Source organism: Micromonospora sp. C97, from assembly GCF_018070385.1.
Lineage (GTDB): Bacteria > Actinomycetota > Actinomycetes > Mycobacteriales > Micromonosporaceae > Micromonospora > Micromonospora parva.
This window is the reverse complement of record NZ_JAGPXU010000012.1, coordinates 109998-167668: the sequence shown is the minus strand read 5'-3', so window position 1 is coordinate 167668 and position 57671 is coordinate 109998. Positions and strand designations below refer to the sequence as shown.

Annotated in this window: 53 protein-coding genes and 2 pseudogenes (2 of these 55 cut by a window edge); 18 read left to right on the top strand and 37 right to left on the bottom strand. The window is 72.1% G+C overall.

What is annotated here, in order from left to right; translation table 11 throughout:
- The 3 genes and pseudogenes from KBX26_RS18355 to KBX26_RS18345 form a co-directional block, all read left to right on the top strand.
- Positions 1-325, top strand: the final stretch of a protein-coding gene (locus KBX26_RS18355; protein WP_210865965.1) for an aminoglycoside phosphotransferase family protein. Its footprint begins 599 nt before the window's first position; only the last 325 of its 924 coding nucleotides appear in the window; its start codon lies beyond the left edge, outside the window; the stop codon is at positions 323-325.
- Between the two features lie 17 nt (positions 326-342).
- Positions 343-741 (top strand): MmcQ/YjbR family DNA-binding protein, encoded by a 399-nt coding sequence (locus KBX26_RS18350; protein WP_210865964.1) that lies wholly within the window; start codon positions 343-345, stop codon positions 739-741.
- Positions 742-819: 78 nt separating this feature from the next.
- Positions 820-978 (top strand): annotated as a pseudogene (locus KBX26_RS18345) (SGNH/GDSL hydrolase family protein); the annotation flags it as partial.
- 390 nt (positions 979-1368) lie between these two features.
- On the opposite strand, the gene KBX26_RS18340 reads toward KBX26_RS18345, so the two are convergent.
- Positions 1369-1875 (bottom strand): hypothetical protein, encoded by a 507-nt coding sequence (locus KBX26_RS18340; RefSeq protein ID WP_030333015.1) that lies wholly within the window; start codon positions 1873-1875, stop codon positions 1369-1371.
- Positions 1876-2229: 354 nt separating this feature from the next.
- Here KBX26_RS18340 and KBX26_RS18335 point away from each other — a divergent pair, with 354 nt between their 5' ends.
- Entirely contained in the window at positions 2230-4152 is a 1923-nt protein-coding gene (locus tag KBX26_RS18335; protein WP_210865963.1) for a hypothetical protein, read from the top strand.
- 427 nt (positions 4153-4579) lie between these two features.
- The gene (locus tag KBX26_RS18330; RefSeq protein ID WP_210865962.1) at positions 4580-5323 is read left to right on the top strand and encodes an SGNH/GDSL hydrolase family protein; all 744 of its coding nucleotides are present in this window, start codon (positions 4580-4582) and stop codon (positions 5321-5323) included.
- 32 nt (positions 5324-5355) lie between these two features.
- On the opposite strand, the gene KBX26_RS18325 is transcribed toward KBX26_RS18330, so the two are convergent.
- The 12 genes from KBX26_RS18325 to KBX26_RS18270 all read right to left on the bottom strand — a co-directional run bounded on the left by KBX26_RS18325 (position 5356) and on the right by KBX26_RS18270 (position 16617).
- The gene (locus KBX26_RS18325) at positions 5356-6714 is read right to left on the bottom strand and encodes a hypothetical protein (protein ID WP_210865961.1); all 1359 of its coding nucleotides are present in this window, start codon (positions 6712-6714) and stop codon (positions 5356-5358) included.
- On the bottom strand, positions 6711-7679 hold the full coding sequence (locus KBX26_RS18320) for an alpha-ketoacid dehydrogenase subunit beta (protein ID WP_210865978.1): 969 nt from the start codon (positions 7677-7679) through the stop codon (positions 6711-6713). The genes KBX26_RS18325 and KBX26_RS18320 overlap by 4 nt, the downstream gene beginning before the upstream one ends.
- A 1-nt stretch (position 7680) precedes the next feature.
- Positions 7681-8652 carry a thiamine pyrophosphate-dependent dehydrogenase E1 component subunit alpha gene (locus KBX26_RS18315; RefSeq protein ID WP_210865960.1) on the bottom strand — a complete coding sequence of 324 codons (972 nt, stop codon included), beginning with the start codon at positions 8650-8652 and terminating at the stop codon, positions 7681-7683.
- Positions 8649-9440 carry a DUF3050 domain-containing protein gene (locus KBX26_RS18310; protein WP_210865959.1) on the bottom strand — a complete coding sequence of 264 codons (792 nt, stop codon included), beginning with the start codon at positions 9438-9440 and terminating at the stop codon, positions 8649-8651. Before KBX26_RS18310 ends, KBX26_RS18315 begins: the two co-directional genes overlap by 4 nt.
- Position 9441: 1 nt before the next feature.
- Positions 9442-10371: a phytanoyl-CoA dioxygenase family protein gene (locus tag KBX26_RS18305; protein ID WP_030333001.1), complete on the bottom strand. Its 930-nt coding sequence runs from the start codon at positions 10369-10371 to the stop codon at positions 9442-9444.
- Positions 10368-11459: a 4-hydroxyphenylpyruvate dioxygenase gene (gene hppD / locus KBX26_RS18300; RefSeq protein ID WP_036411597.1), complete on the bottom strand. Its 1092-nt coding sequence runs from the start codon at positions 11457-11459 to the stop codon at positions 10368-10370. Before hppD ends, KBX26_RS18305 begins: the two co-directional genes overlap by 4 nt.
- A gap of 73 nt (positions 11460-11532) precedes the next feature.
- Positions 11533-12771, bottom strand: a complete 1239-nt coding sequence (locus KBX26_RS18295; protein ID WP_210865958.1) for a beta-ketoacyl synthase — start codon at positions 12769-12771, stop codon at positions 11533-11535.
- Positions 12768-14384, bottom strand: coding sequence for a class I adenylate-forming enzyme family protein (locus tag KBX26_RS18290; protein WP_210865957.1), 1617 nt, complete (start codon positions 14382-14384; stop codon positions 12768-12770). The genes KBX26_RS18295 and KBX26_RS18290 overlap by 4 nt, the downstream gene beginning before the upstream one ends.
- Positions 14381-14827 (bottom strand): beta-ketoacyl synthase chain length factor, encoded by a 447-nt coding sequence (locus KBX26_RS18285; protein ID WP_307857845.1) that lies wholly within the window; start codon positions 14825-14827, stop codon positions 14381-14383. Before KBX26_RS18285 ends, KBX26_RS18290 begins: the two co-directional genes overlap by 4 nt.
- A 179-nt stretch (positions 14828-15006) precedes the next feature.
- A complete protein-coding gene (locus KBX26_RS18280; protein ID WP_210865955.1) occupies positions 15007-16113 on the bottom strand; it encodes a beta-ketoacyl synthase in 1107 nt (368 codons plus the stop codon).
- Positions 16106-16351 carry an acyl carrier protein gene (locus KBX26_RS18275; protein WP_210860253.1) on the bottom strand — a complete coding sequence of 82 codons (246 nt, stop codon included), beginning with the start codon at positions 16349-16351 and terminating at the stop codon, positions 16106-16108. The genes KBX26_RS18280 and KBX26_RS18275 overlap by 8 nt, the downstream gene beginning before the upstream one ends.
- A complete protein-coding gene (locus tag KBX26_RS18270) occupies positions 16351-16617 on the bottom strand; it encodes an acyl carrier protein (protein WP_030332988.1) in 267 nt (88 codons plus the stop codon). Before KBX26_RS18270 ends, KBX26_RS18275 begins: the two co-directional genes overlap by 1 nt.
- Positions 16618-16632: 15 nt before the next feature.
- Here KBX26_RS18270 and KBX26_RS18265 point away from each other — a divergent pair, with 15 nt between their 5' ends.
- Positions 16633-17319 carry a 4'-phosphopantetheinyl transferase superfamily protein gene (locus KBX26_RS18265; RefSeq protein WP_030332986.1) on the top strand — a complete coding sequence of 229 codons (687 nt, stop codon included), beginning with the start codon at positions 16633-16635 and terminating at the stop codon, positions 17317-17319.
- On the opposite strand, the gene KBX26_RS18260 is transcribed toward KBX26_RS18265, so the two are convergent.
- The 11 genes from KBX26_RS18260 to KBX26_RS18210 all read right to left on the bottom strand — a co-directional run bounded on the left by KBX26_RS18260 (position 17247) and on the right by KBX26_RS18210 (position 27993).
- Positions 17247-18596: a class I adenylate-forming enzyme family protein gene (locus KBX26_RS18260; protein WP_210865954.1), complete on the bottom strand. Its 1350-nt coding sequence runs from the start codon at positions 18594-18596 to the stop codon at positions 17247-17249. The two genes, KBX26_RS18265 and KBX26_RS18260, sit on opposite strands and share 73 nt — an antisense overlap.
- A 383-nt stretch (positions 18597-18979) precedes the next feature.
- Positions 18980-19807, bottom strand: coding sequence for a M55 family metallopeptidase (locus KBX26_RS18255; protein ID WP_030332982.1), 828 nt, complete (start codon positions 19805-19807; stop codon positions 18980-18982).
- Between the two features lie 141 nt (positions 19808-19948).
- Complete coding sequence (locus tag KBX26_RS18250) at positions 19949-20266, bottom strand: antibiotic biosynthesis monooxygenase (RefSeq protein ID WP_210865953.1); 318 nt, start codon at positions 20264-20266, stop codon at positions 19949-19951.
- Positions 20263-21510: a beta-ketoacyl synthase N-terminal-like domain-containing protein gene (locus KBX26_RS18245; protein ID WP_210865952.1), complete on the bottom strand. Its 1248-nt coding sequence runs from the start codon at positions 21508-21510 to the stop codon at positions 20263-20265. The genes KBX26_RS18250 and KBX26_RS18245 overlap by 4 nt, the downstream gene beginning before the upstream one ends.
- Entirely contained in the window at positions 21507-22781 is a 1275-nt protein-coding gene (locus tag KBX26_RS18240) for a beta-ketoacyl synthase (protein ID WP_030332977.1), read from the bottom strand. Before KBX26_RS18240 ends, KBX26_RS18245 begins: the two co-directional genes overlap by 4 nt.
- On the bottom strand, positions 22778-23182 hold the full coding sequence (locus KBX26_RS18235; protein ID WP_030332975.1) for a cupin domain-containing protein: 405 nt from the start codon (positions 23180-23182) through the stop codon (positions 22778-22780). The genes KBX26_RS18240 and KBX26_RS18235 overlap by 4 nt, the downstream gene beginning before the upstream one ends.
- Positions 23175-23927 carry an SRPBCC family protein gene (locus KBX26_RS18230; protein WP_210862849.1) on the bottom strand — a complete coding sequence of 251 codons (753 nt, stop codon included), beginning with the start codon at positions 23925-23927 and terminating at the stop codon, positions 23175-23177. Before KBX26_RS18230 ends, KBX26_RS18235 begins: the two co-directional genes overlap by 8 nt.
- Entirely contained in the window at positions 23924-25354 is a 1431-nt protein-coding gene (locus KBX26_RS18225; protein WP_210865951.1) for an acetyl/propionyl/methylcrotonyl-CoA carboxylase subunit alpha, read from the bottom strand. The genes KBX26_RS18230 and KBX26_RS18225 overlap by 4 nt, the downstream gene beginning before the upstream one ends.
- Positions 25355-25373: 19 nt before the next feature.
- A complete protein-coding gene (accB, locus tag KBX26_RS18220) occupies positions 25374-25907 on the bottom strand; it encodes an acetyl-CoA carboxylase biotin carboxyl carrier protein (protein ID WP_210865950.1) in 534 nt (177 codons plus the stop codon).
- The gene (locus KBX26_RS18215) at positions 25904-27658 is read right to left on the bottom strand and encodes an acetyl-CoA carboxylase carboxyltransferase subunit alpha (protein ID WP_210865949.1); all 1755 of its coding nucleotides are present in this window, start codon (positions 27656-27658) and stop codon (positions 25904-25906) included. The genes accB and KBX26_RS18215 overlap by 4 nt, the downstream gene beginning before the upstream one ends.
- A complete protein-coding gene (locus KBX26_RS18210; RefSeq protein WP_210861690.1) occupies positions 27655-27993 on the bottom strand; it encodes a TcmI family type II polyketide cyclase in 339 nt (112 codons plus the stop codon). Before KBX26_RS18210 ends, KBX26_RS18215 begins: the two co-directional genes overlap by 4 nt.
- Before the next feature lie 422 nt (positions 27994-28415).
- Here KBX26_RS18210 and KBX26_RS18205 point away from each other — a divergent pair, with 422 nt between their 5' ends.
- From KBX26_RS18205 to KBX26_RS33240, 4 genes and pseudogenes are all read left to right on the top strand, one after another.
- The gene (locus KBX26_RS18205; RefSeq protein ID WP_210865948.1) at positions 28416-29213 is read left to right on the top strand and encodes a BTAD domain-containing putative transcriptional regulator; all 798 of its coding nucleotides are present in this window, start codon (positions 28416-28418) and stop codon (positions 29211-29213) included.
- Positions 29214-29306: 93 nt separating this feature from the next.
- Positions 29307-29633 (top strand): annotated as a pseudogene (locus tag KBX26_RS18200) (TcmI family type II polyketide cyclase); the annotation flags it as partial.
- A gap of 145 nt (positions 29634-29778) precedes the next feature.
- Positions 29779-31128, top strand: coding sequence for an NAD(P)/FAD-dependent oxidoreductase (locus KBX26_RS18195; RefSeq protein ID WP_210865947.1), 1350 nt, complete (start codon positions 29779-29781; stop codon positions 31126-31128).
- A 294-nt stretch (positions 31129-31422) separates the two neighbouring features.
- The gene (locus KBX26_RS33240) at positions 31423-32646 is read left to right on the top strand and encodes a hypothetical protein (protein WP_210865946.1); all 1224 of its coding nucleotides are present in this window, start codon (positions 31423-31425) and stop codon (positions 32644-32646) included.
- Between the two features lie 346 nt (positions 32647-32992).
- On the opposite strand, the gene KBX26_RS18185 is transcribed toward KBX26_RS33240, so the two are convergent.
- From KBX26_RS18185 to KBX26_RS18175, 3 genes are read right to left on the bottom strand one after another with little or no spacing between them, the layout of a single operon-like run.
- Complete coding sequence (locus tag KBX26_RS18185; RefSeq protein ID WP_210865945.1) at positions 32993-33709, bottom strand: isocitrate lyase/phosphoenolpyruvate mutase family protein; 717 nt, start codon at positions 33707-33709, stop codon at positions 32993-32995.
- A gap of 36 nt (positions 33710-33745) precedes the next feature.
- Positions 33746-33883 (bottom strand): SDR family oxidoreductase, encoded by a 138-nt coding sequence (locus KBX26_RS18180; RefSeq protein WP_210862352.1) that lies wholly within the window; start codon positions 33881-33883, stop codon positions 33746-33748.
- Between the two features lie 32 nt (positions 33884-33915).
- Entirely contained in the window at positions 33916-34218 is a 303-nt protein-coding gene (locus tag KBX26_RS18175) for a GNAT family N-acetyltransferase (protein ID WP_210865944.1), read from the bottom strand.
- A 167-nt stretch (positions 34219-34385) separates the two neighbouring features.
- Here KBX26_RS18175 and KBX26_RS18170 point away from each other — a divergent pair, with 167 nt between their 5' ends.
- The 3 genes from KBX26_RS18170 to KBX26_RS18160 all read left to right on the top strand — a co-directional run bounded on the left by KBX26_RS18170 (position 34386) and on the right by KBX26_RS18160 (position 38521).
- Complete coding sequence (locus KBX26_RS18170; protein WP_210865943.1) at positions 34386-35081, top strand: thioredoxin family protein; 696 nt, start codon at positions 34386-34388, stop codon at positions 35079-35081.
- Positions 35082-35121: 40 nt separating this feature from the next.
- Positions 35122-35496, top strand: a complete 375-nt coding sequence (locus tag KBX26_RS18165; RefSeq protein ID WP_030332951.1) for an MmcQ/YjbR family DNA-binding protein — start codon at positions 35122-35124, stop codon at positions 35494-35496.
- 157 nt (positions 35497-35653) lie between these two features.
- Positions 35654-38521, top strand: coding sequence for a glycosyl hydrolase (locus tag KBX26_RS18160; protein ID WP_210865942.1), 2868 nt, complete (start codon positions 35654-35656; stop codon positions 38519-38521).
- 92 nt (positions 38522-38613) lie between these two features.
- On the opposite strand, the gene KBX26_RS18155 is transcribed toward KBX26_RS18160, so the two are convergent.
- Positions 38614-39984 carry an endo-1,4-beta-xylanase gene (locus KBX26_RS18155; protein WP_210865941.1) on the bottom strand — a complete coding sequence of 457 codons (1371 nt, stop codon included), beginning with the start codon at positions 39982-39984 and terminating at the stop codon, positions 38614-38616.
- Positions 39985-40324: 340 nt separating this feature from the next.
- Entirely contained in the window at positions 40325-42157 is a 1833-nt protein-coding gene (locus KBX26_RS18150) for a family 43 glycosylhydrolase (protein ID WP_374224310.1), read from the bottom strand.
- Between the two features lie 633 nt (positions 42158-42790).
- Here KBX26_RS18150 and KBX26_RS18145 point away from each other — a divergent pair.
- The 3 genes from KBX26_RS18145 to KBX26_RS18135 all read left to right on the top strand — a co-directional run bounded on the left by KBX26_RS18145 (position 42791) and on the right by KBX26_RS18135 (position 47229).
- Positions 42791-45124: a beta-L-arabinofuranosidase domain-containing protein gene (locus KBX26_RS18145; protein ID WP_030332948.1), complete on the top strand. Its 2334-nt coding sequence runs from the start codon at positions 42791-42793 to the stop codon at positions 45122-45124.
- 159 nt (positions 45125-45283) lie between these two features.
- Complete coding sequence (locus tag KBX26_RS18140; protein WP_210865940.1) at positions 45284-46222, top strand: SMP-30/gluconolactonase/LRE family protein; 939 nt, start codon at positions 45284-45286, stop codon at positions 46220-46222.
- A gap of 131 nt (positions 46223-46353) precedes the next feature.
- On the top strand, positions 46354-47229 hold the full coding sequence (locus KBX26_RS18135; protein ID WP_051708539.1) for an endonuclease/exonuclease/phosphatase family protein: 876 nt from the start codon (positions 46354-46356) through the stop codon (positions 47227-47229).
- Positions 47230-47375: 146 nt separating this feature from the next.
- Here the strand turns inward: KBX26_RS18135 and KBX26_RS18130 are convergent, their stop codons facing one another.
- Together KBX26_RS18130 and KBX26_RS18125 are read right to left on the bottom strand one after the other, a co-directional pair.
- The gene (locus KBX26_RS18130) at positions 47376-48260 is read right to left on the bottom strand and encodes an MHYT domain-containing protein (RefSeq protein ID WP_030332944.1); all 885 of its coding nucleotides are present in this window, start codon (positions 48258-48260) and stop codon (positions 47376-47378) included.
- Positions 48261-48426: 166 nt separating this feature from the next.
- Positions 48427-51228, bottom strand: a complete 2802-nt coding sequence (locus tag KBX26_RS18125; RefSeq protein ID WP_030332942.1) for an RNA helicase — start codon at positions 51226-51228, stop codon at positions 48427-48429.
- Positions 51229-51314: 86 nt separating this feature from the next.
- Between KBX26_RS18125 and KBX26_RS18120 the strand changes: the two genes are divergently transcribed.
- Both KBX26_RS18120 and KBX26_RS18115 read left to right on the top strand, forming a co-directional pair.
- Positions 51315-52073, top strand: coding sequence for an HAD family hydrolase (locus tag KBX26_RS18120; protein WP_210865939.1), 759 nt, complete (start codon positions 51315-51317; stop codon positions 52071-52073).
- Positions 52074-52160: 87 nt separating this feature from the next.
- Complete coding sequence (locus KBX26_RS18115; RefSeq protein WP_374224309.1) at positions 52161-53072, top strand: DMT family transporter; 912 nt, start codon at positions 52161-52163, stop codon at positions 53070-53072.
- On the opposite strand, the gene KBX26_RS18110 is transcribed toward KBX26_RS18115, so the two are convergent.
- The 6 genes from KBX26_RS18110 to KBX26_RS18085 all read right to left on the bottom strand — a co-directional run.
- Positions 53035-53919, bottom strand: a complete 885-nt coding sequence (locus tag KBX26_RS18110; RefSeq protein WP_307857846.1) for a diacylglycerol kinase family protein — start codon at positions 53917-53919, stop codon at positions 53035-53037. The two genes, KBX26_RS18115 and KBX26_RS18110, sit on opposite strands and share 38 nt — an antisense overlap.
- A gap of 279 nt (positions 53920-54198) precedes the next feature.
- Positions 54199-55149, bottom strand: coding sequence for a twin-arginine translocase subunit TatC (gene tatC / locus KBX26_RS18105; protein WP_030332936.1), 951 nt, complete (start codon positions 55147-55149; stop codon positions 54199-54201).
- Between the two features lie 18 nt (positions 55150-55167).
- Positions 55168-55482, bottom strand: coding sequence for a Sec-independent protein translocase subunit TatA (gene tatA, locus KBX26_RS18100; protein WP_210860995.1), 315 nt, complete (start codon positions 55480-55482; stop codon positions 55168-55170).
- A 159-nt stretch (positions 55483-55641) separates the two neighbouring features.
- On the bottom strand, positions 55642-55887 hold the full coding sequence (locus KBX26_RS18095; RefSeq protein ID WP_030332934.1) for a hypothetical protein: 246 nt from the start codon (positions 55885-55887) through the stop codon (positions 55642-55644).
- Between the two features lie 10 nt (positions 55888-55897).
- Positions 55898-56953: a YafY family protein gene (locus KBX26_RS18090; RefSeq protein ID WP_210865937.1), complete on the bottom strand. Its 1056-nt coding sequence runs from the start codon at positions 56951-56953 to the stop codon at positions 55898-55900.
- Positions 56950-57671 carry the 3' portion of a YafY family protein gene (locus tag KBX26_RS18085; protein WP_030332932.1) on the bottom strand. Its footprint extends 277 nt past the window's final position, so the window shows 722 of its 999 coding nt (coding positions 278-999); the start codon falls outside the window, past its right edge; its stop codon occupies positions 56950-56952. The genes KBX26_RS18090 and KBX26_RS18085 overlap by 4 nt, the downstream gene beginning before the upstream one ends.

Genomic DNA, 57671 nt, shown 5'->3' with positions numbered 1-57671 from the left:
CGGCCCGGCGCTCTGGTTCCACGGCGACGTCGCGGAGGGCAACCTGCTGGTCCGCGACGGTCGGCTCGCCGCGGTCATCGACTTCGGCTGCTGCGGTGTGGGCGACCCGGCCTGCGACACCGTGATCGCCTGGACCCTGCTGCGCGGCCCCAGCCGGGCGGCCTTCCGGGCGGCGCTCGGTCTGGACGACGGCACCTGGGCGCGCGGACGGGGCTGGGCGCTGTGGAAGGCGCTGATCACCCTGGACGATCACGACCCGGCCAAGGCCGAGCGGGCCGGGCACGTACTCGGCGAACTCCTCGCCGAACACACGGTGGCCCGCTGAACCCGTACGGTGTGGCCATGGCCAGTTGGGACGACGTCCGTCGGATCGCGCTCGCGATGCCCGAGGCCACCGAGCGGGCCTCGTACGATGGGCTGCCGGCCTGGCGGGTGCGCGACAAACCGTTCGTCTGGGAGCGACCGCTGCGGCGGCCTGATCTCGACGCGCTCGGGGCCGCCGCACCTGACGGCCCGCTGCTCGGCGTCCGAGTGGCCGACCTCGGCGTCAAGGAGGCCCTGCTCGCCGACGACCCGTCGGTCTACCTGACCACCCCGCACTTCGACGGCTACCCGGCGGTGCTGGTCAGACTCGACCGGATCAGCCCGTCCGAGCTGGTCGAGGTCATCACCGACGCGTGGTACGCGCGGGCCCCGAAACGGCTGGCCGCCGCCCACCGTGAGTCGACCGGGCCCGGGTAGCTGCTGCTCCTCCACCAGGAGCGGACCGGATCGGGGTCAGGCTGGCCGGGCCGCCCGACGGTCGGTTAGCGTGCCGGCATGCCATCGACGCTCACCGAATCGACGGACCCGTACTGTCTGCGCCCCGGGGAGGCCGCCGACCTGCTGCACGGGCACCCGTGGCGGCGGTTCGTGGCGCTCGGCGACAGCGTCGTGGAGGGCATGTGTGAGCCGACCCCGGCCTACCCGGACGTGCAGTCGGATGCCGAGGCGCCCGGCATTCAGAACCGAGGGCGACGGCGGCCTGTCGCTGGGGTGGGCGGACGGCTACCTCCCGGCCGCCCCCCGGAACCGTCGAGGCAGGAGACCCGCCAGGACAGGTAGACGGTTCGCGGCGTCGCGCCGGCACTCGCCCGTTCGCGCCACCGTACCCGCTGAAAAGTCTCGAGGTAGACGAGCTCAGTGACGATCGCGAGAATCGCGTCGGCGGACCAGGCAGCCCCCCACTCGCAGCGCAACCGCGGGCCCTGCCAGAAGGCCCACTCACCTCCGGCCTCGCGAACAATCTTGTAACGGAGGCGGACCGGTCGCATGGACCGGTCCGCGTGGCGCTTGATCTCCATGATCCTGGTCGTCCTTCGGGGTCAGTCAGGCCGTCCGTGTCCGGCTGCGCGGCCGTGAAGCGGACCGCTTCTGAACGGGTCGGTAGGGATTTTTCTTGCCATACGTGTGGTACAGCACCTCGCCGAGGAGGGTGCAGACCGCGATGAGGGAGATCACGGCCAGGTGGCCGCCCCATTCCATCTGACCGGTGAGCAGCGACACTGGCACGCCGAGCGAGCCAAGGATCAGGTTGCAACGCCGGGCGGTTCCATCGCCGCGGACACTCCCCACCACCGTGGCGCCGCGCGTGGGTCGGGTGCTGTACTCCAGCGCCTGCGCGATGACGAAGGAGATGACCAGGCACATACCGAAGACCGAGAAGTCCTGCGCGCTGCCGGCCTCGATCTGGTGGGCGGTCACAGCCGGGCGAGCGACTCCACTCACACCCAGGTAGGCGAGGCCCAGGTAGAGCGTTGGCCTGCACGTCTTCAGACTGAGGCCGAAGGGTACCTCGAAAGCGTCGGCGGGCGTATTCTTGTCGGGGTCATACATGTCAGCTCCTCACTAGGGCAACTGGCGTGCGTGATGATCGTTTCCGGGACTAGGCCCCCGGATCGATCACTCCTAGTGGCTCCTCCGGTCTCCCGGAGGAGCCACTAATTTTTTTGTCGATATTTATCTTCCTGGTTGGCAACTCAACAAGCAATGGGCTCCACAGTGACTTCGAGTGAGGTTTGCAGTCACTGTTTCCGCAGCTCAGAGCAGTTAGAATCAAGATCGATTATCCCGTCCACAGCGATTACGCCGAACGCTCGACAGTAGACTTCGGCGTGATTGACAGCGGCGTATCGGACAGTTGACAGCAGCACTCCCGCCAAGAGACAGCGTCGCTGTTACCCTGCGCTAGTGCCCTCCACGCGACACCGCTCATCGTCAGCGAGCACGCCGCCGGCCGTCACGTTGACCGACGTCAGCGATCCACGACAACTGCGCAGCTACGCGGCGACCGCCCAGGTCGCCTACATGGACGCCGGGCTGGAACCCGGGATCACAAAGATGACGCAGAATGAAATCGCCAAGATCCACGCCAAGATCAAGCAGGTCAATCGTGGCGACAAACCAGACCCCACCGCCGGCGTCGGCGGTGATGCGACGCCAAACGACCCCAGCGGAAACTTCAGCCGGGCGCTGCGAAACGGGCCGACGATTCCGTTCCTGCAAGCGTTGGACACCGTCATCCTCGGAAGAGCACCACAACTCAGCCGCGCGGGTGGGCTCGCGGCCTTCGCCGCCCGGCTGTCTGGTGTACGCAGCGGCCAGAACGTCGAGGCCACCATCTCGCCTTTCTACCAACCATTCGTCCTCGCCATTCGCAACCCTCCCCCGATCATCCTGCTGCTTCAGGCCACCATCCTCCTGGCCGAATTCGAAGAGCCCGGCCGGCCACCGAGTGATGTGCGGAACGTCCACCGAGAAACACTTGCCCATGTCGTCGACGGACTCATCCAGATCGGCAGCCTCGCGCCGACTCCGTCCAGCGTCGACGCGCTGATCCTGCTCGGCAGCATCAGCCGCTACGCCTTCGACCTCGTGGAGAAGCGCCTGGACAGGGCCTTACGCACACCCCTGGGCTTCCGCGTGTGGCGCGCCCTGGCCGCGGTCGTCCTGGCCATCAAGGCGGACCGCCGGGAATCAAGCCCTGAAGGCGAGCAGGTGCGCGACTGGGTCGAGCGGCAACTGAGCTTCTGCGAACGGCTTCGGCAGTACAGCCTCTACCCCGCGCGCTCGCTCGACCTCGAACTCGCGATCGCGATTCCAAAGATCTGGTCGCCACCGGAACGGGACTGGGCCGGGGACCGGCTTCGCGCCCGCGCCAAGGATTCTAACGCGACCTTACGGGAGCGCGGCACTGCCGTCTTCGGCCTGTGGGAGCGAGCCTGGGACGGCGAGTATCAGGACGCAGCCCGCGACGAGATCTTCGAGTTCATCACCGATTTTCGCCGAGAAGCGTCGCGTCGGCCCGGCCTCAAATGGGTTGCGGGCACCCTGGAGCAAAATGTACGCCGACACAAAAAAATCCTGACAACCTGGCCGGATCTCGACGAACCCTGCCAGCGGGTCATTCGCGACGCTGGCCGGGAACTCGACTCCACGATACCCAATCGGATCCGTGCAGCTACCGAGACACTGTTCCAACACGCGGTCATCAAGAACGCTGGCGTCCACCGTCGCCGCGCCATCGACGCCATACGCGCCGGCGGCTGGGCCGCGCAGGTGATACCTGCCCTACGAGCAGTTCTCCGGCATCCCCAGGCCGACCCGTGGCTGCGCTGCCGGGCGTTGTTCGCCCTTGGATTCATGCAGGAACGCCGCGAACGGGCACAGGTTGTTATGCGGGAGGCTTGCGAGCATTCCTGGGACCGGCTCAAGCGACTGAATCTTGATGACAGCCAGGCCACGAGGGTTCGGGTGATCGAGGTCCACGCCGCGCTGTTCGCCGTGGGCGACTGTTTCGGCGACCCTGCCGGAGAGCAGGCAGCCGCCCAGATCCGTGAACAACTCGACGAGCTTCTTCAACGCGTGGTCACGGACGTTGTCAAGGACGATGGACGGTTCTTGGTGCCAGTCGGCCGCGCCCTCTCCTACCTCCTGGCTACCACAGCACATGTCCGTTCCACCAGCTCGAAGAACATGCTCGACCGGCTCGTCACGGTCAGCGATCCTCCCACACGGCACATGAGCATCTGGGGTTTGAGCCGCTTCACCGAACACGGCATCGTGAAGCAGGCGCACGAGGTGCCATTCGAGCCAATGAGCATTGAGGACTGAAGCGCCTTACCTTACGGCCAGCGCGTCCTGCCCGCCTCGACCGACGGCCAGGGAGCCACCCCTCGACCCTGCGAGCCATCCGTTTCGGCCCGCAGGTGTTCCCCGTGCGACCCGCAAGCGCCCAACGACCTGCCCGTAGGTCATCCTGCGGCAGCCGCGCACTCGTCGCTTACCCACCAGCTCTGGCCAGCAGTCGTCAGCGCATCGTCGGTCACCTCCTCCGCCGTCGGGGCCCCGGGCTCCCACCGTGCGGTCGGCCAACCACCCGTCGTGGGCGGGCGGGTGCCAACACCCCACCCCGGTTCGCCGACGTCGTCCCGCCCATGACACCAATCCGACAGGCCCGGGCGGACCTGTCCACCTGGCCGAGATCGGCCTGGCCGGCCGTGCCTGGCCGGGCCGCCCGACGGTCGGTTAGCGTGCCGGCATGCCATCGACGCTCACCGAATCAACGGACCCGTACTGTCTGCGCCCCGGGGAGGCCGCCGAACTGCTGCACGGGCACCCGTGGCGGCGGTTCGTGGCGCTCGGCGACAGCGTCGTGGAGGGCATGTGTGAGCCGACCCCGGGCTACCCGGACGTGCAGTGGGTCGACCGGGTCGCCGCCGAGCTGACCACCGTGCGCCCCGAGTTGGCGTACCGGAATCTGGGTCGACGGGGGCTGCGCGCCCACCAGGTGCGGGCCACCCAGCTCGCCCCGGCGTTGGCCTTCGCACCGGATCTGGCCCTGGTCGTCTGCGGGGGCAACGACGCCTTCCACCCGGCGTACGACGCGGCGGCGGTGGACGTCGAGCTGACCGCGATGATCACCGCGTTGCGCGACGTGGGCGCCGACGTGATCACGGTGGGCATGTTCGACGTCTCGCACAGCCCGGCGGTGCCCGAGCACCTGCGGGCCGGCCTCAGGGAACGAATGCGCCGCCTCTCCGCCCACACGGCCACCCTGGCCGAGCGCCTCGGCACGGTCCACGTCCACCTGACCGACCATCCCCTGACGGCCGACCCCACCCTCTACAGCACCGACGGCCGCCACGGCAGCGCCCGCAGCGACGCCATAGCAACAACCGAAACCCTCCGCGCCCTCTGCCTCGCCCCCTCCCCCCACCGCCCCGGACCCGCGCCCGTCACCGGTGATCAAGAGGTTTCGGTCACCGAGCCCGGCGTGTCGTGACCGAAACCTCTTGATCACCGGGAGGAGGGGGGTCAGGTTTTCAGGAGGACTCCGGTCAGGAGGACGCCGTGGGCGAGGTTGAGGACTCCGTCGCAGCCGGGGTAACCGACCCGCGCCAGGCCGCCGGAGGCCTTGCGGCCGAACAGGTACGGGGCCAGGGAGTACGGGACGTCGGCGGTGACCGTCTCACCGGTCTCGATCTGGACGAAGTCCATCGACACCCGGTCGGTCGGCAGGTACTCCTGAAGGATCGCGCCGCCCTGGCCGACGGCGGCCCGCACACCGTCGGCCCAGTCCGTCGCGCTCAGCTCCGGACCGAGCAGCACCCCGTGCCCGGCCGAACCGTCGGCCGGCTTCGCCACCAAGGTGGCCTGCTCGGCGATGGCCCGGTCGAGCACCGCGGCGGTCAACGGCACCGTGTACGGCACGTGCCGGCGGATCAGCGCCTGGTCGTCGGCGGGCAGCCCGGCCACGTCCTCCCACAGCCAGGCGAAGGTGACCTTGTTGCCGAGCAGCCAGGCCGCCGCCGACACGAACATCGGTAGCGTGCCGGCGGCGAGGGCCCGGGCCACCGCGTCCAGGCCGGCGGTCGGAGTGACCCGGTTGGGCACGAAGAGCCGGAACAGCGCGTCGACCGGCGCGCCGTCGACGACCAGGCGGTGATCGGCGTCCACCGTGGCGGTGGAGACCGGGGCGATGACCAGGTCGATGCCGAAGTCCCGTGCCCGCACGGCGAGCGGGTCGAGGATCCGGATGAACGTCTGCGGGTCGTCCAGGCCGGGGTAGTCGGCGTCGAAGTCCATCAGCAGCGCCACCCGGGCGCCCTCGGGCAGCCGCAGCTCGTCGCGGATCGCGACGAACCGCTGGTCCAGCAGGGACGGGGCGGCCCGCACCGACAGCTCGTCGAGGATGCCCTGGTCCTGGTAGAGGCGCGCGTACCGCTGGATGACGGTGTCGGCGTCGAACCCGCCGCCGAGGCTGCTGTCGATGTTGTACTCGACGAACTTCGGCACCCCGCCGGAGAAGATCACATCCGGTCGGTACGCGGCCAGCAGTGCCTCGGTCAGCGGCTCGGCCTCGTCCAGCAACCGGGTCTCCCCCGCCGGCACGCCGAGCAGCCGGCGCAGCTCCCCGGCGGTACCGGCGCGACGACGGCAGGCGTCGAGGATGAGCTGCGCCAACCGGTCGCAGACCTCGTTGAGCTCCCGCCAGGCGTCCGCGGTGAGCACCGGGGGCCGGGCCAACCGCCACTGCTTGTTGTAGGTGGCCCGGCCGTGGAAGACCTGCTCCCAGGCCGCCGCCCCACTGGCCACCATGGCCCGACGGGCCGGCTCCGGCAGCTCGGCCCAGGCCCGGCCGACCGCCGGCCACTGATAGTTCGGGTCGATCATGATGAGTCCTTCACGGTCAGGTGGATGGCGGTGACGAGGTGGTCCCGGCCGGGTTGCACGGCGCGGTCCAGCGCCGGGGCGAACGGCAGCACCGCCCCGTCCGGTCGGGTGACCCGGCGCGGCGGGGCGAGCAGCCGGACCCGCTCCACCACCGAGGCGATGATCTCGGCGGCCATGCCGCAGGAACGGTTGCCGTCGTCGAACACCACGAGTCGCCCGGTGCGGGTGACCGACTCGACGAGACCGTCGATGTCGAACGGGTACAGGGTGCGCGGGTCGAACACCTCCACCGAGACCTGATCGGCCATCTCCTCGGCGACCGCGAGCGCGTCGTGCACCAGGTGCCCGATCGCGACCACTGTGACGTCGCAGCCGTTGCGGTGGATCCGGCCCCGGCCCAACGGCACCGGCGTCAGGTCGTCGACGTCGTCGCGCACGTCCATCGCGGCGGCCGGCGCGAACACCACCACCGGGTCGTCGTGGCGGATCGCGGTGACCAGCAACCCGTACGCGTCGGCCGGGGTGGCCGGCACGACGGTGACCACGCCGACGTGCGCGAAGAGGCTGTACGGGTGGTCGGAGTGCTGCCCGGCCCACCCGGTCCGCGAGCCGGAGCCGGGCACCAGGTAGGTGACGGGGACACGGCACTGCCCACCGGTCATCAGCGGGAACTTGTGCGCGTGGTTGACGATCTGCTCGAAGACGAGGAACAGCAGCGACGGGATCTGGAACTCGATCACCGGCCGCAGCCCGGCCAGCGCCGCCCCGGTGGCGAAGCTGGTGAACGCCTGCTCGGACAGCGGGGTGTCGCGGACCCGTTCGGTCCCGAACCGCTTGGCCAGCCCGGTGGTCACCAGCGACGCGCCGACCTGGACGTCCTCGCCGAGCAGGAACACCGCCTCGTCATGGGCCAACTCGTCGGCGAGCGCCCGGGTCAACGCCCGCCGGTACGACAGTCGCGGCACCTCACCCACCTCCGGTGCGTACGATCAGGCCACTGGCGTACAGGTAGGCCAACGCGTCGGCCGGGTCGGGTTCGGGGCTGTCCAGGGCGAACCGCACCGCCGCGTCGACTGTCGCCTCGACCTCGGCGTTCACTGCTGCCCGGTCGGCGTCGGCAAGCCGTGAGCCCTGAATGTCCACCGGGTCCCGGGCCCGGCCCCGGGTCACCTCGTCCGGCGGCCGGTAGTCGAGGCGTACCGCGTGTTCGAAGGTGTGGTGGGCGTCGAAACGGTAGGTCCGGGCCTCGATCAGCTCGGGGCCACCGCCGGCGCGCATCCGGTCGACGGCGGCGGCCGCGGCGGCGCGTACCGTCTCGGGGTCCTGGCCGTCGACCTCGACGGCCGGGATGTCGAACGCGGCGGCCCGGCCGGCGATGCTGCCGGCCACCGCGCCGGCGACCGGCATGGTGGTGGCGTAGCCGTTGTTCTCGCAGACGAACAGCACCGGCACCCGCCAGAGCGCCGCCAGGTTGAACGCCTCCAGCAGCATCCCCTCGTTGACCGCGCCGTCGCCGAAGAAGCTCACCCCGACGGTGTCGTGGCCCTGCCGTCGCCGGGCCCAGACCGCGCCGGTGATGATCGCCCCGGAGGCGCCGACGATCGCGTTGGCGCCGAGCACGCCGATGCTCAGGTCGGCGGCGTGCATCGAACCGCCCCGGCCGGCGTTGAGGCCGGTGACCCGACCACACAGCTCGGCGAGCATCCGGGCCGGGTCGGCGCCGCGCGCCAGCACGTGCCCGTGCCCCCGGTGGGTGCCGGCGAGCACGTCGTCGGCACCCAGCGCCGCGCAGACGCCGGCGGCGACCCCCTCCTGACCGAGGTACGGGTGGATGCCGCCGACGATCTGCCCGCCGTGGACCAGCTCCACCGCCCGTTCCTCGAACCGGCGGATCAGCCGGACCGTGCGGTAGAGCCGGACCCTGTCGGCGTCGGTCACGCCGGCCCCTTGATGGCGGCGAGGATGTCGTCCCAGAGCCGGGCCCGGGCGGCCAGCGCGGTGTTGACGGTGTCGGCGCACTCCTGCCACTTGCTGTCGTCGTCGCCGCACAGGTCGGCGAGCATCTGCATGGCCATCGGGGTGTGCTGTTCGCCGTCGACCTCGATGTGGCGTTCCAGGTAGTCGACGAACGTGTGCAGCCGGTTGCTGACCTCGTTGACCGAGACGACCTGGGTGAACATGTCCGGGATCAGGTCCTCCCGGCCGAACGCGAAGGCCGCCGCCTGACAGTGCACCGGGGTCGACTCGATGATCTGCCAGGTGGTCGCCGCGAACCTCGCCGACGCGGCGGGCACCCCCGCCTCGGTGAGCGCCTCGGTGACCGGACGACCGGCGCGCAGCAGCTCGATGAGGGCGTTCACCGCCGTGGTGTCCGCGCCCGCCTCGGCCATGCCCCGCACGTACAGCTCGAAGTGGCTGATGTAGCCGCCGCCCAGCTCGTCGCTCTCCTCGACCATGACGATGTCGTTGATGAGGCGACGACTGCCGGTCGGGCCGGTGGGGATCCACGGCACGCTGACGCAGGTCAGCTGCCGCTGCAACGACTTCAGCAGGGACATGAAGTCCCAGACCGCGAAGACGTGGTGCTCCATGAAGGTGACGAGCGCGTCGTGGGTGTCGAGGTTGGTGTAGAGCGGGTGCTTGACCACGGCGTCGCGGCGGTCGGTCACCGCCCGCTCCAACCGCTCGATGCCCGGGTGCGTCCTACCCCAGTCGTACCGTGACATGTCAGCCTCCCTGCTGGGCGCGGTGGCGCCAGATGACCGGGCAGTAGTCGGGGTCCGCGTAGTCCGGCCGCCCGTCGTGGGTGCGGCGGACCAGCACGTCGTGGTTGTACGCGGCGAGCGTGCCGTCGGAGAGCGGGTACTCCCGCCAGGCGTTGTCGCCGTCCTGCAGGTGCAGCGAGATCGCCTGTCGGGGGCGACCGCTGACGTTGGGGCCGCTGCCGTGGTAGGTGCGGCAGTGGTGGAAACTCACGTGTCCCTTGGGGATCACCATCGGGATCTTGCGGATCTCCGCGCCGTTGTACGCGGCGTTCTCGGCCAGCATCTCCTCCAGCTGGCTGCGGTCCCGGTCGGCGAAGTGCCGCACCACCGTGTCGTCCGCGCCGATCTCCTTCCACCGGTGCGAGCCGTCGACCATGGTGATGGTGCCCATCTCCTCCCCGCAGTCGTGGAAGGGGATGAACGCGGTGAGCATCTTCTCCGACGACGAGGACGCCCAGTAGTGCTTGTCGAAGTGCCAGGGCACGATGTTGCTGGGCTCCCCGTCGATCGGCGGCTTGTAGATCAGGGTGGACTGGAAGACCCGGATCTCGTCGGCCTGCGCCAGCCGGGCGGCGACCGCGCCGATCAACGGTTTGCGCAGGATCGCGCCGAGCCCGTCGTGCTCGTGGTGGACGTAGTCGTTGTGCCGCTGCACCGGCCCCCTGGACGGGTCCCAGTAGGCGAGCTTCGGTGGGCGTACCGGAAGGCGGCGGTCCCGCTCACCGTCGTAGTAGCGCGCCGCCGCGGCGGCGAGGGCGTCCACCTCGTCGTCGGTGAAGATCTTCTTCGACAGGTACCAGCCGTGCTCGGCGTAGTGCCGCACGTCATCGTCGGACGGCAGCAGCTCCCGCTCCTCGGCGGTCAGCGTGGGCTCGTACTCCGTAGCGGTCATGCCCCCACCCCCTGTGGGGTGGCCGCCACGGCGGCCAGTTCCCGCTCCTTGGCCTCGTAGAGCGCCTTGATGTTGCCGCTGCCGAAGCCCCGCGCGCCGCGCCGCTCGATCAGCTCCAGGAAGAGCGTGCGGCGCACGTGCATCGACTCGGCGAAGATCTGCAACAGCTGGCCGTCGTGGTCGGAGTCGACAAGCACACCCAGCTCGCGCAGTCGGTCCAGCGGGGCGTCCACCCGGCCGACCCGCGCCTCCAGGGCGTCGTAGTAGCTGGCCGGGGTGCCGGCGAAGCGCACCCCGCGCCGGCCCAGCGCCTCCACGGCGGCGACGATGTCCTCGGTGCGCAACCCCAGGTGCTGCACTCCCCCACCGGCGTGCTGGTCGAGGAACGCGTCGATCTGCCCCGGCCGCCGGGTGCGGTCCGGTTCGAGCAGGACCACGGTGACCCGCCCGGACGGGCTCTGCACCACCTTGGAGTTCATCCCCTGCCCGTCGACCTCGATGTGCTCCTCGAAGATCTGCGCGAAGTCGAACAGCGCCTCGAAGTGTCGGACCGTCTCGTCGAGCTGACCGGGCGGCACGCAGACCGCCAGGTGGTCGATCTCGGCGAGCACCGGCGGGTGGTTGTCGTTCGCCGAGGCCGCCGGGGTGATGGCGCCGGGCAGGAACTCAGCCTTGTCGCCCCGGCGCTGCACCAGCCGGTGCCGCACGTCGGCGAAGCCGTCCACCTCGGCGATCACCACCTCGGCGTCCGCGCCGGTGCGGGTGGTCGGCGGCGTCACGCCGGTCGCGCCCCGACCCACCAGCTCGGCGTACGCGGCCGACACGTCGTCGACCCCGACCGCGACGACAGCGATGCCGTCACCGTGGCGCTGCACGTACCGGGCCGCCGGATGCTCTGCGCTCAGACCGGAGGTGAGCAGCAGTCGGATGTCGCCGTGGCAGAGCAGCAGTGAACGCTGCCCTTCCAGCCCGGTCTCCGGGCCACCCTGGCCACAGATCTCGAAGCCGACGGCGGTGCTGAAGTAGAAGGCCGCCTGCCGGGCGTCCCCCACGTAGAGTTCGATGTGGTCGATACCACTGATGTCCATGCCCCTGAAACCCCTCCCACACAGTTCCCCCCGCGTTGCCGTCCGGGCGCGCCCGCCCGGGATGCCGCCTCGATCACCCCCTCGGCTCGGCGACGCGCGCCAGCACCAGGCTCACGTTCTGGCCGCCGAACCCGAACGAGTTGGTGACCGCGTACTCCGGGTCGGCCTTGCGGGGCGCGCCACGGATGTGGTCCGCCGGGCAGGCCGGGTCCGGGTCGTCGAGGTGGTACGTCGGCGGCAGCAGCCCCCGACCGAGCGCCACAGCGGTGGCCGCCGCCTCCACCACCCCGGAGGCGCCGAGCAGGTGACCGGTGAGCGCCTTGGTGGAGCTGACCGGCACGCCCCCGACGCCGAAGACGTCCGCCAGTGCGGTGGTCTCCGCGATGTCACCGAGCTTCGTGCCGGTGCCGTGCGCGTTGACGTAACCGACCACCGCCGCCGGCACACCGGCGCTGCGCAGGGCCCGGCGGATGCACGCCGCCGCGCCGGCACCGTCCGGTCGGGGGGCGGTCGGGTGGTACGCGTCAGTCGTCGCGCCGTGCCCGGCCACCTCGGCGTACCCGGTGACGCCGCGCGCCGCGGCGTGCTCGGCGCGCTCCAGCACCAGCAGCGCGGCGCCCTCGGACAGGACGAAACCGCTGCGGGAGGTGTCGAACGGTCGGCTCGCCCGGCCCGGGTCGGTGCCGGCGCGCGCCAACGCCCGCGCGTTGCCGAAGGTGTCGGCGAAGGTCGGGAACAGCGGTGCCTCGCTGGCCCCGCACAGCACCAGGTCGGCTTCCCCGGTCGCGATGAGCCGGACCCCGTCGGCGATCGCCTGGGCGCCGGAGGCGCAGGCGGTGCCGACCGACGAGCTGTAACCCCGGATGCCGTGGGCGATGGCGATCCGCGCCGCCGGCATGTTCGGCAGGATCCCGGTGAGCAGGTACGGGCTGACCGCCGCCCGACCCCGGGCCGCGCGGGCCAGCACCTGCGACTCCAGGGTGGCCATCCCGCCGACCCCGCCGACGATCACACCGATCCGGTCGGGATCGACGTCGCGACCCACCTCGATGCGGGCGTCGGCGAGGGCGTCGGCGGCGGCGATCAGGGCGAGCACGACGATCCGGTCCAGGACCCGGGCCTCCGGCCCGGACGCGACGGTACGCGGGTCGATGTCGGGCAGCACGCCGGCGACATCCAGCGACTCCCGCGCCGGGTGCCCCTCGGCCGGACAGGTCAGCCCGGACCGGCCGGTGGTCAGGGCGTCGAAGGTCTCCTCGACCCCCCGCCCGACCGGGGTGAACAGCCCCATCCCGGTGATCAGCGCGGTCACGAACGCGCCTCGGTGAGGTAGCGCTCCCGCAGGACCACCTTGCGGACCTTGCCGGTCACGGTGACCGGGATGTCGGCGGAGCGCACCGGCACGACCCGGCGCAGGGTGGCGCCGACGTCGGCACCGAGGGCGGCGCGGACCCGCTCGGTGCGGTCCTGCGCCTCGTCCGCACCGGCGGCCAACTCCAGCAGCACGTCGGTGACCACCACCCCGGCCTCGGCGACGATCACCACTGTGCAGTCGGTGACGTCCGGGCAGGCGGCGAGGATCCGCTCCTCGGACAGCGCCGTGTAGAAGCGCCGCCCGTCACCCGCGTCGACCGAGTCCACCGCCCGGTCCAGGTGGTAGTAGCGGCCGTCGGCGTCGGCGCGGACCAGGTCACCGGTGAGGTACCAGCCGCGCTGGCGGAAGCGGTAGGTGGTGACCGAGTCGTTCCAGTAGCCCCGGAACAGCGACGGCGAGTCGATGCCCAGGAAACCCACCTCGCCGACCGGCACCGGCTCACCGTCGGCGTCGAGCACCGCGACTGTGGCGAACTGGTACGGGCGGCCGATGCACCGGCCGTACCGGTCGGTGTCGGCGCGGTGGGTGATGTGGAACATCGAATGCCCCATCTCGCTGGAACCCAGCCCGTCGATGAAGACCGACCCGGGCACCTTCGCCACCCCGTCACGGGTGACGGTGTCGTGCCAACCGACCGCCACGAGGCGGCGGATGTGCGGCTCGTGCGAGGCGTCGCCGGTGTTGAACCACAGCCGCACCGAGTCCAGGTCGTACCCGGACAGGTCGAAGCGGGCCAGCTCCGCCCAGGTGACCGAGAAGCCGAACACCCCGTCGGGGCGCCAGCGTTGGATCGCGTCCAGCACCTGCTCGCCGCCCTGCTCGGACAGCAGGAACATCTGCGCGCGGTTGCCCAGCGCCTGGTTGACCATCAGCACCGTCGCGGTGTGCGGTGCGGGCAACGCGTTGAGGATCCGGGTGGTGCCCTGCGCCTGCGGCATGGTGAGCAGGTGCCGGGTGGCCGCGAAGAGGCTGGCGTGTGAGTGCAGCACCGCCTTGGGCACCCCGGTCGTCCCGGAGGTGTGGGTGATGACGATCGGGTCGTCCGGGTGGTGCCGGTAGTGCGCCGGCGCGGCGGCCGGGTCGCCCGTGCCGGCCTGCGCGGGGGTGCCGAGCAGCGGCACGCCCAGGTCGTGCCCGGCCAGCAGCGCGGTGTGCGCGTCGTCGGCCAACACCCCGACGCCCCGCAGGCGGCGGATGTACTCGGCGGCGATCTCCGGGCGGAGCTTGCCGTTCATCAGCGCCGGGATCGCGCCGAGGCGGGCCAGCGCCAGGAAGCTGAGCACCATGTCGGCGGCGGCGGTGGCCCAGACGGCGACCGGGTCGCGGGGGCGTACCCCGTGTTCGTGCAGCCAGGCGGCGCGGGCGGCGACCCGTTCGTCGAGCTGCCCCAGCGTCAGTGGCGTCTCGGCGGGGTGCCCGTCGACGGCGGTGTCGAAGGTCAGGCCGTGCCCGTCCGGGTCGGCGCCGTGCGCCAGCACCCGGGCCAGGACGTTGCCCGCCCCCAGTTCGGTGTCGGCGGCCAGTGCGCCGCGCAGTCCCCGTTTCCTCATGGTCGTGCTCCTCCCCCCAGCAGCACCGCGACCGCCTCGGTCGGCCCGTCGGGTGCCTGTTCGATCAGGATCAGCAACACCTCGTCGGCGTCACCGTCGTCGCGTAGCAGGTCGGCCTCGGCGACACCGTCGGTGTACGGGTCGCCGGTCGGGCTGAGACAGACCACCGGACCGCGCAGGCCCCACCGGGCGGCGATGTGCCCGGCGACGCTGTTGGGCACGGACTGGAAGAAGAACAGCGGGCCGACCCGCCCGCCGGCCTCGACGGTCGCCCGTACGTGTCGGGCGCTGGCCAGGTCGCCGCTGGCGCTGACCAGCACGATCCCCGTGTGCACCTCGGGTGGCACCTGCTGGGTGCCGTACCCCCGCCGCAGGCACCGCTCGGCGACAGCCACCACCACCGGCGCGAAGTCCGAGTGCACGAACCCCGGCACCCCCGCCACGCCGCCCTCGTCCCCGACCTCCGGCCACCAGGCCCTCGCCCGCTCCCCCGCCCTCGCCCTCGCCCTCTCCCTCTCCCTCTCCCTCTCCCCCGGCGATCTTGAAGTTTCGGTCGTCGTTTCGGGCGCTTGGTCGGATTCGTCGGGACAGAAAGTGCACGATCGCGGGGAGTTGGCGGCGGTCATCCGACGCCGACCAGGAGCGCGGTGTTGGCGCCGCCGAAGGCGGCGTTGAGGGTGAGGGCGTGGGTGGCGGCCGTGCGGCGTGGAGCGGTGGTGATGACGTTGAGTGGGCACGCCTCGTCGGGGCCCCGCCAGCCGGCGTTGACCGGCAGCTCACCGTGGCGCAGCGCGAGGGCGGTGACCACCAGTTCGAGCAGCCCGGACGCCTCCAACGCGTGCCCGTGCACCGACTTCGTGGAGCTGACCGGGACCTCGGTGGCGTGCCCGCCGAGGGCCCGGCGCAGTGCGGCAGCCTCGGCGGCGTCGCTCTGCGCGGTGCCGGTGGCGTTGGCGTTGACGTAACCGACGGCCTGCGGTGTCAGCCCGGCCCGGCGCAGCGCGCCGCCGACCGCGCGGGCCAGCCCGGACCCGCCGGGCTCCGGCTGGCAGGGGTGGAACGCGTCACCGGCCCGTCCCCAACCGGCCACGGTGGCCACCGGATCGGCGCCACCGCGTCGTCGGCCGCTGCTCGACTCCAGCACGACCGCGGCCACGCCGTCGCCGAGCAACAGCCCCCGCCGGCCGGCGCTGAACGGGCGGACCGCCCCGTCGACCGCGAGGGCGCGACCGGCGTCGAAGAGCGCGAACTGGTCCGGCTCCACCAGGTAGCCGGCGGCGACGACCACCCGTTCGACGTCACCGCGGGTGATCTGAGCAGCGGCGTCGGCCACCGCCGTGCTCGCCGACACGCAGGCGCTGGTGTAGACCCGGGTGTGCCCGGAGAGGCCACATCGGGCGGCGAGCTGACCGGCGAGCACGGCCGGGGCCGGGCCGGTGGCCGGTCCGCCGTGGACGGCGAGCAGCAGGGCGCACCCGGTGCGGCCCTCGCGGTCCAGGCCGGCCGCCCGGCAGGCCTCGTCGATCGCGGCGGCCAGTTCGTCGGGCAGCGTGCCGACCTCGGGCACTGTGGCCGCCACGGTGACCCGACGGGCGGCGGTGTCGAACCGGCGTACCGGGCCGAAGGCCGGCACACCGGCCAGCACGCCGGCAAGCTGCGCGTCGGCGCCCCGACCGAGGGCGCTGACGGCGTACACACCGGTGAGCTGGGCGACGCGCGCCTCAACCATCTGTGGGGGCGGTCAGCGACGCCCGGAACACCGCCAGGGCGTCGTCGACGGTACGGATGCCGGCCAGCTCGTCGTCGGCCAGGTCGAGCCGGCGTTCGTAGCGCTGCTCGACGAGGTGCACCAGCCAGGCGAGCTCCATCGAGCCGATCCGGTCGGACACCTCGGCGGCTGGTTTCGCGGTGAGTTCGGCGAGCATGCTCAGCAGGTCAGCTCGCCCCAGATCGGGCTGACCGCTCATCAGACCGGGTCGCTCGTGGCCTCGGCGACACGCTTGGCGACCATTGTGGTGAACTCGCCGACAGTCATCAGGGCCAGCTGCTCGGACTCGTCGTCGGCGAACGTCACGCCGTAGCGGTCCTCGACTCGGACGGACAGGTCGGCCAGGGCGAGAGATTCCAGGTCGACGCCGGACGGGCCGAGTGTGGTGTCGTCGTCGAGCCCCTCGACGTCGTAGTTCATGTCGGCGAGCTGCTCGACGACGAAGGCGCGGACCTCGGCTCTCATGGATACCCTCTCTGCGTGGGCCAGCTGACGGTGTCCGGTCGGGACACCGCCTACGTGTGGGTCGGCCGGGACACCGGCGGTCAGCCGGATCCGGCCGCTGTGCTGTTGCGGCGGGCGGGTGCTCTGCTGCTCGGCCGCGCGGAGACCGCCGTGGTGCTGACGCACGACAGCGCGGGACGGCCGGTGGTCCGGGTCGACGAGGTGACCGGACCGGTCGAGCTGGCGGTCAGCGTCAGCCGCACCGCCGGGCTGGTGGTGGTCGCCGCCCGTCGGGGCGGCGCGGTCGGGGTGGACGTGGAACGGATCCGCCCGCTGCCGGCGCTCGCGCTGGCCCACCGCTGGTTCCCGCCCGCCGAGCTGGCCTGGTTGGGCGATCGGCCCGAGGCTGGCCGGACGGTGGACTTCCTGCGGTTGTGGACCGCGAAGGAAGCGGTCGGTAAGGCGCTCGGGCGGGGGTTGCGCGACGGCGGGCTGCGCCGGTTGATGCCGACGCCGGGGCTGTCGTTGCGGCTGGTGCCCGGCGTCGAGCCCGTACGGGTCGGTCACCCGCCGCTGGGCGAGGGCCTGGTCCTGGCGGTCGCCGGGTACGCGGCCACGCGGGTCGACGTCGAGGTGGTGCAGGGGCCCGGTCACGGGCTGACCGCCGAGCGCAGCGCGTCGGTCGAGCGGACCAGCTTGCCGGTGGTGGTGCGGGGCAACTGATCGAGCAGGTGAAGCGTCCGGGGCCGTTTGTAGCCGGCCAACCGTTCGGCGAGGAGCTTGTCCAGCGTCTCCTCCGACAGCGGGCCGTCGGGTTGGACGTACGCGGTGATGCCGTCATCCCAGACCACCACCGCGGCGGCCACCCCGGTCAGCTCGGTGACGGTGGCCTCCACCTCGGTCAGGTCGACCTTCATCCCGCCCACGGAGACCTGCGAGTCGAGTCGACCGCGCACGGTGACCAGGCCGGTGTCCTCGTCGACGGTGCCGGCGTCGCGGGTGTGCAGCCAGCCGTCGGACCAGCGGGTCGGGTCGCTCAGTCCGACGTACGGCGACGCCGGGCAGGACACCCACAGCTCACCGCCGCGCTCCCGGACCTCGATGCCGGGCGCGGGGGCGATCGACGGTCGGTGTGCGCCGTGCAGGTCGGTGCCGATGACCCCGACCTCGGTCATCCCGTACATGTTGCCCAGGGGCACCCCGTACCGGTCGGTGAACGCCCGGGCGGCGGCGGCCGGCACCAGTTCACCCCCGGTGGTCATCCGCCGCAGCTGCGGCAGGGGCCCGGCCGGTCGGGTGGAGGCGAGCAGTCCGATGTGGAACGGCACGCCCAGCACGGTGGCCGGTGTGGTGCCGGCACTGATGGCGGCCAGCACGGCGTCGCCGCTGAGCCGCTGGGGCGGAACCAGCTCGACCCCGGCGTGCAGACCGTAGAGCAGGCCACCGACCAGGCCGAGCACGTGCACCATCGAGGGCAGCAGGATGATCCGCTCGCCGGGCAGCGCCACCCCGTCGATCCGGGTGTAGCGGTGCACCTCGGCGACCAGGTCGGCGGCGGTGCGGCCGATCACCTTGGACGGTCCGGTGGAGCCGGAGCTGAGCTGGATCACGGCGTGACCGCTGACCGCCGGACGGTCGGCATAGCGGGTGACGCCCTCGGTGACGTCGACGAAGATCTTCAGCGCGCCGCCGCCGGTCCGCAGTGGAGCGATCACCACCTGCGGGGTCAACCGGAGCAGCGCGCGGTCCACCTCGTGGTCGGTGAGCCGGTGGTCGAGCAGGATCGCCTGACCCCCGGCCCGCCAGGTGGCCAACAGGTTCACCACGTACGCCAGGGACGGTGGCAGCCGCAGCGCGGCGGCGCCACCGGGGCGCAGTCCGGCGGCGGTGAGCCGGTCCTGCGCGGCGGTGACCAGGCGGTGCAGGGTGGCCCGATCGATCGGCTCGGGCAGTCGGAGACAAACGTCGGTCGGGCGGCCCGCGAACAGGACTTCGTCCACCCAGCCGGGATCTGTCGCCGTAGGATCTTCTGCCGTCACTGCCGTTCACCGCCCAGCACGAAAGAGGGCGAATCCGCCCATCAGGTACGCTTGTCGGGGTGCTGCGGGGAACCATACGACGCCACCATTGCCATTGCTAGATGCAAATGGATGGATCAAAAGCAGCGGCCAGCCGGATTGCCGACAGCCCGTTCGGCGGACAGAATCGGGCGGGTGACCCGGCACAGCGTCACCGAGGCATGACGCCTCGTACAACCGTCGCGCGCCCTCAACCGGACGGCCGATGGCGTCGGTCGCCGGCTGGCCCGACGAGGGTGGTGCGTCGCGCCCCGCCGGCTGCTGCCCGGCCGCCGTGGGCGCGTTCGGCGATGCGGGTACGCGCGCTAGTCCGGTTTGATGCTGGCGAGTTGAACCAGCAACTGAACGAGCCGGTAGGCCTCGGCGACGTCAACGGCGCGGAAGGCGACCGTCCGCCCGCCGCCGACGCGGGCCACACCCGGCACCAGCACCGCGAGGTCGACCATGTACGGGCCGTAGAGGTCGACCTCGACGTGCAACGGCCCGGCCATCGTCACCGGGGGAATCGAGGCGCGCCGGGCGATCGCGTCGGCGGCGGCGTGACGCAGCCGCTCCCGCGCCTCCTGCGGATGCAGCGCCACCGCGGCGGCCTGGCCCACTGTCTGCTTGACGGCGACGGTGACCGCCGAGGGCACCAGCTCACTGAATTCCGCGCAGGCGGTGTCGTCCCCGCTGAGCAGAACCACCGGCACGTCCAGGTGCCCCGCCATGGCGACGTTGAGGCCGATCTCGCCCAGCGATCGTCCGGCCACCCGCACGTCGAGGATGGCGTCGCTCATCGTGTGCGCCAGCACGGCGGGCCCGGCACCGGCCCGGGCGTGATAGCCGATGAGCAGGACGGCATCCGTGCCCTCGTCCAGCCCGGCGAGCATGCCCAGCGGGCGGGGTCTGCCCCGCACCAGGTGGGCACGCCGGTCGAGGTCCTCCGGCAGGAGGTTCCGGAACGTTCCGTGCGCGTCGGCGACCCACACCACCGCGCCGGGTTCAGCGTCGAGAACGCCGGCGATCGCCGCGTTCGCCTCGGCCGTCATCAACGCCCGGCCGCGCTCATAGTCGTACCGATCCGGGTTCGTCTCACTGGGATGCACAACCCCCGAGAGGCCTTCCATGTCCACAGAGACCAGCACCTTCATAAATCCCGAACCTACGCCCCCGCGCGCCCCGCCCCACCGCGCCGATCTTGCACTTTCGGTTGTCGAAACGGGTGGCATGTCCCCTATGCCGCGACACCAAGTGCAAGATCGCGGGAAGGCGAGCCGTGGGGGCGCGGACGGTCAGGTTAGGGCTGGGGTTTGGGCGTGGATGTGGAAGCGCAGGGAACGGGCGTCGGTGAAGCACTCCCGCATCGGGCGGACGAGGTCCCGGTGTTCGGGGCTGCGTTCCCAGTTCTCGAAGTCGGCCAGGGTCGCCCACTCACTGGTGATCAACCACTGCTCCGGGTCGGTCGACGAACGGCACACCTGGTCGACCAGGTGCCCCGGCACGCCACCGGCGACCAGGTGCCGCACCTGCTCGTACGCGGCGAGGAACGCCTCGGTGCGCGGCACCGGCACCCGTACCAGGAAGACCACCCGGGCCCGCTGCTCGGTCATGACGACTCTCCCCTCATCGGCGCGGCCCCGCGCAGGACCAGCGCGCTGTTGAATCCGTCGAAGCCCCGCGCGCACACCAGCGCGAGCCGGCTGCGCGGCCGGCGGTGCTCCCGGAGGAAGTCCAGCTCGCAGCCCTCGGCCACCTCGTCCGGGCCGGCCGACGCGGGCAGCGTGTCGTGGGCGAAGGCGAGCAGCGCGGTGGCCACGTCCAACGCCGAACCGCCCTGGTACGCCCGACCGGTCAGCGGTTTCTGGGTGGTCACCGGCGGCGGCCGGTCGGCGAACACGGCCCGCAGGGCCTCGGCCTCGCTGCGGTCGTAGCGGGGCACCCCGAGCGCGTCGGGCAGCACCACGTCGATGCCGGCCGCGGCGACACCCGCCCGGTCGAGGGCCAGGCGCATGGCGCGCGCGTACTGGGCCGGGTTGCCGGCACTGTCGGCGGTGGTGTGCGCGGCGTCGTGGGTGGACCCCCACCCGCTCACCTCGCCGTAGACCCGGGCACCCCGGGCCAGGGCGTGCCCCAGCTCCTCCACCACGAACACCGCTCCGCCCTCGGCCGGCAAATAGCCGCTGGCCGTGGCGTCGAACGGCCGGTACGCCCGCTCCGGGTCCGCGACGTCGCTGAGCAGCCCCGAACGCAGCTGGCAGGCCAGCGCGTACGGGCTCAACGGGCACTCGGTGGCCCCGGCGATCACCACCGGGGTGCCCCGGCGTACCGCACGGGCGGCGTGCGCCAGGCTGTCCAGCCCACCGGCCGACTCGGCGACCAGCACCCCGCTCGGGCCCTTGAACTGGTGGTGGATGGAGAGCTGCCCGACGCTGGCCGCGTAGAACCAGGCGATCGACTGGTACGCCCCGACCGTGCGTGACGTGCCGCCCCACAGGCGCTGCAGCTCCCGCTGACCGAACAGGTTGCCGCCGGACGAGCTGGCCAGGGTCACCGCGTAGCCGTACGGGTCGGGTGCCCGCTCGGGCAGGCCCGCGTCGGCCAACGCCAGCCGGGTGGCGGCGAACCCGAGGTGGGTCCACCTGTCGGTCTGCACCAGCTGCCGGCTGTCGGCGTACGAGTCGGCGGTGAACCCGGGCACCTCCCCACCGAAGCGGGTCGGGTAGCCGGACGGGTCGAACAGGGTGATCGGCCCGGTCCGGCGGGTGCCGGCGAGCACCGTACGCCAGTGCGCGTCCGCGCCGATGCCGCTGGGCGCGACCACCCCGATGCCGGTCACCACCGCCCGGGACGTCACGCCGCCACCGCGCCGACCATCCGACGGAACACCATCGCCGACTGGAAACCGCCGAACCCGCTGCCCACCGAAAGGGCCACGTCCACCGGGACCTCCCGGGCCTCGTTGGGCACGTAGTCCAGGTCGCACTCCGGGTCCCGGGTGCTCCAGTTCGCCGTCGGGGGCACCACACCGAACTCGATGGCGAGGGCGCACGCGGCCATCTCGATCGACCCGATCGCGCCGAGCGAGTGCCCGACCATCGACTTGATCGAGCTGATCGGCACCCGGTACGCGGCCTGGCCCAGCGCCCGCTTGAACGCGGCCGTCTCGTGCCGGTCGTTCTGCCGGGTGCCCGAGCCGTGCGCGCTGATGTAGGAGACCTGCTCGGGCAGGATCCGACCCTGCCGCAGCGCGTCGGTGACGGCGAGGCCCATCTCCAACCCGTCCGGGCGCAGCCCGGTCATGTGGAAGCCGTTGCTGCGGCTGGCGTAGCCGGCCACCTCGCAGTAGATGTGCGCCCCCCGCCGCCGGGCGTGCCCGGCCTCCTCCAGCACCAGCACCGCCCCACCCTCTGCCAGCACGAACCCGTGCCGGTCGGCGTCGAACGGGCGCGAGGCGTGCGCCGGGTCGTCGTTGTCCGGACTGGTCGCCTTGATCGCGTCGAACGAGGCGACGGTGACCGGCGAGATCGGCGAGTCGGACGCGCCGGCCAGCATCACGTCCGCCTCACCGTCCACGATCATCTGATGGGCGTACCCGATGGCGTCGATGCCGGAGGTGCAACCGGTGGACACCACCTGCGCCGGGCCGTGCCACCCGTGCCGGCAGGCCACGTCCGCCGCAAGGCTGCTGGGCACCAACGCCTGATAGAGGTACGGGCCGCCGCGCGCCCCGTCCACCAGCCAGCGCCGGCCGTGCTCGCTCACTGTGACGTACTCCTGCTCCAACGCCATCGTGCCGCCCACCGCGGTGCCCAGCACCACCCCGGCCCGGTCGCGTTCCGCGTCGGTGAGCACCAGTTGGGCGTCGGCCACCGCCTCGGCGGAGCAGGCCAGCGCGAACTGCACGTACCGGTCGGCCCGGCGTCGCTCGGTCTCGCTGAGCCCCGCCGCTACCGGGTCGAAGTCGCACTCCGCCGCGATCTGCGACCGGAACGCCGACGGGTCGAAGAAGCTGATCCGCCGGGTGGCGGTCCGCCCCTCGGTGATGGTCTTCCAGAAGCGGTCCCGGCTGGCGCCGCCCGGGGCGACCACCCCGATCCCGGTCACCACCGTGCGGCGCCCAGTCATGATCCGCCCCGCTGTTCGACCAGTTCGGTGTCGACGTGGCCCAGCTCGGGGCGGGGGGCGAGCGGGCCCAGGTGGAAGACCACCTCGGCCGGTTCGACGCCGGTGTTGCGCAGCCGGTGCCGCACATTGACCGGAACGAACAGCCCTTCACCGGCGGCCAGCAACGTCGGTTGGTCGTCCAGGTCCACCGTGATCGCGCCGCGCACCAGGTAGAGGAACTCCTCGCTGTACGGGTGGTAGTGCTCGGCGATCCGCTCCCCCGGCGCGAGGGTGGCCACCCCGAGGAAGCCCGAGGTGCTGCCGACGGTGCGGGGGCCGAGCAGCACCCGCAGCTCACCGCCGCGCCGACGGTCGGCGGGGACGTCCCGGGCGGCGATCGGGCGGGTGCTCAGGTCACTCATCGTCGGCCTCCGTCGACCCGTCGCCCACCGAAACGCCCTGGTCGGCGCGCTGCCGGGCGATCCGCTCCACCCGGTCCTTGATCACCGCGAGTTGGATCACGCTGTTGGTGTTGATCCGTTCGGTCATCGCGGCGTTGTCGACCGGCGCGGTGGGCTTCATCGCGAAGTCCTGCGTCCAGGTCATCCGGGTGCCACCGGCCTCCTCGGTGTAGCGCCAGTGGATGCGCATGTACTCGAACGGCCCGGTCTCAACCCGGTGCGCCCGGACCTGCCTGCTCACCGGGTCGGCGGTGCGTTCACTGACCCAGCTCCAGGTCGTCCCGTTCTCGTCGGGGTACATGGTGAGCCGGAACCGCACCGTGTGACCCTCACGGTGCAGGATGTCCACCACGGCGTACTCGGTGAACAGCTCGGTCCAGTTCGCCACGTCGTTGGTGACCTCCCAGACCAGCCCGAGGGGCGCGTCGATGACCACGCTGTTCTCGGTGTGCCCGGGCGGGTCGGTGCGGCGGGCGACCAGGTCGGCGACCGCCGGGATGCTCAACTGCCCGGCCTGCTCGGGGATGCTCACCTGCCAGCGGTCGGCGACCACGGCGGACAACTCCAGCAGGGCGAGTGAGTCCATGCCCAACTCCTCCAGAGACGCCGCGGGCGCCCGGGCCGCGGCGTCGGCGTCCAGCCCGCAGTGCGCCACCAGGATGTCGGTGATCTCGGCGGTCATCGGGCGACCATGGGTGACGGTCATCGGGTCCTCCTGTGTGTTGCGTCGGGATCTGCGGCGGGCGCGGTGCGCGGTGCGGGGGTGGCCGTCGGCTGGCCTGTCGGCTTGGCGAGCAGACGGTCGACCAGGCCGGTGGTGTAGCGGCCCTTGCGGAATGCGGCGTCGTCGAGCACCCGCCGGACGAACGGGATGGTGGTGTGCACGCCCGGGCCGGCGACATCGAACTCGTCCAGGGCACGTTCCAGCCGGTTGAGGGCCAACTCCCGGTCGGGCGCCCAGACGATCACCTTGGCCAGCAGGGAGTCGTACCAGGGGCCGACCAGGTAGCCGGCGCTGGCGTGGGTGTCCACCCTGGTGAACGGGCCGCCGGGTGGCGTGAACCGCTCCAACCGCCCGGGGGTGGGGGCGAAGTCGCGTCCGGGGTCCTCGGTGTTGACCCGGCACTCCACCGCGACGCCGTGCAGGCGGATCTCCTCCTGACGCCAGCGCAGCGGCACCCCGGCGGCGATGTGCAGTTGCTCGTGCACCAGGTCGATTCCGGTGACCATCTCGGTGACCGGATGTTCCACCTGGATCCGGCAGTTGATCTCCAGGAAGTGGAACTTCTCCTCGGTGTCAACAAGGAACTCCAGGGTGCCGGCGCCGACGAAGCCGACCTGGAGCGCACCCCGCAGTGCGGTCTCGGCGATGGTGTCGAGGACGGCGGCGGGCAGCGCCGGGGCGGGCGCCTCCTCGACCAGTTTCTGGTGACGCCGTTGCACCGAGCAGTCCCGGGTGCCCAGGTGCACGCCGTTGCCGTGGGCGTCGCAGAGCACCTGCACCTCGACGTGGCGCGCCTCGGTGAGGTACCGCTCGACATACACCCGGTCGTCGCCGAAGGCGGCCTGCGCGGCGGCCCTCGTGCGGGCGTACGCCCGGCGCAGCTCACCCGGGGTGCGCACCACTGTCATCCCGCGGCCCCCGCCACCGGCGGCGGCCTTCACGATCACCGGGTAGCCGACGGCCTCGGCCACCTCGGCCGCCGCGGCGGCGGTCGGCACCGGCGCGACGCTGCCCGGCGACAGCGGCAGACCGGCGCGGCTCATCAGGGCCCGGGCCGAGGACTTGTCGGCCAGCGCGGTCATCACCGCCGGCGGCGGTCCGATGAACGTCAGCCCGTTGTCGGCGCAGATCTCGGCGAAGTCGGCGTCCTCGGAGAGGAACCCGTAGCCGGGGTGCACCGCCTGCGCGCCCACCTGCCGGGCCGCCTCCACGATGGCGGCGGCGTTGAGGTAGCTGCGCCGACTCGACGCGGGTCCGATGCGGACGGCCTGGTCGGCGAGGCGGACCGCCGGCGAGTCGACGTCGGCCGCGGAGTAGACCACCGCCGTTCGCACGCCGAGTTCCTTGCAGGCGCGCAGCACCCGCAGCGCGATCTCGCCCCGGTTGGCGATCAGCACGGTCTCGAACATGGTCAACCACCCCGCGTCGTCATGCCGGGTCCAGTTCGACGAGCGGCTGGTCGTACTCGACCGGCTGGCCGTCCTCGACGAGGATCGCTGCCACCCGGCCGGCCCGGTCGGCGGTCACCTCGTTCATCAACTTCATCGCCTCGACGATGGCGACCGGCTGACCGGGCCGGACCAGATCGCCGACCGCGACGAACGGCCGCGCGCCGGGCTCCGGCGACCGGTAGAAGGTGCCGACGATCGGGGCCCGCACCGCGGCGCGTCCCGGCACCGGCGGCCGGATCACCGCGGGCGGGGCGCCGGGCCCCGGCACGGGCGTCGGTGCCGCCGCCTGGGCCGGTACCGCGGGCACCTGCGCACGGGGCACGTCTTCGGGATGCCACTCGACCTCCAGCACCGCCGGCCCGCTGCGCAGCCGGATCCGGCGCACCGGCCCGGCCAGCTCGGCGATCAGGTGCTGCGCCTGCCGGCGCAGCCCGGCCAGCGCCTCCTCGCCGTCCGCCCCGACGTCGTCGGACGCCTCGACAGTCGACACCGCCGGCTCCCTGGCGCTCATCGCCGAACCGCCCGGGCACCGGTGCGGTACGCGCCGAACCGCCGGAAGCGTTGCCGGCGCAGGCGGACCAGCATGGCGGGGGGCACGTCCAGCAACGGCAGGAGGTTGGCCAGCAGGGCGGCGCGCAACCGGTGGGCGGTCTCCGCCGGGTCGTCGTGAGCGGCGGTCGGCGGCTCCGACACGACCTCGTCGACCACCCCGAGCCGGCACAGGTCGGGTGCGGTCAGTCGCAACGCGCGGGCGGCCTGCGGCGCCGCGGACCGGTCCGGCCAGAGGATCGCCGCACACCCCTCGGGGCTGATCACCGAGTAGACGGCGTTCTCCAGCATCAGGACCCGGTCGGCCACCGCCAGTGCCAGCGCGCCGCCACTGCCGCCCTCCCCGGTGATCACCGCGAGCACGGGGGTGGGCAGCACGGTGAGGGTGAGGATGTTCTCGGCGATGGCGGCGGCCTGGCCCTGCTCCTCGGCGCTCACCCCGGGGTCGGCCCCGGGGGTGTCCACCAGGGTGACCACCGGCAGACCGAGCCGGGCCGCGAGGCGCATCAGCCGCAGCGCCTTGCGGTGCCCGGCCGGGCTGGCCATGCCGAAGTTGCGGGCGACCAGCTCGGCGGTGGTGTGCCCCTTCTGGTGGCCGATGACCATCACGTGCCGACCGGCCAGCCGCGCCACCCCACCCACGATGGCCGGGCAGTCCGCGCCGAGCCGATCGCCGTGCAGCTCCACGAACCCGTCGAAGACGGAGTCCAGGTAATCGAGTGTGGTGGGTCGTCCGGGGTGCCGGGCCATCCGGACGGTGTCCCACGCGTCGCGTACCGCCGGGGGGTCGGCGGGGGTCGGGGTGGCGACGGGCGGGCCCGCCGGCCGCGGGTGGGCCGCGCCGTCGTCGGCGAGGCGCTCGTGGCGCGACGCCAGCTCCTGCCGGGGTACGGGCGTGCGCGCCGGACGCCCGGCGCGGGTCGCGGCGAGCAGCGCCACCAGCCGTCCGCGCAGCGACCGGCGCTGCACCACCATGTCGACCTGCCCGTGTCGCAGCAGGAAGTCGGCCGTCTGGAAGCCCTCCGGCAGGGCCCGCCCGGTGGTCTGGCGGATCACCCGGGGGCCGGCGAAGCCCATCCGCGCGCCGCTCTCGGCGAGCACCAGATCGGTGTTGGTGGCGAACGAGGCGGCCACCCCGCCGTAGGTCGGGTCGGTGAGGACGCTCACGGTGAGCAGCCCCGCCTCGCGCAGCGCGGCGATGGCCTGGCTGACGGAGGCCATCTGCATCAACGACAGCGCACCCTCCTGCATCCGCGCCCCACCGGAGGCGGTGACCAGGACGAGTGGGATGCGATCGTCCAGCGCCCGTTCGGCCGCCCGGGTGATCAGCTCGCCCACCGCGCACCCCAGGCTGCCGCCGAGGAAGCGGAAGTCCATCACCGCCAGGGCCACCGGGTGCCCACCGATGGTGGCCGTGGCACAGACGACCCCCTCGGCCAGGCCGGTGCTGGCCCGGGCGCCGGTGAGCCGGTGCCGGTACGGCAGCACGTCGACGAAGTCGATGGGGTCGGCCTCCGGCAGCTGGTCGGGCAGCGGGCGCAGCGAGCCCGGGTCGACCAGTTGGCGCAGGCGTTCCGGCGCGCCGAGTCGGGCGTGCTCCCCGCACTCGGGGCAGACGTCGAGGTTGCGCCGCAGCCGTTTGCGGTAGAGCAGGCTGGCGCAGCCGGCGCATCGGGACCAGAGCTGCTCGTCGCGCGGCGCGGTGGCCGTCACGACCGCCGCCCGGTGTCCGGGGCGTCGAACCGGTAGAAGCACCGGGCCATCGCGTCGCGCGGTGAGCGCCACGTCGGCAGGTACGGCGACACGTACGGACGCAACCGGTCACTGACCCTGATGAACTCGGGGTGGCCACGGGCGGCCTCCACCGCACCCTCCGTCGGCTGCGCGGTCTCGAGCAGGTGCACATAGAGGTCGTGCAGTCGGTACAGCGAGCGGTGCCGGACGCCGACCAGGTGCGGCAGTTCCGTACTGTCCGACTCGGCGAAGATCTCGGCGACCCGCTCCTCGGCGGTCGGATCGACCTTCGCGATGATCAGCGATCGGTCCATGCTGGGCCTCCCCCCACAGCGTCCGGCCGGCGACGGGTGGCCCCGGACGCGCTGGACGACTGCCGACACGATGCGCCGATCCTCGTCACGGCGGCGTCACCGCGCCGGGCCGGCCATCGACGCATGACGGTGACGCTGCGTTGACGCAACCTGTGCATCAGCTATGTGTCCGCCACGCGTAGCCCGCCAATGTTTGTGCAGTTCAGAACCGATCTCGGGTTGACTGTCGCGAATAGAACGACCACTGCGACGTTGACCCACCGTGACCATCATTGATAATCTTCAGCTTGGTCAGCCCGGCGACTCGGCGGGCGGGGCCGCGCCCGGCCGCGCCGTGATCGGCGGGTCGACAGTGGCGTCGCGGGCAACCGATCCGGGACACAGCAGACAGTCGGGACGAGCGTTCCGCAGGGGGTGCCGCCGTGGCCGCTGATCCGTCCGTGCCGACCGCCGGAGACCCGCCCGAGGAGGGCGTGTCCCTGCACCTGCTCGGAGGCTTCCGACTCCTCCGCGAGGCGGTGCCGGTCGTGGTGCCGCGCGGGCTGCAACGGGTGATAGCGCTGATCGGGCTCCGCCCCGGTGCCACCCGCAGTCAGCTCGCCGGCCTGCTCTGGCCGGACGCGTCGGAGGAACGGGCGCTGTCCTCGCTGCGCACCGCCCTGTGGCGGCTCCGACAGGACCCGTGCTGCCCGATGACAGTGGCCGGCGACACCGTCCGCCTCGGCCCGGCGGTCCGGCTCGACGTGGACGACCTGGTCGGCACCGCGGCCCGGGTCCGCGACGGCGACGACCCCCGCACCGCGGCCGGGGCGCTCGCCGCCGGGCGGCACGACCTGCTCCCCGGCTGGTACGACGACTGGGTGCTGCTGGACCGGGAGCGCCTGCGCCAACTCCGCCTGCACATGCTGGAACAGGTGGCCGGGTACCACCTGGCCGCGGGACGCCATGGTGAGGCCCTCGAAGCCGCGCTGGAGGCGATGGCCGCCGAGCCGCTACGGGAGACGCCCCACCGGCTGGTGGTGCGCATCCACCTGGCCGAGGGCAACGCGTTCGAAGCCGTGCACGCCTTCTACGTCTACCGGGACCTGCTGCGCCGGGAACTGCGGCTGGAACCGAGCCCGGCCATGAGCGCCCTGCTCGACGACACCCTCGCCCCGATCCGCCAGGCCAGCCGCGCCGCCGTCACCGACCGTCCGTCACCAGCCGGTCGGCGGACGTGACGGTGACGTGACAGGCGCTGCGGCACGGTGGGCGCACAGAGCACGTGGCACCGACCCGGGAGGGTCGGGCAGGCCACCGGCGGAAGGGGTCCCATGAGTCGTCTACTGATCGTCAGTCGGATCATCCCGGGAGCGGAGGGGCGGGTCGCGCAGATCTTCGCCGAATCCGACGCCACCGAACTCCCCAGCCTGACCGGTGTCACGCACCGATCCCTGTACTGCCTGCACGACCTGTGCGTACACCTGCTGGAGACCTCGGACGACGTTGACCCGGACGCGCTCGCGGCGGCCCGCAACCACCCGCTCTTCCAGCAGGTCAACGAACGACTCTCCGCGCACACGTCGCCGTACCTGCCGACCTGGCGCTCGCCCCGGGACGCGATCGCGAGCTGCTTCTACCGCTGGGACGCCACCGACGCGCCAACGGCGCGCCCAGCCAACACCGACGCGCCAACGGCGCGCCCAGCCAACACCGACGCGCCAATGGCGCGCCCAGCCAGCACCGCCGCACCGACGGCGCGCCCAGCCAGCACCGAGGCACCCGCCGCGCACCCGGCCGGCTGACATGTCCGCCGCGCCGCCGCATGTCCTGATCATCGGCGCGGGCACGGGCGGGTTGTGCCTGGCGCACGGCCTGCGCCGCGCCGGGATCACTGTCGCCGTCTACGAACGACACCGCGACCGCGCCGAGGGGCTGCTCGGCTACCGGGTCGGCATCGGCCCCACCGGTAGCCGGGCGCTGCGGGAGTGTCTGCCCCCGGAGCTGTTCGCCACCTTCCTGGCCACCTGCGCCCGTCCGCCGCACTACTTCAACGTGGTCACCCAGGGGCTGCGCCAGACCGCGTCGTTCGCGCTGCGGCCGAGCGACGACCCGGTGCGCACCGAACACTCGGTGGCCCGGATGGTGCTGCGCCAGGTGCTGCTGACCGGCCTGGAGGACGTGGTGCACTTCGACAAGACCTTCACCCGGTACGAGCAGCGCGACGACGGCACTGTCACCGCACACTTCGCCGACGGCAGCACCGCCACCGGCGACCTGCTGGTGGCGGCCGACGGCACCCATTCCGCCGTACGCCGCCAGTACCTGCCGCACGCCGTCACCCGCGACGCCGGGACGATCAACATCGCCACCCGGGTTCCGCTGACCCCGCACACCCGCAGTCTCATTCCGGAGCGGGTCCAGCAGGGCATCTCGCTGATCTTCGGAGTCGGCGGGATGATGGGCGTGCTGCACGTCATGGAGTTCAAGTGGGACGCCGAACGGGCGATCAAGCCCGGCGTCAGCGAGGCCGACGCCGCCCTGCTGCGCACCTGGCCCGGCCTGGCCCACGACACCACCACCGACAACATCAATCTGATCATCTGGAGCGCGGCCAACCGGTTCCCGGCCGACGTCATGCAACGCCGCGGCCAGGAGTTGGTGCAGGTCGCCCTGGACCTCACCGCGAACTGGCACCCGCACCTGCGGGAACTGCTCACCCACGCGGACCCGGCCAGCGCCCTGCCCATCAAAGTGTCCACGTCCGAGCCGGTGCCGCCCTGGAAGAGCAGCACCGTCACCATGCTCGGTGACGCCATCCACACCATGACCCCTGGTCGCGGTGTGGGCGCGAACACCGCGCTGCGCGACGCCCGGCTGCTCTGCGAGCAGCTCAGCCGCGCCACCGCCGGCGACAAGACCCTGGTCCAGGCGGTCGCCGACTACGAGGCGGTGATGGCGCCGTACGGCTTCGCGCGGGTCGCCGAATCGTTGAACCGCAGCGGCACCAACGGCGACGACCGGATGTACCGGCCGGTGGTGGGCCGGCTCGCGCTGCTCGGCGCGCGCGGCTACTTCGGAGTGACCAGCCGGGTGCCACGGCTGCGGCGCCGGTTCGTCGACGACTTCCACACCTACGAGGGCGACCGGGACTGAACCCGGTTCTGCCCGACCCGGGCTCGGCCTCCCCGCCGGGCCCGGGTCTCGTCGTGTCCGGCGCGCACCACCCGACCGACCGATGGGTGGCCCGCCGCACGCCCGCCCCGGTCTCATCGGCTGCGGTTCCGGTGCGATCGGGCGACTCTGTGTCACCCGGCAGGCACCGGCTGAGGTGGCTGGCCCACCCGCGACGCTGACGACCGATCCTGTCTGTCGTCGGCAATACGCGTGTGCGAAGCTGCGGCGAGTTTTTCTCGTGACTTTTCCAACGAGCTGAGAGGGAGGTTCGCCGTGGCGTGGTCTTTCGGACACTCGCTGATAGTGGTACTGGCACTGTTGCTGGGCCTGGCCGCCGGTTGGCTGCTGCGCGGCCGGCGGGGCGTACCGGGCAATTCGATTGTGGATGGTGACCCCGTCGCCGGCCTGGCCGTGATCTCCACGCCCACGCCGGCTGCCACCACCGACGAGGCGGTGCCGGCGGCCGCCGTCGACCCGGCACCCACCGCCGTCGCCGACGAGCCGGTACCGGTCGACACGGTCAGCGCGCCGGCAGCGACGACCGAACCGGACGGTCCCACCCCGGTGCCCGTGCCGGCGGACGCCCCGAGCGGCGTCGACCCGGCGGACATGGCGCTGACCGAGGACCCGCCGTCCGTACCTGCCGCCGAGCAGCCCGACGCCGCTGAGCCGCGACCGGAGCCGGCCGTGCAAGCGGCCGCCGAGCCGGTCAGCGCCGACGAGCAGCCGGCCCCGGCGGCAGTGGTCGCTCCGCGCCAGCCCGCGGACGACCTCCCGTCCGCCGACTCGCCGCTCGACGCGACCCGGACCGATGGTGCGCCGGCAGCCGCGCCAGCCGACGACGCGCCGATCGACTCGACGCCGAACGATGTGACGCCGGCCGACGACGCACCGGTTGCGGCCACCCCGGCCGACGACACGCCGGTTGCGGCCACCCCGGCCGACGCCGCACCGGTTGCGGCCGACCCGGCCGACGATGAGGCGACCAAGGCCACGGCGGTCGACCCGACGTCCGCAGCGGTGCCGGCCGACCCTTCGGTTGCTGAGCCGACGCACGCCGACTCCCTGCACGCCGAGCCGACGCACGCCGAGTCGGTGAGCGCGGGCTCCGTGGCCGGGCCGGCGGATGCCAGTGAGGAACCCGAGCGGTCGGCGGTGGCGACGCCTCCGGTCCGGCCGACCACCGCGGCGGCCCCGCCGGTCCGGCCGTCCTCCGACACGGCGGTCAGCAGCGTCGACGCCGACCCGACGGGCCCGGCCGACGACTTCCGCCGGATCCAGGGGATCGGGCCGAAGATGGCGGCGGCGTTGCAGGACGCTGGCGTGCGCACGTACGGCCAGCTCGGCGAGTTGGACGAGCCGGCGCTGCGCGACCTGATCCGGGCCGCCGGCCTGCGCGCCGCACCTGGTCTGGCCACCTGGCCGCAGCAGGCCCGGGTGCTCGCCGGAGCCGTCGACGAGATGGCCGCCGTGCTGCCGAACGGCAACCAGGCCTGATCGTCTGCATTCGAGCCCCCGGCAGCCGTCCACCAGGACGGCGCGCCGGGGGCTCGGCCGTAGCTGCCGAACCACCCTCCGACGCCGGCCGCACCGGTGATCGACTCGGCATCGTGGGAACCGCGCCAACCGCCCGACCCCGGCAACCGACGTCGCCCACCCCAAGATCGTGCTCGATCCTGGATGTAGGGGTGTCGGGCGCGGGCGGATGCGACTACATCCAGGATGTTGCGTGATCTTGCGAACGGCAGCGGCCGCGTGAACGGCCGCGCGTGAGGAGTCGCGCAGCCGCGCCGGAGCGGTGGCGGGCTGGGCCGGACCGGCGGAGCGCGGGTGGCGTCGAGCCTCAGGCCCGCAGCTCGGCGGCGAGGTCGCCGATCGACGCCATCGCGTACCGCTGCATCGCCGGGCCGAAGGTGATGCGGGTCGCGCCCTGCCGGCCCAGCTCGGCCACCGACTCCCGGTCCGGGCCGGCGACCATGTTGATCGGGCCGGAGATGCCCTCCCGCAGCTGCGGGAGCAGCTGCGGCGGGGCCAGGATCGGGTAGACGCAGTCGGCTCCGGCCGCCACGTAGAGGCGGGCGCGTTCCATCGCCTCGACGGGGTCACCCGTCCCGACCAGGAACGTGTCGACGCGCGCGTTGATGAAGAGCTCCTCCCCCGCCTCCGCCCGCACCTCGGCCAGCCAGTCCGCGTGCCGCCGCGGATCCTTCAGGGTGCCGTGCCCGTCCGAGTCCTCCAGGTTGCAGCCGACGGCACCGGCCTCCACCAGTCGCCCGACCAACTCACGAGGGGCCAGGCCGTAACCACCCTCGACGTCGGCGGACACGGGGACGGAGACGGCGCGGACGATGCGCGCGACCGCCGCGAACATCTCGTCCGGCGGGGTCGCGCCGTCCTCGTAGCCGAGCGACGCGGCGACACCCGCGCTCGGGGTCGCGAGCGCCGGGTAACCGGCGTCGGCGAGTACCCGGGCACTGGCCGCGTCCCAGGGGCCTGGCAGGACGAGCGGGTCACCGGCGGCACGGTCGTGGTGCAGGGCACGGAAGGTGGCGGTGGTCATCGTTCGGTCTCCCGGCGGGGCTGCGAAGGGGCGGGCTCAGGCGGTGTATCCGCCGTTGGAGTCAAGCACGGCGCCGGTGATGTACGAGGCCGCGGGGCTGGCCAGGAACGCGATGGCCTCGGCGGGACCGCTGACCCGTTGGATCGCGAGGCTGGACACCAGGCCCGTGAGCATCTCCGGGTCCGGCGGCACGCGCTGCGCGCGTTCTATTTGATCTTGCGGGTGGTGCGGACCACGATGTCCTCGTACCCCGGGTGCTTGACCAGCCAGTCGGCGAGGAACGGACAGATCGGCACAACGGTCCGGCCCTTGCTCCGCGCGTCGTCCAGCACCGCCCGCGCCAGCGTCGACCCGACGCCCCTGCCCTCGTACGCCGGATCGACCTCGGTGTGGGTGTAGGCGATGATCGAGCCGGTCAGCTGGTAGGTGACGAACCCGGCGACCGCGCCCGCCTCGTCGCGCGCCTCGAAACGCTCCCGCGTCGGCGCGTCTGTCACGGTGAACTGCACAGTGCCATCCAACCACCCGCGCCGACGGCCCCCGCCGCGAGGCCGGCAGCGAAGGGCGACGTCACGCGCATCGTCGCGCCCGAAACGGGGACACGACGCCCGCCGGGAGCACCCCGAAACGGGGACACGACGCCCGCCGGGAGCACCGTGGGAGGAGACACGCCACCATGACGAACGCGTCGACGGACGGCGGCTTCGCCGTCGTCGAGATGTTCACGTCCCAGGGCTGCAACAGTTGCCCTCCGGCCGAGGAGTTGCTGAGCGAGATCGAACGCGACGCCCGGGCGCACGGACAGAACGTCTTCGCCCTCGGGTTCCACGTCGACTACTGGGACAACCTGGGGTGGCCCGACCAGTTCGCGGACCCGGCGTACACCGCGCGTCAGGAGGCGTACGCCCGGGCGTTCGGCACCAGGGGTCTCTACACCCCGCAGATGGTCGTCAACGGCAGCGTCGAGTTCGTCGGTTCGGACCGCCGCCGGGCGGCCAGCACGATCATGTCCGCCATGTCCTCGAGGGCCACCACCGCGCTGACGCTCTCCGTCGCCGGCTTCGGCGGCGACCGGGTGCTGGTGGACTACCGCACCGACCAGCCGCCGGCGGGCGCGGTGTTGAACGTGGCGGTGGTGCAGCGGGGCCTGGACAGCGACATCGCCCGGGGCGAGAACGCCGGGCGGACGCTGCGGCAGGACAACGTCGTCCGCGCCTTCAGGTCGGTGGTCCTGGACGCCGAGCGGGGGCAGGTCGAGCTGGCGACACCGCCCGATCTCGATCCGCGCGACGCCAGCGCGGTCGGCTATGTCCAGGAGAGCGGCGAACGGGCCATCGTCGGGGCGACGGCCGTCGCGCTGCCCACCGAGTAATCTCGGCACGTGCGGATGGTGGGCGGTGCGAGGGGGTCCGGTGGCTGACGCTGACGACGTACGCCGGGTGGCGCTGGCCCTGCCGCACACTGTGGAGATCGCCAGCGACGGTTTCGACTTCCGGGTGGCCGACAAGGGCTTCGTCTGGTCCTATCCGGAGCGCAGACCGGGCAAGCCGCGGGTGATCCGGCTCGACATCGCGGTGCTGTTCGTCGGTGACGAGGCCGAGAAGCAGGCGCTCCTGCTCGGGGAGCCCGAGGTCTTCTTCACCACGCCCGGCTACGACGGTCTACCCCTGGTGTTGCTGCGTCTGGCGGCGGTCGACGTCGACCGGTTGACCGAGTTGGTGACGGACGCGTGGCGGATGCGCGTGCCGGACGCGTTACTGGGCGACACCGCGGGCGCCGGCAAATAGCGACATCAGCACGCAACGCGTTCGACACATTGACGTGGATCTCAATGCTCCACTACCGTGACCGAGAGAGCGCTCTCTCACCCGACCTTCCCCCCAAATCAGACGCAACGCGCTGGACCCGGCGAGGGCCGCAACCGGCGCGCGCGATGGAGGCACGATGAAACCTCCCGTTCCCCACCGCCGGTGGGCCCTGGCCGCCGCCACCGCGCTGGCCCTGGCCGTCGGCGGCCTCGCCATCCCGGTGACCGACGCGGCCGAAGCCGCCCCCGTCGGCGCCGGCAGCTACACCACCACCCCGGTCGGCCCGCTCCCCAGCGGCTGCGGGGCGATGTCCAGCAACCCCCGGCAGTTCGCCACCGCCAACGCGCCGTCCGGGCCGATACCCACCAACGACTGGTGGTCCTCGCTGCTGTGGAAGCGCACCGACTGTTCCTTCAGCGAGCCGCTGCACGCCCACCCGATCTCGTACGACACCTTCGGCGACGGGCTCGGCTTCTCCGCCAACTCCACGCCCGCGATCAGCGGCACCGCCACCGGCGTCGGCGAGTTCCACTACCCGTACGTGCAGGACATCAGGGTCGGTGTGGCCGGGCTCGCCGCGCCACTGGTCAAGGTCGACGGCTGGACGGACTGGACGGTCAGCCCGCACTGGAGCGACGGCACGCGCACCATGCGCGCGACCATCGGCCACGGCCTGCCCTTCGCCTACTTCCAGACCACCGGCGGAAACGCGCAGATCAGCACGGCCGGCACCCCCGACGTCTGGTCCAACAGCGGCGCCACCATCGGCTTCCGGGTCAACGGCCACGACTACGTCGGGTTCGCCCCCAGCGGCGCCAGCTGGACAGTGGCGTCCGGCCGGATCTCATCCACGCTGGCCGGTCGCGGTTACTTCTCGGTCGCCCTCCTGCCGCCGACGTCGAGCACCACCGAGCGCGCCAGCCTGGCCGCCACCTACGGCCAGTACGCGCACGCCCACGTCACCGGCACCCAGGTGTCGTACGCGTACAACCCGGCGACCAGCGGCCTGACCACCACGTACGCGTTCACCACGACCGCCCGGGAGGGCACCGCCACGCAGACCGTGGTCAGCCTCTACCCGCACCAGTGGAAGTCGCTGAGCGGCTCCACCGCGATCACACCGACCTATCCGTCGGCGCGTGGCCGGATGAAGGTGCTCACCGGCGTCAACCAGTTCCGCACCGCCATGAAGTTCCAGGGCATCCTGCCGGAGTTGCCGGCCGTCGGTGACGGCAGCGGCGCCGACCTGTCGACGCTCACCGGGCACCTGGCTGCCACCCGCGCCAACCCGATGGACCAACGCGGCAACGACACCTACTGGACCGGCAAGGGGCTGGGCCGCGCCGCGCGGATCGCCGAGATCGCCGACCAGGTCAACGACATCACGACGCGCGACAGCGCGCTGAACGCGATCCGCAGCACGCTCACCGACTGGTTCACCGCGTCCAGCGGCAAGACCAGCCGGGTCTTCTACTACGACAACAACTGGGGCACCCTGATCGGGTACCCGGCGTCGTACGGCTCCGACCAGGAGCTCAACGACCATCACTTCCACTACGGCTACTACATCGCCGCCGCCGCGACCCTGGCGAAGTTCGACCCGGCCTGGGCGGCCACCAGCCGCTACGGCGGCATGGTCGACCTGCTGATCCGGGACGCCAACAACTACCGCCGCGACGACACCCAGTTCCCGTACCTGCGGGACTTCGACATCTACGCCGGTCACGACTGGGCGTCCGGGCACGGCTCCTTCGGCTCCGGCAACAACCAGGAGTCCTCGTCGGAGGGGATGAACTTCGCCAGCGCCCTGATCCAGTGGGGGCAGACGACCGGCAACACCGCCGTCCGGGACGCCGGCGTCTTCCTCTACACCACGCAGGCCGCGGCCATCCAGGAGTACTGGTTCGACGTCAGCGACCAGAACTTCCCCAGCGCGTTCGGTCACTCGACGGTCGGCATGGTCTGGGGCGACGGCGGCGCGTACGCCACCTGGTTCAGCGCCGAGCCGGAGATGATCCAGGGCATCAACCTGCTCCCGGTCACCGGCGGCCACCTCTACCTGGGCAACAACCCGGCGTACGTGCGGACCAACTACGCCGAACTGGTCCGCAACAACGGCGGACAACCGACGGTGTGGCAGGACATCCTCTGGCAGTTCCAGGCCCTCGGCGACCCCGACGCGGCGCTGGCGAACCTGCGCGCGAACCCGGGCTACACCCCGGAGGAGGGCGAGAGCCGGGCACACACCTTCCACTGGATCCGCAACCTCGCGGCCCTGGGCAATGTCGACACCACCGTGACCGGCAACCACCCGCTGTCGGCGGTCTTCTCCCGCAACGGGGCCCGCACCTACGTGGCGTCGAACCCGACGGCGACACCGATCACTGTGACGTTCTCCAACGGCACCGCCCTCACCGTGGGAGCCGGCAAGACGGCAACCACCGGGGCGTACACCTGGAGTGGTGGCAACGCGGCCGGTGGCGTCCCCCCGACGACGCCGACGGACCCCCCGCCGACGACCACGCCGCCGCCGACCCCGGGCAACCCGACGCGGTACCTGTTGCCGGGTGGTGGGTTGGCCGCCGCCGGTAGCGCGGCCACCACGACGGTCGCGGCGGCGAACGGGAACCACGACGGTACGCCCACCAACGCCCAGGTCTTCACGGCGACCGGTCTCAACCTGGCCTACACCGGCGGGCAGACGGCGTTCGACCTGTTCGTGGACGCCGGGACGGCGGTCGGCAACGGGGTACAGGTGCGGATCTCCTACGACCTCACCGGCAACGGCAGCTGGGAGCGGGTGGAGACGTCACGCTACTTCGCCACCGACCCGGTTCCCGGCTACGAGCACTACACCCAGAACGCCGGCCTCTCCTCGGCCACCGGCACGTTGGGCACGCTGAGCAACGGCACGGTCCGGGTGGAGGTGTGGTCGGCGATCGGCAACAACCCGAGCACCGTGGGCATCGGCAACCAGTCGGTGCTGCGGCTTCCGTACTCCTGATCGATCTGTTCGTCCGGACACGACGTCGGCCGGTGCGCAGGACCAGGATCGGTCCCGCACACCGGCCGACGCGTGCGGTCAGTCAGTCAGTCTCAGGACGCGGTGCAGGTGGGCGTCATGCCGGCCCCACTGCCGTTGCCCTGGAAACCGAACTCGGTGACCTGGCCCGCGCCGAGCCGACCGTTGTAGTCCACGTTGGCGAACCGCACCGTGCCGGTGGAGCCACTGGCCGTCGCGCTCCAGGTGTTGGTGACACTCGCACCACTGGGAAGCGTGAGGCTGACGTTCCAGCCGCTCGTCCCGGCGGAGCCGGCGGTGACCTTCACGGTGGCCACGAATCCACCGGTCCACGTGTTCAGCGACACCGATGCCGAGCATCCCCCGGTCCCCGGCGGCGGGGTGGTGGGCGGCGGGTCGGTGGGCGGCGGGGTCGTGGGCGGCGGGGTCGTCGGGATGCCGGTCCCGGCGTTGAGGGCGTTCAGGACGTTGGTGTACGCGGCCTTCTTGTTGCCGTTGCAGTCGAACAGCAGGGCGTTGTCCGAGCCACGCCACGAGTCACAGTCGCGCACACCCCACACCGTGATGCCGGTGCAGCGGGAGACGTTCATGCAGGCGCGGGTGACCGCACCGAAGATGTTCGCCTGGTTGCCGCCGGTCATCACGTCCAGCTCGGTGATCTGCACGTCCACACCGAGGTCGGCGAAACGCTGCAGGTTGGCCTGGTAGTCACCGGCCAGCGAGGTGCCCAGGTGCGACTGGAACCCCACACAGTCGATCGGCACACCACGGGACTTGAAGTCCCGCACCATGTTGTAGATCCCCGTCGACTTCGCGTTGATCCCGTCGGTGTTGTAGTCGTTGTAACACAACTTCGCACCCGGATCCGCCGCCCGCGCCGCCCGGAACGCCGCCTCGATCCAGTCATTGCCCGTACGCTGCAGGTTCGAGTCACGCCGCCCACCCGAACCACCGTCAGCGAACGCCTCGTTCACCACGTCCCAGGCGTAGATCTTGCCGCGGAAGTGCGTCGCCACCTGGGTCACGTGGTTGATCATCGCGCTGCGCAACGCGCTGCCCGACATACCCTGCGCCCAGCCCGGCTCCTGCTGGTGCCACAGCAACGCGTGACCCCGAACGCTCATGCCGTTGGCCTGGGCGTGACTGACCAGGCGATCACCACCGGTGTAGCTGAACCGACCCTGCTGCGGCTCGGTGGCATCCCACTTCATCTCGTTCTCGGCCACGACACTGTTGAACTCACGGTTCAGGATCGTCGTGTAGACACTGGTGGACAGCTTGCCCGTCGCGACAGCGGCCCCGAAGTAGCGACCCTTCTCCGCCGCCGAGGCCCCCAGGGTCGTGCCGGCGCTGGCCGTGGAGGTCAGTGCCACCGTCATCCCGGCGGCGAGAACGCCGGTGACTGCGATGGTCACCGCCGCTCGCAGGGCTCTTTTGTGATTCATCCGGATTCCTTCTCTGTGGTGGTGCGGTGATGGAAGCGCAGCGCCCGAATCTGCTCATGCGACATCGGAGACGACAGCAACGGTCGCCGTCGCGGAAGCAGTGCGGGGAATCCTGAACCGACGTCCGGCATGCCCTGGGCGGACGTCGCGTTCCGAGGGGCCACAGCAGGTTCGCCCGGTGAACCACAGGTGCGGCCGCCCTCAACCATCGACTGTGAGCGATAACATGCCGTTCGTCAAGTCGTAACGGGCCGGGCCGAGGCCGGGTCACCGCGGTCGGGCCGGCGGGGCGCGTCGGCGTGCTGCCGGAGCCGCAGGAGGACGGCTCCGGCAGCGCCCGTCACTGGAACGAGGCGTCGTCGACGAGGAAGCTGTCGGTGCCCTGCGCCGTCTCCACGTAGAAGGTGGCATTGGACAGCGTGCCGCTCCACGACACGGTGGTGGTGCCCGTGAGCAGCGTCCAGCCGTTGACGGTCACCCCCACCGCGGGGGTCAACTGGAGATAGCTCGTCGTGCCGCCGGCGGTCAGCGACAGGGTCGCCTTCGCCGACGGGGTGCCGCTCTGTGCGCGTACCCAGACGTTGGTGGTGTAGCTCTTGCCGTTGGTGAGCCGGGCGGTCACGTCCTGACCGGGACCGTTCCACGCGCCGGTGCGGCCGGTGATCGACAACGACCCGCCGCCGCCGTGCGCGACGGTGGTGTTCCGGGCGAGCGTTCCGCTGCCGTGCACACCCCAGCCCGTGGTGCCGTTCTCCACGTCGCCGTTGGTGAGCAGGTTGGCGCTACCCGCGGTGCCGCTGAACTGCCACCAGTTGATGTTGAAGAGGTTGCCGCTGCCGCCGGCGAGGCGGAGGTAGAGGTCGTGGGTGCCGGTGGCGCCGCTGACCGCGCAGGTGGTGGTGGTCCAGGTTTGCCAGCCGCCGGTGCCGCCGACGGTGCAGGTGCCCACGGTCGGGCCGGTGGCGCTGTCGAGGCGTACCTCGATCCGGCCGCCGCTGGTGGCCGAGGCGACCCGGGCGCTGAACGCTGTCGCGCCGGCGCCGAACGCGACGCCTTTGACCTTGATGTAGTCGCCGTTCTCGATCCAGCCGACGTTCATCCCGCCCTCGCTGGACGCCTCCGTCTCGATCCCCGCACCCCAGGCGATCGTCTCGGCCTCCTGGCGCACGTACGGGTTCAACGTGCCGATCTGCGGCGCGCCGGTGGTGGTCATGTTGATCGTCGGGAACGTGCCGTTGCTGTTGTAGGTGAACTTCTCCACCGCGACCGACCGGGTGTAACCGCCACCGCCGGGTAGGGCCCCGTTGTGATAGAAGAAGTACGACCCGCCCTGGAAATCGATAACCCCGGCGTGGTTGGTGAAACTCGCCCCCTGCCTCGGCATGATCGTTCCCCGGTACGTCCACGGCCCGGTCGGCCCGGTCGCCGTCGAGTACGCGAGGAACTCCGAGCAGCACTCCGCGGCGAACACGTTGTAGTACAGGCCGTTGCGCTTGAACACCCACGGCCCCTCCTCGTACAACGTCGGCCGACTCGCGTTGCCGGTACGGGTACCGAACCCCGCCGTCGTCAACGGAATCCGGGTGGCGCTGCCGGAGAACGAGATCATGTCCGGGTTCAACCTCACGTACCACAATCCCGGGTTTCCCCAGTACAGGTACGCCTGCCCGTCGTCGTCGATGAACGCGTGCGGGTCGATCTCGTTGTTGCCGACCAGGGGTCGGCCGAGCGCGTCACGGAACGGCCCGGTCGGGCTGTCCGCCACCGCCACCCCGATGACCATCTGCCCGTTCGAGCGCTGGCGCACCGGCACGTACCAGTAGAACTTCCCGTTACGCGCGATGACCTGCCCGGCCCACGCGTTGGCATCCGCCCACGCGAACGTCGCCAAACTCATCGGCGAGCCGTGATCGGTCCAGTTCACCATGTCCGCCGACGAGAACACCCGCCACTCCCGCATGGTGAAGTACGTCGAGCCGTCCTCGTCGTGGCCGGTGTAGAGGTACACCCGACCGTCGTGCACCATCGGCGCCGGGTCAGCGGTGTAGATGTGCTGGACGATGGGATTGTCGGCAGTGGCCGTGCCCGGGGTCAGGGCGAGGACGCAGGCCATGCTCGCCAGCCAGGCGATGGCGCGCCTGCCCCGGGTGGTGGTTCGATCTTGCACCTTCACGATTACTCCCACAGAGAGTGTGCCGTGCGCGATGTCCGCCTCGACGCGCCACCGCTGTCCTGGCTGCCGCCCGAACGGACTCTGCTGTCCGCACGCCGAGCAGCACGACCGGCGGCCGTGTTAGCGTTAACAGCTGTTGTCGGACGCCTCCCTCCCCGTCTGACCTGGAATTTTGCGAGACGCGGGATGACCGTCGTAACCACATCGCAGCATTGATGTATCGACGTTGACATCCAAGATTTACGATGCACCGTACTGAGCGACACGGCGGGCGTCAACGGCCGGGCACCCGCTCTTCATCCATCGTCATCCGTCACACAGGGTCACATTTTGCTGGCCCGACGCCCAGCCGGTGTCCGTTTCGGACCTTTGCGGTCCTCCAGCCCGACACCTCCGGGCCAGGTCGCCGCACGGACGGGCCGGCGGGTCGATCCGGGGGTTGCGGGCATGTTAACGACGAACTATGTTAGCGATCACATCGATGTGCCGCGATAAGCGTCAGGGGTGGGCACCCGGCGTCCACAGCGACCGCGTCCCCACCACCCGCACCGCACCCGTCGTCGGCAGTTCACCGCCGACGACCCCGCCGCCATCGATGGCGGCCCCGACATACCGGCCACCTGGAGGTTCCCCATGCCACCCCCGCCCCTCAGCCGCCGCCACCTGCTTCAGGCCGCCGGAGCCACAGTGGTGCTCTCCGCGACCGGCGCCGCCGTCGCGCCCGGGAGCGCGTCCGCCGCCATCGTGCCCCCGGCCCGCTCCGACATCGGCGTCTCGGCGTACCCGTTCGACCCCGGTCAGGTCCGACTTACCGCAGGCCGGTGGATGGACAACCAGAATCGCACGCTCAACTACCTCCGGTTCGTCGACGTCGACCGGATGCTCTACAACTTCCGGGCCAACCACCGGCTCTCCACCAACGGCGCCGCCACCAACGGCGGCTGGGACGCGCCGAACTTCCCGTTCCGGACCCACATGCAGGGGCACTTCCTGAGCGCCTGGGCGTACGCGTACGCGGTGCTGGGCGACACCACCTGCCGGGACAAGGCCAACTACATGGTGGCCGAGCTGGCCAAGTGCCAGGCCAACAACTCCGCCGCCGGGTTCGGCGCGGGTTACCTCTCCGGCTTCCCGGAGTCCGACTTCACCGCGCTCGAGGCCCGGACGCTGTCCAACGGCAACGTGCCGTACTACTGCATCCACAAGACCCTCGCCGGGCTGCTCGACGTCTGGCGCTACACCGGAAACACCCAGGCCCGAACCGTGCTGCTGGCCCTCGCCGGCTGGGTCGACAGCCGCACGAGCCGACTGAGCTCCAGCCAGATGCAGTCGATGCTGGGCACCGAGTTCGGTGGCATGAACGACGTGCTCACCGACATCTACCAGCAGACCGGCGACTCCCGCTGGCTCACCACCGCCCAGCGGTTCGACCACGCCGCCGTGTTCAACCCCCTCGCGGCCAACCAGGACCAGCTCAACGGGTTGCACGCCAACACGCAGGTGCCCAAGTGGATCGGCGCGGCCCGCGAGTACAAGGCCACCGGGACCACCCGGTACCGGGACATCGCCAGCAACGCCTGGAACATCACCGTCGGCGCGCACACCTACGCCATCGGCGGCAACAGCCAGGCGGAGCACTTCCGGGCGCCGAACGCGATCGCCGGCTACCTCAGCAACGACACCTGCGAGCAGTGCAACACGTTCAACATGCTCAAGCTGACCAGGGAGTTGTGGCTGCTCGACCCGAACCGGACCGACTACTTCGACTTCTACGAGCGCGCCCTGATCAACCACCTGATCGGCGGGCAGAACCCGGCCGACAGCCACGGCCACATCACCTACTTCACCCCGCTGCGCCCGGGCGGGCGTCGCGGGGTGGGCCCGGCCTGGGGCGGCGGCACCTGGAGCACCGACTACAACTCGTTCTGGTGCTGCCAGGGCACCGGCCTGGAGATCAACACCAGGCTGATGGACTCCATCTACTTCTACAACGGCACCACCCTGAGCGTGAACCTGTTCACCCCGTCGGTGCTCAACTGGACGCAGCGCGGCATCACCGTCACCCAGAGCACCAGCTACCCGGTCAGCGACACCAGCACCCTGACCCTGTCGGGGACGATGAGCGGCTCGTGGAGCATCCGGGTGCGGATCCCGTCCTGGACCAGCGGCGCGACGATCACCGTCAACGGCACTGTGCAGAACGTCGCCACCACCCCCGGCAGCTACGCCACCGTCACCCGCACCTGGGCCGCCGGCGACACCCTCACCGTGCGACTGCCGATGCAGGTCGCCATGCGGGCCGCCAACGACAACGCCTCGGTCGCCGCCGTCACGTACGGCCCGACAGTGCTGGCCGGCAACTACGGCAACACCGCGCTCAGCGCCCTGCCCGCACTGACCGTCTCCTCGATCGCGCGTACCAGCACCAGCTCGCTCGCGTTCACCGCCAGCGCCAACGGGTCCACCGTCAACCTCGCCCCGTTCTACGACGCCCACGGCTACAACTACACGGTCTACTGGAACACCAACGGCGGCGGCAGCACCGGCGGCAGCTACCGCCTGGTGAACGTCGGCACCGGCCTGGTCCTCGGCGTGCAGAACATGTCCACCGCCGACGGCGGGCTGGCCGTGCAGTGGGGCGACAGCGGCACCGCCGACCACAACTGGGTGATGGTGACCGACGGCAACGCGGTGCGGTTCCGCAACGTCCACAGCGGCAAGGTCCTGGGCGTGGAGAACATGTCCACAGCGGACAACGCCCGGGTCCTGCAGTGGGCCGACAACGGCACCGCCGACCACCGCTGGATCCTCGTGGACAACGGCGACGGCTCCTACAAGATCCGCAACGTCAACAGCAACAAGCTGCTGGGAATCCTGAACGGGTCGACCGCCTGGGGAGCGCAGGCCGTGCAGGATTCCGACAACGGCAGCGCGGACAACCGGTGGAGGCTCGTCCGCAACGCCTGACATCCGCCCCACCCCCGGGCTCACCGGCGCGGTCACCCGAAGGCCGCGCCGGTGACGCCGGGCGGGCGCCCGGCAGCGGCCGTACAGTGGGGAGGGTCCTGGCCCCAGTGAACGTGGCGGACGTGTCGGCTCGTGCCGCTTCCGCCCGGAAGGAGCACAGTGAACCGCCCCCTGCGCACCACACTCGTCGGCGCGTTGACCGCCGCCATGCTGGCCACCGTCGCCGTCGCGCCGGCGCAGGCGCACCCCGCCGGGCGGCCACCGGCCGTCCTCGCCCTCCCCGACGGGTTCCAGCCCGAGGGCATCGCCACCGCCGGCCGGTACGCCTACTTCGGCTCCCGCGCGACCGGCGCCATCCAGCGCGTCGACCTGGTCACCGGCCGGAGCACGACGATCGGCGCGGCCACCGGCACCCCGTCGCTCGGTCTCAAGGTCGACGCCCGTGGCCGGCTGTTCATCTCCGGCGGCACGGCCGGCGACGCCCGCGTGCTCGACACCCGCACCGGCGAGGTGCTGGCCCGCTATCAGCTCGCCACCGCCCCGACGTTCGTCAACGACGTGATCCTGACCCGCGACGCCGCGTACTTCACCGACTCGAACCGGCCGGTGCTCTACCGGCTGCCGTTCGGTCGCGGTGGGTCGCTGCCGCCCGCCGACGCCGTCACCACGATCACCCTGACCGGCGCGTACGAGCAGGTCGGCACCGGCGTCAACCTCAACGGCGTCACCACCACACCGGACGGCCGGGCGCTGATCGTCGTCCAGTCCACCACCGGCACGCTGTACCGGGTCGACCCGGCGACCGGCGCGAGCACCGTCGTGGACGTGCCGGGGCACACCTTCACCAACGGTGACGGACTGTTGCTGCTCGGCCGCACCCTCTACGTCGTGCAGAACCGCCTCAACCTGATCGCCGTGGTCCGGCTCAACCCCGCCGGCACCGCCGGAACCCGCACCGGCACCATCACCGACCCGAACTTCGACGTGCCCACCACCGTCGCCGCGGCGTTGGGCCGGCTCTACCTGCCCAACGCCCGGTTCACCACACCACCGACCGCCACCACGCCGTACACGGTCGTCGCGGTCCGCGCCCACTGAGCGACCCGAGGGGGTACGCGCCACGCGGGTGCCCCCTCGGCCCGCCGCTCTGGATCTCCATCGTGGCTGGACCGCCAGTAGGATCACTGGCACCTCGGCGATGACTGTCGCCTCGTGCATCCGGAGTCCGTGTGGCCGCCCGTTCGAACCGTTTCCTGCGCCGCGCCCTGGCCGTGGGCTGCCTCCTCGCCGTCGCCGCTCTGCCGACCGCGGCGCCAGCCGCACGACCGACCGCACTGCGCGCCGCACCGGCCGACGCCCCGCAGGTCACCGTGCTGCGGATGCTGCAGATGAACCTCTGCAACAGTGGCCGCGCCGGTTGCTACACCGGCCGGGCGCTGGCCAGGGCCACCGAGGTGATCACCGCCGAGACGCCCGACCTGGTCACCCTCAACGAGATCTGCGCGAACGACCTTGCCGTCCTGCGCCGCGTGTTCCAGACCGTCCACCCCGGCCGGACCGTCGTGGCCGCGTTCCAGGCCGCCGGTGACCGACCGAGCGGCGACGACACCCGCTGCCGCAACGGCCAACGATTCGGCATCGGGCTGCTGGCCCACGCGCGGGCAGCGGCCGGCCCGGGCACCGTGTACGCCGGAACCCATCCGACGCAGGACCTCGCGGACCCCGAGGAACGGGCCTGGCTCTGCGTCGACGCCGACGGCGCCCTGCTCGCCTGCACCACGCACCTCTCGGCCACCGGCTACCGCGTCGCGCTGACCCAGTGCCACCACCTGCTCGACGTCATCCTGCCGGGGATCAGCCGCGACGCCGGAAGCCTGCCCACCGTGCTGGCCGGCGACCTCAACCTGCGCGCCGGCCACGACCCCGACGTGCGGACCTGCACGCCGACCGGCCATCAACGCATCGACGACGGCCGGCTGCAACACATCACGGCGACCCCGGACATCACGATCTGCTGTCGCACCGTGGTGCCCATGCGCGAGGCGACAGATCACCCCGGGCTGCTGGCCACCCTCACCGTCGGCCGCAGCCGCCGGCCGGCCTGACCCGCCGCCGCACCGGCGTGGACGGCGCGGGCCGGGCCGAGCGGCGTCAGCGCGGGCCGAGCCGGGCGGCGTCAGCGCGGGCCGAGCCGGGCGGCGTCAGCGCGGGCCGAGCCGGGCGGCGTCAGCGCGGGCCGAGCCGGGCGGCGTCAGCGCGGCGGTGTGTCCCGGCGGGACGGGAACGGCGTACCCGGCTGGCCGAGGGTGGAGCGGGCCCGCAACCCGACCGGATCGGGAGCGGCGGTGGGCGCCGGGGCCTCCGGTGCGGCGAGCCGCCGCCCGTCCAGGTACGCGGTGGCGGCCCGGTCGTCGTCGGTCGGAGCGGCCAGCAGCGCGTAGAGCAGACCGACCACCCCGAAGATCACCGCCAGCACGATCGGCACCAGCAGGGTGCTCACCCCGGTGCCGGTCACCTCGCCGGTCCCCTCGTGGCGGTGCACCGACAGGGCGCTCATGCCGGTGAAGTGCATTCCGTTGACGGCGATCCCCATGACCAGCGCGGACGCGAAGATCACGACCCCCCGCCGGACGGTCATCGCGAGCCACAGGGCGACGGTGGCCGCCACCACCGCGATGACCACCGAGAGCACCACCCGGACGGTGTCGTAGCCGAGGCTGCCGTTGAGGCGCATGGCGGCCATCCCGGTGTAGTGCATGGAGGCCACGCCGACACCGGTGAAGAGGCCGCCGGCGATCAGGCGTACCGGATTGAGCCGGCCGGTGCCCACGATGGCCAGGCCGATACCGACCGCCACCACGGCGATGGCCGTGCTGGCCGCGGTCAGCGGCACGTCGTAGCGGATCCGGGTGTTCTCGACAGCGAAGCCGAGCATGGCCATGAAGTGCATCGCCCAGATGGCGGTGCCGCCCAGCGCCCAGGCCGACAACAGGCCCCACCATGCCCGCTGACCGCCGGTCCGGGCCGTGCGAATGCGTCCGGCACAGACCAGACCGAGGATCGATCCGAGCACGGACAGCGCGTAACTCAACGCGGGCGTGATCCACCCGTACTCAAAATGATTGATTTCCGCCACGGCGGCTTTCTCCCCATTCGTTACCGGCCCGTCAACACGACGCCTCGGCAATGATCAGGGGTGCCGTGATCAGGCGCAACAGCGCCTTGGCGGCTATTCGTAAGGTGCCGTCGCGGTAACCGTCCGCTGCGTCGATTCGCCGACGAAAAATGACGGATCGTCATTGTCAGGCGGACGTGTGGTAAGCGAGAACGCCCCGATTGACCGCCGCTATAGCCTGTCGCGCCGTGGAGCGCAGCTCACTTGCGGCGCCACCGGAGTCGGCAATCTGACCGAGCAGGTCGACGACCTGTCGGGCCCACCGGACGAAGTCACCGGCGGGCATCTCACCATCGATCTCGTGCCCGCTGCCGAGCACCTTGGCCAGCGCCTCACCCCGGGCCCACCGGTAGACCGGCCAGGCGAACCCGAGATCCGGTTCCCGGGTCGCGGTCAGCCCGCGCGCCGCCTCGTCGGCCTCGATCTCCCCCCACAGCTTCAGCGTCTCGTCCACCGCGTCGGCCACCGGCCCGCGCGGCAGCGACGCCCGCTCGTCGACATCACGGCGCGCCTCGAACACCACCACCGACACCGCAGCGGCCAACTCGGCCGGCGACAGCCCGTTCCACACCCCCCGGCGCAGGCACTCGGCGACCAGCAGGTCCGCCTCGGTCCAGATCCGGCCCAGCATCCGACCGGCGTCGGTGACCGCGCCGTCGCGGGCGAGGTACCCCCGCTCGGTCAGCAACGCCACGATCCGGTCGAACGTCCGGGCGAGGGACCCCGTACGGCCGCTGACCCGCTGGCGCAGCTCCTCGGTGTCGCGCTCCAGCCGCCGACGCCGCTCCGCCCAGCGGGCGTGCTCCTCCCGCTCCGGGCAGGCGTGGCAGGGGTGGTGGCGCAGCTCGGTGCGCAGCTGGGTGATCCGGTGGTCCTCGCCGGTCACCTGCCGCGAACGCCCTCCGCGCCGACCGCCGTGCCGGTCCAGGCCGGTCCCGCTGACCTCGGCGGCGAGATCCCGCCGGGCGGCCGGTGACCGGTGGTTGAAGTGCTTGGGCACCCGGATGCGGGCCAGCACCTCGGCGGGTGTGGTGAAGTCGCCGGGGCTGACCCGCCCGGCCCAACGGTCCTGGGTGAGCACCAGCGGCCGGGGCTCACCGAACCCGCCGGTCGCCGGGTCCAGCACCACCGCCAGACCGGCCCGCCGGCCCGACGGCACCCGGATCACGTCACCGACGCGCAGCCGCTCCAACGAGGCCACCGCGGCGGCCTTGCGCTGGGTCTGCCCCTGCCGGGCGATCGCCTTCTCCCGCTCGGCGATCGCCACCCGCAGCGCGAAGTACTCGTCGAAGTCGCCGTGGTGGCAGGCGGCCTCCGCGCCGTACGCCTCGATGGTCTCGGTGTTGCGCTGCACCTGCCGGGCCAGACCGACCACCGACCGGTCCGCCTGGAACTGGGCGAACGACGACTCCAGCAGAGCGCGGGCCGGCTCCGCGCCGACAGTGCCGACCAGGTTCACGGCCATGTTGTACGACGGCCGGAAGCTGGAGCGCAGCGGGTAGGTGCGGGTGGACGCCAACCCGGCCACGTGCCGCGGGTCGGTCTCCGGGGACCACACCACGACGGCGTGCCCCTCCACGTCGATGCCACGGCGCCCGGCGCGCCCGGTGAGCTGCGTGTACTCCCCCGGGGTCAGGTCGACGTGCGCCTCGCCGTTGTACTTCACCAGCCGTTCCAGGACGACGCAGCGGGCCGGCATGTTGATGCCCAACGCCAGGGTCTCGGTGGCGAAGACCGCCTTGACCAGGCCACGGACGAACAGCTCCTCGACGACTTCCTTGAACACCGGCAGCATGCCCGCGTGGTGGGCGGCCAGGCCGCGTTCCAGACCGTCCAGCCACTCCCAGTAGCCCAGGACCGACAGGTCCTCCCCGGGAATGGCGGTGACCCGGGACTCGACGACCCGGCGGATCTCGGCCCGCTCCTCCGCCGAGGTGAGCCGCAACCCGGCGGCGAGGCACTGCTGCACCGCGGCGGCGCACCCGGCCCGGCTGAAGATGAACAGGATCGCCGGCAGCAGACCCTCCCGGTCCAGCCGGTCGACGATGTCGGGGCGCATCGGGCCACGCCAGCGCGGGCCACGACGCCCGGCACCGGGGCCAGCGCTGCGCCCCTCGCCCAACTCCAGCCGCCGCACGGTCTCCCGGGTGTAGCGCAGCAACTCCGGGTGCACGTCGTGCTTGCGCGCGGCGTCGGCGTCGTGGAACAGGTCGAACATCCGCTTGCCGACCAGCATGTGCTGCCACAACGGCACCGGCCGGTGCTCGCTGACCACCACCGCGGTCTCGCCGCGCACGGTGACCAGCCAGTCGGCGAACTCCTCGGCGTTGGACACGGTCGCCGACAACGAGACCAGGGTGACCGAGGCCGGCAGGTGAATGATCACCTCTTCCCACACCCCGCCGCGGAACCGGTCGGCCAGGTAGTGCACCTCGTCCATCACGACGTACGCGAGGCCCTGCAGGGTGCTGGAGCCCGCGTAGAGCATGTTGCGCAGCACCTCGGTGGTCATCACGATCACCGGCGCGTCGCCGTTGATCGCGTTGTCGCCGGTCAGCAGGCCCACCTGCTCGGCGCCGTACCGGGCGACCAGGTCGTGGTACTTCTGGTTGGACAACGCCTTGATCGGCGTGGTGTAGAAGCACTTGCGCCGCGCCGGTGGGGTCGTCGCGTCGGCGGCGGGCACCGGGTCGTCGGGTCGCCCGCGCAACGCCAGGTGGACGGCGAACTCCCCGACCACCGTCTTACCGGCGCCGGTGGGAGCGCAGACCAGCACACCGCTGCCCCGTTCCAGCGACTGACACGCCTCCCGCTGGAAGTCGTCGAGGTCGAACCCCAGCTCAAGGGCGAACTCGTCCAACGCCGGAAACTGTGCGGCTTGTGCGGCCTTGCGGCGCGCCGCTGCGTACCGCTCGGCGGGGCTCGACATGGCACCAAGATTAGTGCGTGCCGAGTCACAGCACCCCACAAGGCCGTCCCGAGGGGCGGTCGGGGGCGGTCGGTAGGGTGCACGGCGTGCCGGACCATGCCGAACCGCCCCAGACCAGTCCGCCGGGCACCGCCGAGCGCCGGGCGTCCCGACGCCCGGTCAAGGCGGTGCTCTTCGACTTCCACGGCACCCTGGCCCAGGTGGAGGACTCCCAGCGGTGGGTGCTGGAGGCCGCGGCGGCGTGCGGCGTCACCCTGGACCGGGTCCGCGCCACCTCGCTGGCCGACCGCCTGCTGACCGCCGGGCGCGCCGGCGGGCCACTGCCGGCGCGGGTGCCACCCCGACTGGCCGAACTGTGGGCCGACCGGGACCTCTACCAACACGCTCACCGGGGCGCGTACACCGGGCTGGCCGAAACCGTCGACGCCGGCATCGACGGTTTCGCCGACGCGCTCTACGAGCGGTTGCTGACCGCCGACGGCTGGCATCCGTACGCCGACACCGCCCCCACGCTGACCGCGCTGCGCGACGCCGGGGTGCCGGTGGCGGTGGTCAGCAACATCGGCTTCGACCTGCGGCCACACTTCGACACCTGGGGGCTGACCGACCTCGTCGACGCGTTCGTCCTCTCGTACGAGGTGGGGCGGTGCAAACCCGACCCGGCGATCTTCTGGCGGGCCTGCGGGATGCTGGGCGTCGACCCGGAGCAGACCCTGATGGTCGGTGACACCCCCGCGGACGCCGGCGCGGTGGCCGCCGGCTGCTCGGTGCTGGTCCTCCCGGCCGCCGAGCCGGGTCGGGAGAACGGCCTCGGCGCGGTGCTCGACCTCGCCCTGCCGGCCTGAGCGACACCGGCCCGACCCGGGCCCCGCTGGTCACTGAGGTGGACACCGCCGCACTGTGACCTGGGCGCAACGCCTACCGTCGTGCCCGTGACCGAGATCCTGCTGCCCACGCCACCACCGGCCGACGCGCCACCAGCCCGGCGCGGCGGCGTCGTCGCGGTGGGGCTGGTGCTCGGCGGGGCGCTGTCGGTGCAGTTCGGCGCCGCCGTGGCCGCGTTGCTCTTCCCGCGTACCGGGGTGGCCGGCGCGGTGACCCTGCGGCTGACCATCTCCGCGGTGCTGCTGCTCGCCGTGTGCCGGCCCCGACTGCGCGGACACGACCGCTCGGCCTGGCTCGCGGCCGGCGCGTTCGGGCTCGCGCTGGCCGGCATGAACTCGCTGTTCTACCAGGCTATCGAACGCATCCCGCTGGGCCCGGCGGTGACGCTCGAGGTGCTCGGTCCCCTCGCCCTGTCGGTGTTCTCGGCCCGACGGCTGGCCAGCTGGGGCTGGGCGGGGCTGGCACTGGCCGGGGTGGCGCTGCTCGGTCAGGGCGGCTTCGACCGGCTGAACCCCGTCGGGGTGGCCTTCGCGTTCGGCGCGGGCGCCATGTGGGCCGCGTACATCGTGCTGAGCGCCCGGGTCGGCGGCCGCTTCCCCGGCGCGGACGGGCTGGCCCTAGCGTTGACCGTCGCAGCGGTGGTCACCCTGCCGTTCGGCATCGTCGACGGCGGCGCGGTGCTGCTCGACCCGCAGGTGCTGGCGCTCGGCGCCGCCCTCGCGGTGCTCGCCTCCGGGCTGCCCTACACCCTGGAACTGCTGGCGCTACGGCGGATGCCCACCGCCACGTTCGCGGTGCTGATGAGCCTCGGCCCGGCCGTTGCCACGCTCGCCGGGTGGCTGGTGCTGCGGCAGGCGCTGACGGTGCTGGAGTGCGTCGCCATCGTGCTGGTCATCGCGGCGAGCATCGGCGCGGTCCGGGTCAACGCAGCAACCGCAGGGCGGCCGGAACCGCGCTGATCGTCACCGGCAGGGCCAGTGACCGTTCCCCGTCGGCGTACGAGGTGATGCCCTCGGCGGCCACCTCCACGGTGCGGGCCCGGAAACTGCGCACCAGCGGGTGGCTGACGTGGGTGCCCTGATAGATGCGCGGCTTCACCCGGACCAGGGTCCGCCGGTTGACCCGACCCGCCACCACCACGTCGAGCAGCCCGTCGGTCGGGTCCGCGTCCGGGCAGATCCGCATGCCACCGCCGTACGTCGGGCAGTTGCCCACCGCCACGAGCACCGCGTCCAGGTCGTGCGGCACCCCGTCGAGGCGCAGCGTGTAGCGGCGGGGGCGCAGCCGGGCCAGCTCGACCAGGATCGCCAGGTCGTACCGGCGTGGGCCGCGTGGCCAGCGCATCCGGTTGGCCCGCTCGTTGACGATCGCGTCGAACCCGGCCGCGAGGACCGCTCCGTACCACCGCTCGGCGCCGTCGACGCCGACCATCCGGGCCAGGTCGACGGGTCGACTGCGGCCGTCGCGCAGCGCCTCGCCGATCATCACCGCCGCCGCGAGGGGGTCCGCCGGGAAACCGGTGTCCAGCGCGAAGTCGTTGCCGGTGCCGGCCGGGATCGGGCCGAACGGCACGTCGGTGCCGGCGACCGCCTGCAACGCCCGGTGCACGGTGCCGTCCCCACCGACCGCCACCAACGCGCCGGCGCCGTCGGCCACGGCGGCCCGGCACGCCGCCTCCGCCTCGGCGGGGCTCGACGCCGGCAGCAGCCGGATCGGCCGCCCGGCGACGGCCAACCCGTCCAACAGCCCGGGCAGCAGGGCCCGGTAGCGTCCCCGGCCCGCGGTCGGGTTCGTGAGGACGGCCACCGGTCCACCGGGGAGCGGGGCGCGGTCGACCGGTCCACCGGCGAGCGGGGCGCCGCCGGTCGTCGGTCCACCGGCGACCAGGGCTCCGTCGGTCGGTCCGCCGGCGGCGGGTAGGTGATCGTCTGCGGTCACGGGCAGCACCGTACCGGTCGGACACCCGCCGTTTCCCCGGGGCGGCCGCCGTCACCTTCAGTCCCGCCGCCGACGCGGGAGGTGACGCGGCGACGCCGCCCCCGGGAACCCGGGGACGGCGTCGGTGGACCGGTCGGCGCGGGGCCGTCAGGTCATGTCGTCGTAGCGGCGCTCGATCGGCGCGGGAGGGGCGACCGGTTCGGGCACGCCGATCGGCGCGGTCGAATCGACCCGCTGCCCGGCCACGACCGGGTCCGCGTCGAACTCCAACGGCGACACCTCGTCGTCGTCGATGCCGGCGTAGATCTCCTTGCCCCGCCCACGCCGCTTGTCGTTGAGGAACGCGACGCCGACGGCGCCGAAGTAGAGCGCGGAGAGGCAGAGCGCCAACGCGGTCATCCCGAACGGGTCCGGGGTGGGGGTGACCACGGCGGAGAACGCGAAGAACACGAAGATCGCCACCCGCCACCAGCTGAGCAGCCGCTTCGCGCTGGCGATGCCCACGAAGTTGAGCATCAGCACGATCAACGGGAACTCGAACGCCACCCCGAACAACAGGATCAGGTTGGTGACGAAGGAGATGTACTTGGTGATCTCCAGGGTGGTGCTGATCTCGCTGTCGGAGATGCTGAGCAGGAACTCCAGGCCCTTGGCCGTGACGAAGTACGCCAGCACCGCACCGGCCGCGAACAGCGGCGCGGCGAGGGCGGTGAAGAAGTACGCGTAGCGTCGCTCGTGCCGGTGCAGGCCGGGCGCGATGAACGCCCAGAGCTGGTAGAGCCAGACCGGTGCGGCCACGATCAACCCGACCCAGAGCGCGACCTTCAGGTTGAGCAGGAACAGGTCGGCGGGGCCGAGCTGCACGAACTCGCACTTGCCGTCGACGAATCTGGCCTGCGGGAGGTCACAGTAGGGCTGCTGGAGCAGGTGCAGCACCGGCTTGGCCAACCACACACCGAGACCGAACCCGATGAGGATCGCCACGGACGCGCGGAAGAGACGGTTACGCAGCTCGCGGACGTGCTCGATGAGCGTCATCGAGCCGTCGGCGGCCCGCTCGAAGCTGCTCGGGCCGCGCTTACGCAGGGCGAAGGCCACGGGAGTGGGGCCCTTCGGTCAGTTGTCGCGGACGCGGTGCACCGGGTCGACGACCGGCTGCTGCGGCGGGGCCTGCTGGTACGGGGCCTGCTGCGGCTGACCGGCGTACGGCGCCTGCTGCCCGGTGTGCGGCGGCAGCGGCTGGTAGGCGGCCTGCGCGTCGGCCTTCTCGGCGAGGTCGCGGTCGTCGTCCTGCAGGCTCTTCGTCTCGGCCTTGATGATCCGCAGCGACCGACCCAGCGACCGGGCCGCGTCAGGGAGCCGCTTCGCACCGAAGAGCAGGATCAGCACAACCACGAGAACAGCGATGTGCCACGGCTTGAGGGCACCCATGAGAAGCTCCAGTCGCTCTGTGTCCGAGGGGTGGTACGCAGCCCATCGTACGTGCGGATCGGCTGCCCGCCACCCGTTGGGTAGTGGTGGTTTGGCCGGGAGGGTGAAGTCTTGACCAACCCACGATGATCCGTCAACCACCACCAGGTGCGGGCCCGATCAGCCGCGCTTGGCCTTGATCACCGCGAGCCGTCGGGAGGTGGTGTCGAGCCGACGTTGGACGTCCTCGGCGCGTTGTTGCAACGCCTCGGCGGTGTCCCGCAGCGCCTCGGCCTCGGCGGCACGCCGCTGCAACGCCACGGCCGCGCGGCGCAGCTGGGGCAACCGGGCCAGCACCGGGCGCACGGCCAGCGCGAGCACCACGAGGGGCAGCAGCACCACCGCGAGGACGATCCAGATCAGCACGGCGGTCAGCCTACTGGGTGCGGCCGGCCACCGCCGGGTCACCCGCCGGCGCGCGCCCCGCGTCGACCTCGGACGGTCGGGGCACCGCCGGGGGCGCGGGCACGGCGTACGCGTCCAACGCGGCGGCGGCCGTCGCCCGCACCTGCTCGGCCAACTCGACCGGGGCGACCACCGTCACCTCCGGGCCGAGACCCAGCACGAACCGGCGGGCCCAGCCCAGGTCGGTGACCCGCAGGGAGACGAGCCACTGGTCGCCGTCGCCGGCCTCGACCCGCTCGCACGGGTAGTACTCGGTGATCCACCGCTCGCCCCGGCCGATCCGCAGGGTGATCAGCGGCAGGTCGGCCGTCGGGCGGAACACGCCCTCGGTGAGGTCGTGCGGCACGGCCTGCGGCGGCACCATGGCCGGCTCGTCCAACTCGGTGGTCGCGTCGATCCGGTCGGCGCGGAACAGCCGGACGGCCTCCGCACGCCGGCACCACGCCTCCACGTACGCCCGGCCGCCGACCATGAGCATCCGCAGCGGGTCGATGACGCGCTCGGTGGTCTCGTCCCGGGCGGCCGTGTAGTAGGTGATCCGCAGGGCCTTCCCGCCCTCGACGGCGGCGCGCAGCGCCTCGACCCGCGGGGTGTCTCCGGGCAACCGGACCGCCACCGGGGCGCCCACCAGGTCGCCTGCGGCCTCGATCTTGGCCAGAGCCCGTTCGACGGCCTCCCGGTTGGCCACCCCGGGCGTCTCGGCCAGCATCCGCAGCGCCACCACCAGAGCGAGGGCCTCGTCGGGCGTCAGCCGCAACGGCCGGTCGATGCCGGCGTCGTAGGTGATGGTCACGCGGTCACCGTCGAACGCCATGTCGATGAGGTCACCGGGGCCGTACCCGGGCAGCCCGCACACCCAGAGCAGCTCCAGGTCCTCCCGGAGCTGGCGCTCGGTGACGCCCAGGTCACCGGCCGCCTCGGCGATCTCGATGCCGGGCCGGGCCAGCAGGTAGGGCACCAGGTTGAGCAGTCGGGCCAGCCGGTCGGCGGACGCGCGGGAACCGGTGCGGGCGGCCGGGCGGGTCACCGGGCACCTCCGCCCACGGCCAGCTCGTCGTGGCGCACGGCGATCTCCTTGAGTCGTTGGATGACCGCCTCGCGGACCTCCGGTGGGTCCAGCACCCGCACGTCCGGGCCGTAGCCGACGAGATGACCGGCCAACCCGTCCGGCTCCGCGTACGGCAGGACCAGCCGGTCGCCGTCCGGACCGGCGGTCACCTCCAGCGCCCAGCGGCGCAGCCCGGCGGCCCGTCCCGGCGCGGCCAGCACCGTGGCCCGGCCGGTGCGCTCCACCGGACCCGACCAGCGGGCCACGTGGCTGATCAGGTCGACGTTGGCGGGAGGCTCGTACGCGCCGGGGGCGCCGGTCACCCGGACCGCGCCGACGACCCGGGACAGCCGGAAGCAGCGGGTCGCCTCCCGGTCCTGGTCGTGGCCGACCACATACCACCGGCCGCGCCAGCAGACGACGCCCCACGGTTGCAGTCGCCGCCGACTGGGCGCGTCGCGGTCGGGCACCCGGTAGTCGAACCCCACCTCGCGGCGGTCCCGCGCGGCGGCGGTCAGCGGCGCGAACGCCGGGTCGACGGTGACCATCGGCTCCAGGCCGAGGGTCGCCTGCGGGTCCACGTCCACCCCGGCGGCGCGCAGCTTGGCCAGCCCGGACGACGCGGCGGCGGCCAGCCCGGCGTGCTGCCACAGCCGTGCGGCGATGCCGACCGCGGCGGCCTCGTCCGGTTCGAGGA

Bases quoted from the DNA above. Each gene is read 5' to 3' on its own strand.
- KBX26_RS18250 (WP_210865953.1), bottom strand. From the start codon at position 20,266: ATGACCGAGCAGCGGGCCCGGGTGGTCTTCCTGGTACGGGTGCCGGTG.
- KBX26_RS18160 (WP_210865942.1), top strand. From the start codon at position 35,654: ATGAAACCTCCCGTTCCCCACCGCCGGTGGGCCCTGGCCGCCGCCACC.
- KBX26_RS18310 (WP_210865959.1), bottom strand. From the start codon at position 9,440: ATGTCACGGTACGACTGGGGTAGGACGCACCCGGGCATCGAGCGGTTG.
- KBX26_RS18325 (WP_210865961.1), bottom strand. From the start codon at position 6,714: ATGATCGACCCGAACTATCAGTGGCCGGCGGTCGGCCGGGCCTGGGCC.
- KBX26_RS18185 (WP_210865945.1), bottom strand. From the start codon at position 33,709: ATGACCACCGCCACCTTCCGTGCCCTGCACCACGACCGTGCCGCCGGT.
- KBX26_RS18255 (WP_030332982.1), bottom strand. From the start codon at position 19,807: ATGAAGGTGCTGGTCTCTGTGGACATGGAAGGCCTCTCGGGGGTTGTG.
- KBX26_RS18280 (WP_210865955.1), bottom strand. From the start codon at position 16,113: ATGGTTGAGGCGCGCGTCGCCCAGCTCACCGGTGTGTACGCCGTCAGC.
- KBX26_RS18125 (WP_030332942.1), bottom strand. From the start codon at position 51,228: ATGTCGAGCCCCGCCGAGCGGTACGCAGCGGCGCGCCGCAAGGCCGCA.
- KBX26_RS18275 (WP_210860253.1), bottom strand. From the start codon at position 16,351: ATGAGCGGTCAGCCCGATCTGGGGCGAGCTGACCTGCTGAGCATGCTC.
- KBX26_RS18235 (WP_030332975.1), bottom strand. From the start codon at position 23,182: ATGAGTGACCTGAGCACCCGCCCGATCGCCGCCCGGGACGTCCCCGCC.
- hppD (WP_036411597.1), bottom strand. From the start codon at position 11,459: ATGGACATCAGTGGTATCGACCACATCGAACTCTACGTGGGGGACGCC.
- KBX26_RS18330 (WP_210865962.1), top strand. From the start codon at position 4,580: ATGCCATCGACGCTCACCGAATCAACGGACCCGTACTGTCTGCGCCCC.
- KBX26_RS18340 (WP_030333015.1), bottom strand. From the start codon at position 1,875: ATGTATGACCCCGACAAGAATACGCCCGCCGACGCTTTCGAGGTACCC.
- KBX26_RS18225 (WP_210865951.1), bottom strand. From the start codon at position 25,354: ATGTTCGAGACCGTGCTGATCGCCAACCGGGGCGAGATCGCGCTGCGG.
- KBX26_RS18170 (WP_210865943.1), top strand. From the start codon at position 34,386: ATGACGAACGCGTCGACGGACGGCGGCTTCGCCGTCGTCGAGATGTTC.
- KBX26_RS18180 (WP_210862352.1), bottom strand. From the start codon at position 33,883: ATGCTCACGGGCCTGGTGTCCAGCCTCGCGATCCAACGGGTCAGCGGT.
- accB (WP_210865950.1), bottom strand. From the start codon at position 25,907: ATGAGCGCCAGGGAGCCGGCGGTGTCGACTGTCGAGGCGTCCGACGAC.
- tatA (WP_210860995.1), bottom strand. From the start codon at position 55,482: ATGGGTGCCCTCAAGCCGTGGCACATCGCTGTTCTCGTGGTTGTGCTG.
- KBX26_RS18350 (WP_210865964.1), top strand. From the start codon at position 343: ATGGCCAGTTGGGACGACGTCCGTCGGATCGCGCTCGCGATGCCCGAG.
- KBX26_RS18290 (WP_210865957.1), bottom strand. From the start codon at position 14,384: ATGAGGAAACGGGGACTGCGCGGCGCACTGGCCGCCGACACCGAACTG.
- KBX26_RS18230 (WP_210862849.1), bottom strand. From the start codon at position 23,927: ATGACCGTCACCCATGGTCGCCCGATGACCGCCGAGATCACCGACATC.
- KBX26_RS18305 (WP_030333001.1), bottom strand. From the start codon at position 10,371: ATGACCGCTACGGAGTACGAGCCCACGCTGACCGCCGAGGAGCGGGAG.
- KBX26_RS18240 (WP_030332977.1), bottom strand. From the start codon at position 22,781: ATGACTGGGCGCCGCACGGTGGTGACCGGGATCGGGGTGGTCGCCCCG.
- KBX26_RS18210 (WP_210861690.1), bottom strand. From the start codon at position 27,993: ATGGACCGATCGCTGATCATCGCGAAGGTCGATCCGACCGCCGAGGAG.
- KBX26_RS18145 (WP_030332948.1), top strand. From the start codon at position 42,791: ATGCCACCCCCGCCCCTCAGCCGCCGCCACCTGCTTCAGGCCGCCGGA.
- KBX26_RS18155 (WP_210865941.1), bottom strand. From the start codon at position 39,984: ATGAATCACAAAAGAGCCCTGCGAGCGGCGGTGACCATCGCAGTCACC.
- KBX26_RS18270 (WP_030332988.1), bottom strand. From the start codon at position 16,617: ATGAGAGCCGAGGTCCGCGCCTTCGTCGTCGAGCAGCTCGCCGACATG.
- KBX26_RS18195 (WP_210865947.1), top strand. From the start codon at position 29,779: ATGTCCGCCGCGCCGCCGCATGTCCTGATCATCGGCGCGGGCACGGGC.